Origin of the sequence: Streptomyces sp. NPDC088124, assembly GCF_040685895.1 — a bacterium.
Taxonomy (GTDB): Bacteria; Actinomycetota; Actinomycetes; order Streptomycetales; family Streptomycetaceae; genus Streptomyces.
The window spans coordinates 115344-170560 of record NZ_JBFBJB010000007.1; the positions used below are offsets into that span (position 1 = coordinate 115344).

Annotated in this window: 55 protein-coding genes (2 of these 55 cut by a window edge); 36 read left to right on the top strand and 19 right to left on the bottom strand. The window is 71.8% G+C overall.

Annotated elements, in window-relative coordinates:
* The 3 genes in view from pgi to AB0P17_RS07950 are tightly spaced (at most 4 nt apart) and all read left to right on the top strand, a layout consistent with a single transcriptional unit that may run on beyond the window.
* On the top strand, positions 1–1027 hold the 3' portion of the coding sequence (gene pgi, locus AB0P17_RS07940; protein ID WP_365808826.1) for a glucose-6-phosphate isomerase. The gene continues 626 nt to the left of window position 1, outside the view; 1027 of the gene's 1653 nt are visible here — the last part of the coding sequence; its start codon lies beyond the left edge, outside the window; its stop codon occupies positions 1025–1027.
* 4 nt (positions 1028–1031) lie between these two features.
* Positions 1032–1529 carry a PH domain-containing protein gene (locus tag AB0P17_RS07945; protein WP_365808627.1) on the top strand — a complete coding sequence of 166 codons (498 nt, stop codon included), beginning with the start codon at positions 1032–1034 and terminating at the stop codon, positions 1527–1529.
* Complete coding sequence (locus AB0P17_RS07950; protein ID WP_365808629.1) at positions 1526–3217, top strand: PH domain-containing protein; 1692 nt, start codon at positions 1526–1528, stop codon at positions 3215–3217. Before AB0P17_RS07945 ends, AB0P17_RS07950 begins: the two co-directional genes overlap by 4 nt.
* 94 nt (positions 3218–3311) lie before the next feature.
* Here AB0P17_RS07950 and pgl read toward each other — a convergent pair whose 3' ends face one another.
* Genes pgl through tkt form a run of 5 tightly spaced genes read right to left on the bottom strand, consistent with a single transcriptional unit; the run spans position 3312 to position 9896 of the window.
* Positions 3312–4094 (bottom strand): 6-phosphogluconolactonase, encoded by a 783-nt coding sequence (gene pgl, locus AB0P17_RS07955; protein WP_365808631.1) that lies wholly within the window; start codon positions 4092–4094, stop codon positions 3312–3314.
* Entirely contained in the window at positions 4091–5119 is a 1029-nt protein-coding gene (gene opcA / locus AB0P17_RS07960; RefSeq protein ID WP_365808633.1) for a glucose-6-phosphate dehydrogenase assembly protein OpcA, read from the bottom strand. Before opcA ends, pgl begins: the two co-directional genes overlap by 4 nt.
* Positions 5116–6648: a glucose-6-phosphate dehydrogenase gene (zwf, locus tag AB0P17_RS07965; protein WP_365808635.1), complete on the bottom strand. Its 1533-nt coding sequence runs from the start codon at positions 6646–6648 to the stop codon at positions 5116–5118. The genes opcA and zwf overlap by 4 nt, the downstream gene beginning before the upstream one ends.
* 4 nt (positions 6649–6652) lie before the next feature.
* Entirely contained in the window at positions 6653–7771 is a 1119-nt protein-coding gene (tal, locus tag AB0P17_RS07970; protein ID WP_365808637.1) for a transaldolase, read from the bottom strand.
* Between the two features lie 34 nt (positions 7772–7805).
* Positions 7806–9896, bottom strand: coding sequence for a transketolase (gene tkt, locus AB0P17_RS07975; protein ID WP_365808638.1), 2091 nt, complete (start codon positions 9894–9896; stop codon positions 7806–7808).
* Between the two features lie 296 nt (positions 9897–10192).
* On the opposite strand from tkt, the gene AB0P17_RS07980 reads away from it, so the two are divergent.
* The 3 genes from AB0P17_RS07980 to AB0P17_RS07990 all read left to right on the top strand — a co-directional run bounded on the left by AB0P17_RS07980 (position 10193) and on the right by AB0P17_RS07990 (position 13099).
* Positions 10193–11173 (top strand): heme o synthase, encoded by a 981-nt coding sequence (locus AB0P17_RS07980; protein ID WP_365808640.1) that lies wholly within the window; start codon positions 10193–10195, stop codon positions 11171–11173.
* 140 nt (positions 11174–11313) lie between these two features.
* On the top strand, positions 11314–11739 hold the full coding sequence (locus tag AB0P17_RS07985; RefSeq protein WP_365808642.1) for a hypothetical protein: 426 nt from the start codon (positions 11314–11316) through the stop codon (positions 11737–11739).
* A gap of 241 nt (positions 11740–11980) precedes the next feature.
* Complete coding sequence (locus tag AB0P17_RS07990) at positions 11981–13099, top strand: amidohydrolase (RefSeq protein ID WP_365808643.1); 1119 nt, start codon at positions 11981–11983, stop codon at positions 13097–13099.
* A gap of 36 nt (positions 13100–13135) precedes the next feature.
* Here AB0P17_RS07990 and AB0P17_RS07995 read toward each other — a convergent pair whose 3' ends face one another.
* From AB0P17_RS07995 to AB0P17_RS08005, 3 genes are all read right to left on the bottom strand, one after another.
* Positions 13136–14104, bottom strand: coding sequence for a COX15/CtaA family protein (locus AB0P17_RS07995; RefSeq protein WP_365808645.1), 969 nt, complete (start codon positions 14102–14104; stop codon positions 13136–13138).
* A 142-nt stretch (positions 14105–14246) separates the two neighbouring features.
* Positions 14247–15044, bottom strand: coding sequence for an ABC transporter permease (locus AB0P17_RS08000; RefSeq protein ID WP_365808647.1), 798 nt, complete (start codon positions 15042–15044; stop codon positions 14247–14249).
* Entirely contained in the window at positions 15041–16024 is a 984-nt protein-coding gene (locus AB0P17_RS08005; protein WP_365808649.1) for an ABC transporter ATP-binding protein, read from the bottom strand. The genes AB0P17_RS08000 and AB0P17_RS08005 overlap by 4 nt, the downstream gene beginning before the upstream one ends.
* A gap of 178 nt (positions 16025–16202) precedes the next feature.
* Between AB0P17_RS08005 and AB0P17_RS08010 the strand changes: the two genes are divergently transcribed.
* From AB0P17_RS08010 to AB0P17_RS08045, 8 genes are all read left to right on the top strand, one after another.
* Positions 16203–16976: an ArsR family transcriptional regulator gene (locus tag AB0P17_RS08010; protein WP_365808650.1), complete on the top strand. Its 774-nt coding sequence runs from the start codon at positions 16203–16205 to the stop codon at positions 16974–16976.
* On the top strand, positions 16973–18394 hold the full coding sequence (gene sufB / locus AB0P17_RS08015; RefSeq protein ID WP_365808652.1) for a Fe-S cluster assembly protein SufB: 1422 nt from the start codon (positions 16973–16975) through the stop codon (positions 18392–18394). Before AB0P17_RS08010 ends, sufB begins: the two co-directional genes overlap by 4 nt.
* Before the next feature lie 141 nt (positions 18395–18535).
* Positions 18536–19717 (top strand): Fe-S cluster assembly protein SufD, encoded by a 1182-nt coding sequence (sufD, locus tag AB0P17_RS08020; protein WP_365808654.1) that lies wholly within the window; start codon positions 18536–18538, stop codon positions 19715–19717.
* Positions 19717–20034, top strand: coding sequence for a non-heme iron oxygenase ferredoxin subunit (locus tag AB0P17_RS08025; protein ID WP_365808656.1), 318 nt, complete (start codon positions 19717–19719; stop codon positions 20032–20034). Before sufD ends, AB0P17_RS08025 begins: the two co-directional genes overlap by 1 nt.
* 7 nt (positions 20035–20041) lie before the next feature.
* The gene (gene sufC, locus AB0P17_RS08030) at positions 20042–20806 is read left to right on the top strand and encodes a Fe-S cluster assembly ATPase SufC (protein WP_365808657.1); all 765 of its coding nucleotides are present in this window, start codon (positions 20042–20044) and stop codon (positions 20804–20806) included.
* The gene (locus tag AB0P17_RS08035) at positions 20803–22059 is read left to right on the top strand and encodes a cysteine desulfurase (RefSeq protein ID WP_365808659.1); all 1257 of its coding nucleotides are present in this window, start codon (positions 20803–20805) and stop codon (positions 22057–22059) included. The genes sufC and AB0P17_RS08035 overlap by 4 nt, the downstream gene beginning before the upstream one ends.
* A 22-nt stretch (positions 22060–22081) precedes the next feature.
* Positions 22082–22546, top strand: coding sequence for a Fe-S cluster assembly sulfur transfer protein SufU (sufU, locus tag AB0P17_RS08040; RefSeq protein WP_365808661.1), 465 nt, complete (start codon positions 22082–22084; stop codon positions 22544–22546).
* Positions 22543–22881 (top strand): metal-sulfur cluster assembly factor, encoded by a 339-nt coding sequence (locus AB0P17_RS08045; RefSeq protein WP_365808662.1) that lies wholly within the window; start codon positions 22543–22545, stop codon positions 22879–22881. Before sufU ends, AB0P17_RS08045 begins: the two co-directional genes overlap by 4 nt.
* Positions 22882–22991: 110 nt before the next feature.
* Here the strand turns inward: AB0P17_RS08045 and AB0P17_RS08050 are convergent, their stop codons facing one another.
* Positions 22992–23324, bottom strand: a complete 333-nt coding sequence (locus AB0P17_RS08050; RefSeq protein WP_365808663.1) for a hypothetical protein — start codon at positions 23322–23324, stop codon at positions 22992–22994.
* 142 nt (positions 23325–23466) lie between these two features.
* On the opposite strand from AB0P17_RS08050, the gene AB0P17_RS08055 reads away from it, so the two are divergent.
* The 3 genes from AB0P17_RS08055 to AB0P17_RS08065 are packed head-to-tail and all read left to right on the top strand — an operon-like array spanning position 23467 to position 24760.
* Positions 23467–24348, top strand: coding sequence for a helix-turn-helix transcriptional regulator (locus AB0P17_RS08055; RefSeq protein ID WP_365808664.1), 882 nt, complete (start codon positions 23467–23469; stop codon positions 24346–24348).
* Entirely contained in the window at positions 24345–24545 is a 201-nt protein-coding gene (locus tag AB0P17_RS08060; RefSeq protein WP_365808666.1) for a DUF397 domain-containing protein, read from the top strand. Before AB0P17_RS08055 ends, AB0P17_RS08060 begins: the two co-directional genes overlap by 4 nt.
* Positions 24536–24760 carry a DUF397 domain-containing protein gene (locus AB0P17_RS08065; RefSeq protein WP_365808668.1) on the top strand — a complete coding sequence of 75 codons (225 nt, stop codon included), beginning with the start codon at positions 24536–24538 and terminating at the stop codon, positions 24758–24760. Before AB0P17_RS08060 ends, AB0P17_RS08065 begins: the two co-directional genes overlap by 10 nt.
* Before the next feature lie 46 nt (positions 24761–24806).
* On the opposite strand, the gene AB0P17_RS08070 is transcribed toward AB0P17_RS08065, so the two are convergent.
* The 3 genes from AB0P17_RS08070 to AB0P17_RS08080 form a co-directional block, all read right to left on the bottom strand.
* On the bottom strand, positions 24807–26309 hold the full coding sequence (locus tag AB0P17_RS08070) for a hypothetical protein (RefSeq protein ID WP_365808670.1): 1503 nt from the start codon (positions 26307–26309) through the stop codon (positions 24807–24809).
* Positions 26310–26765: 456 nt separating this feature from the next.
* Complete coding sequence (gene pepE / locus AB0P17_RS08075; protein WP_365808671.1) at positions 26766–27500, bottom strand: dipeptidase PepE; 735 nt, start codon at positions 27498–27500, stop codon at positions 26766–26768.
* A 58-nt stretch (positions 27501–27558) separates the two neighbouring features.
* A complete protein-coding gene (locus AB0P17_RS08080) occupies positions 27559–28371 on the bottom strand; it encodes an IclR family transcriptional regulator (RefSeq protein ID WP_365808673.1) in 813 nt (270 codons plus the stop codon).
* Between the two features lie 240 nt (positions 28372–28611).
* Here AB0P17_RS08080 and AB0P17_RS08085 point away from each other — a divergent pair, with 240 nt between their 5' ends.
* The 7 genes from AB0P17_RS08085 to dapD all read left to right on the top strand — a co-directional run bounded on the left by AB0P17_RS08085 (position 28612) and on the right by dapD (position 34600).
* Complete coding sequence (locus tag AB0P17_RS08085) at positions 28612–29574, top strand: DUF1177 domain-containing protein (protein WP_365808674.1); 963 nt, start codon at positions 28612–28614, stop codon at positions 29572–29574.
* Between the two features lie 239 nt (positions 29575–29813).
* Positions 29814–31433: an OPT family oligopeptide transporter gene (locus AB0P17_RS08090; RefSeq protein ID WP_365808827.1), complete on the top strand. Its 1620-nt coding sequence runs from the start codon at positions 29814–29816 to the stop codon at positions 31431–31433.
* A gap of 109 nt (positions 31434–31542) precedes the next feature.
* Positions 31543–32298: an AroM family protein gene (locus tag AB0P17_RS08095; protein ID WP_365808676.1), complete on the top strand. Its 756-nt coding sequence runs from the start codon at positions 31543–31545 to the stop codon at positions 32296–32298.
* Between the two features lie 97 nt (positions 32299–32395).
* Positions 32396–32722, top strand: coding sequence for a multidrug efflux SMR transporter (locus AB0P17_RS08100; protein WP_365808677.1), 327 nt, complete (start codon positions 32396–32398; stop codon positions 32720–32722).
* On the top strand, positions 32722–33270 hold the full coding sequence (locus AB0P17_RS08105; RefSeq protein WP_365808679.1) for a TetR family transcriptional regulator: 549 nt from the start codon (positions 32722–32724) through the stop codon (positions 33268–33270). Before AB0P17_RS08100 ends, AB0P17_RS08105 begins: the two co-directional genes overlap by 1 nt.
* Positions 33271–33274: 4 nt before the next feature.
* Entirely contained in the window at positions 33275–33478 is a 204-nt protein-coding gene (locus tag AB0P17_RS08110; protein WP_365808680.1) for a hypothetical protein, read from the top strand.
* A 114-nt stretch (positions 33479–33592) separates the two neighbouring features.
* On the top strand, positions 33593–34600 hold the full coding sequence (gene dapD, locus AB0P17_RS08115; protein WP_365808681.1) for a 2,3,4,5-tetrahydropyridine-2,6-dicarboxylate N-succinyltransferase: 1008 nt from the start codon (positions 33593–33595) through the stop codon (positions 34598–34600).
* Between the two features lie 34 nt (positions 34601–34634).
* On the opposite strand, the gene dapA is transcribed toward dapD, so the two are convergent.
* A complete protein-coding gene (gene dapA, locus AB0P17_RS08120) occupies positions 34635–35576 on the bottom strand; it encodes a 4-hydroxy-tetrahydrodipicolinate synthase (protein ID WP_365808683.1) in 942 nt (313 codons plus the stop codon).
* Positions 35577–36142: 566 nt separating this feature from the next.
* Between dapA and AB0P17_RS08125 the strand changes: the two genes are divergently transcribed.
* From AB0P17_RS08125 to AB0P17_RS08135, 3 genes are all read left to right on the top strand, one after another.
* A complete protein-coding gene (locus AB0P17_RS08125) occupies positions 36143–36754 on the top strand; it encodes an SMI1/KNR4 family protein (RefSeq protein WP_365808685.1) in 612 nt (203 codons plus the stop codon).
* 333 nt (positions 36755–37087) lie between these two features.
* A complete protein-coding gene (locus AB0P17_RS08130) occupies positions 37088–37816 on the top strand; it encodes an antibiotic biosynthesis monooxygenase (protein ID WP_365808687.1) in 729 nt (242 codons plus the stop codon).
* A 173-nt stretch (positions 37817–37989) separates the two neighbouring features.
* Positions 37990–39525 carry a hypothetical protein gene (locus AB0P17_RS08135; protein ID WP_365808688.1) on the top strand — a complete coding sequence of 512 codons (1536 nt, stop codon included), beginning with the start codon at positions 37990–37992 and terminating at the stop codon, positions 39523–39525.
* Positions 39526–39621: 96 nt separating this feature from the next.
* Here the strand turns inward: AB0P17_RS08135 and AB0P17_RS08140 are convergent, their stop codons facing one another.
* Complete coding sequence (locus tag AB0P17_RS08140; protein ID WP_365808689.1) at positions 39622–40401, bottom strand: SDR family oxidoreductase; 780 nt, start codon at positions 40399–40401, stop codon at positions 39622–39624.
* 158 nt (positions 40402–40559) lie between these two features.
* On the opposite strand from AB0P17_RS08140, the gene AB0P17_RS08145 reads away from it, so the two are divergent.
* Together AB0P17_RS08145 and AB0P17_RS08150 are read left to right on the top strand one after the other, a co-directional pair.
* Positions 40560–41978, top strand: a complete 1419-nt coding sequence (locus tag AB0P17_RS08145) for an alkaline phosphatase PhoX (RefSeq protein WP_365808691.1) — start codon at positions 40560–40562, stop codon at positions 41976–41978.
* A 128-nt stretch (positions 41979–42106) separates the two neighbouring features.
* Positions 42107–42334, top strand: coding sequence for a hypothetical protein (locus AB0P17_RS08150; protein WP_078490871.1), 228 nt, complete (start codon positions 42107–42109; stop codon positions 42332–42334).
* A gap of 130 nt (positions 42335–42464) precedes the next feature.
* On the opposite strand, the gene AB0P17_RS08155 is transcribed toward AB0P17_RS08150, so the two are convergent.
* Together AB0P17_RS08155 and AB0P17_RS08160 are read right to left on the bottom strand one after the other, a co-directional pair.
* Positions 42465–43649 (bottom strand): TerD family protein, encoded by a 1185-nt coding sequence (locus tag AB0P17_RS08155; protein WP_365808828.1) that lies wholly within the window; start codon positions 43647–43649, stop codon positions 42465–42467.
* A gap of 95 nt (positions 43650–43744) precedes the next feature.
* The gene (locus tag AB0P17_RS08160) at positions 43745–44554 is read right to left on the bottom strand and encodes an NAD(P)-dependent oxidoreductase (protein ID WP_365808693.1); all 810 of its coding nucleotides are present in this window, start codon (positions 44552–44554) and stop codon (positions 43745–43747) included.
* 322 nt (positions 44555–44876) lie between these two features.
* Between AB0P17_RS08160 and AB0P17_RS08165 the strand changes: the two genes are divergently transcribed.
* Both AB0P17_RS08165 and AB0P17_RS08170 read left to right on the top strand, forming a co-directional pair.
* The gene (locus tag AB0P17_RS08165; protein ID WP_365808695.1) at positions 44877–45875 is read left to right on the top strand and encodes a 5-dehydro-4-deoxyglucarate dehydratase; all 999 of its coding nucleotides are present in this window, start codon (positions 44877–44879) and stop codon (positions 45873–45875) included.
* Positions 45872–47050 (top strand): hypothetical protein, encoded by a 1179-nt coding sequence (locus AB0P17_RS08170; protein WP_365808697.1) that lies wholly within the window; start codon positions 45872–45874, stop codon positions 47048–47050. The genes AB0P17_RS08165 and AB0P17_RS08170 overlap by 4 nt, the downstream gene beginning before the upstream one ends.
* Here the strand turns inward: AB0P17_RS08170 and AB0P17_RS08175 are convergent.
* The 3 genes from AB0P17_RS08175 to AB0P17_RS08185 form a co-directional block, all read right to left on the bottom strand.
* Positions 47033–48316, bottom strand: a complete 1284-nt coding sequence (locus AB0P17_RS08175) for an MFS transporter (protein WP_365808698.1) — start codon at positions 48314–48316, stop codon at positions 47033–47035. The two genes, AB0P17_RS08170 and AB0P17_RS08175, sit on opposite strands and share 18 nt — an antisense overlap.
* Positions 48317–48534: 218 nt before the next feature.
* On the bottom strand, positions 48535–49983 hold the full coding sequence (locus AB0P17_RS08180) for a penicillin-binding transpeptidase domain-containing protein (protein ID WP_365808700.1): 1449 nt from the start codon (positions 49981–49983) through the stop codon (positions 48535–48537).
* A 76-nt stretch (positions 49984–50059) separates the two neighbouring features.
* A complete protein-coding gene (locus AB0P17_RS08185; RefSeq protein WP_365808702.1) occupies positions 50060–50830 on the bottom strand; it encodes an IclR family transcriptional regulator in 771 nt (256 codons plus the stop codon).
* A gap of 192 nt (positions 50831–51022) precedes the next feature.
* Here AB0P17_RS08185 and AB0P17_RS08190 point away from each other — a divergent pair, with 192 nt between their 5' ends.
* From AB0P17_RS08190 to AB0P17_RS08210, 5 genes are all read left to right on the top strand, one after another.
* A complete protein-coding gene (locus AB0P17_RS08190) occupies positions 51023–52555 on the top strand; it encodes an aldehyde dehydrogenase (NADP(+)) (RefSeq protein ID WP_365808704.1) in 1533 nt (510 codons plus the stop codon).
* A gap of 215 nt (positions 52556–52770) precedes the next feature.
* Positions 52771–53112, top strand: a complete 342-nt coding sequence (locus AB0P17_RS08195) for a hypothetical protein (protein ID WP_365808705.1) — start codon at positions 52771–52773, stop codon at positions 53110–53112.
* A 190-nt stretch (positions 53113–53302) separates the two neighbouring features.
* On the top strand, positions 53303–53548 hold the full coding sequence (locus AB0P17_RS08200) for a hypothetical protein (RefSeq protein WP_365808707.1): 246 nt from the start codon (positions 53303–53305) through the stop codon (positions 53546–53548).
* 132 nt (positions 53549–53680) lie between these two features.
* Positions 53681–54340: a DsbA family oxidoreductase gene (locus AB0P17_RS08205; RefSeq protein ID WP_365808709.1), complete on the top strand. Its 660-nt coding sequence runs from the start codon at positions 53681–53683 to the stop codon at positions 54338–54340.
* 70 nt (positions 54341–54410) lie between these two features.
* A protein-coding gene (locus AB0P17_RS08210) for an aminotransferase class V-fold PLP-dependent enzyme (protein ID WP_365808711.1) crosses the window boundary here: on the top strand, positions 54411–55217 show its 5' portion. It continues 252 nt past the right edge of the window; 807 of the gene's 1059 nt are visible here — the first part of the coding sequence; it begins with the start codon at positions 54411–54413; its stop codon lies off the right edge, out of view.

A 55217-nucleotide genomic window follows, 5' to 3' on the forward strand; every position in this document is an offset into this window, starting at 1 on the left:
GTCCAAGACGTTCACCACGATCGAGACCATCACCAACGCCACCTCGGCCCGCAACTGGCTGCTGACGGAGCTGCGGGTCGGTCCCGAGGCGATCGCCAAGCACTTCGTGGCGCTCTCCACGAACGCCGAGAAGGTCGCCGACTTCGGCATCGACACGGCGAACATGTTCGAGTTCTGGGACTGGGTCGGCGGACGCTACTCGTACGACTCGGCCATCGGGCTCTCGCTGATGATCGCGATCGGCCCCCGCCGGTTCCGCGAGATGCTGGACGGCTTCCACCTCGTCGACGAGCACTTCCGCACCGCGCCCCCCGAGGAGAACGCGCCGCTGCTGCTCGGGCTGCTGGGGGTCTGGTACGGAGCGTTCTTCGACGCCCAGTCGCACGCCGTCCTGCCGTACAGCCACTACTTGTCGAAGTTCACGGCCTACCTCCAGCAGCTCGACATGGAGTCCAACGGCAAGTCCGTGGACCGGGACGGCAATCCGGTGGAATGGCAGACAGGGCCCGTCGTCTGGGGCACCCCGGGCACCAACGGCCAGCACGCGTACTACCAGCTCATCCACCAGGGGACGAAGGTCATCCCGGCCGACTTCATCGGCTTCGCCCGGCCCGTGGACGATCTGCTGCCGGGCCTGGTCGCCCAGCACGACCTGCTGATGGCCAACTTCTTCGCCCAGACCCAGGCGCTCGCCTTCGGCAAGACGCCCGAGGAGGTACGGGCCGAGGGGGTGGCCGAGGAGCTGGTGCCGCACAAGACGTTCCGCGGCGACCACCCGACCACGACGATCCTCGCGGAGACGCTGACCCCGTCCGTCCTGGGCCAGTTGATCGCCCTGTACGAGCACAAGGTGTTCGTCCAGGGCGCCGTGTGGAACATCGACTCCTTCGACCAGTGGGGCGTCGAACTCGGCAAGGTCCTCGCCAAGGAGATCGAGCCCGTGCTCACCGGAGAGGCCCCGGGCGGGCAGCTCGACGCCTCGACCGCGGCGCTCGTCGCCACGTACCGCTCGCTGCGGGGCCGCTGAGCCGATGGGGGAGGGGGTGCGGAGGCTGCGGCCGCCGAACAACACGCTGGACGAGCGTGCCGTCGGCTGGTGGCGCGCGCAGTGCCTGCTGACGACCCTGGTCCCGGTGGCCGTGCTGACCGCGCTCGGCGTGTTCATCGCCCCCGCGCGGGGATGGCTGCTGGGTCCGGCGGCCGTCCTCGCGGTGCTGGGCCTCGCCGGTACGGCGCTCATACCCGTGTGGTGGTTCAGGGTGCACCGCTGGGAGGTGACGGACGAGGCCGTCTACGTCCGGACCGGCTTCTTCCGGCAGGAGTGGCGGATCGCGCCGATGTCCCGGATCCAGACCGTGGACACCGTGCGCGGCCCGCTGGAGCAGCTCTTCAGGCTCTCCACGGTCATCGTCACGACCGCCTCGTCCAAGGGCGCCGTGCACATCCGGGGCCTCGACCACGAGCTGGCGGCGGACCTCGCCGAGCGGCTGACCCACATCACCCAGGCCACGCCCGGGGACGCGACATGAGCGGCCCTCCGGAACCGGCGCCGGAGGCGGTGGGCCCGGCTCCGGTCACCGCTCCCGAGGCGGAGGCCGTGGGTCCCGTCCCGACCCCTGGGGCTGATTCCCCGGCTTCCGCGGCTGATTCCCCGGCTTCCGGGGCGGAGTGGCGGCGGCTCGACCGGCGCACTCTCCTGGTCACCGCCCTCGTCCTGGCCGGGGTCGTCCTCGGCGCCGGGCTGCCCACCGCCGTCGGGATGGCCGGCCGGATGCCGCTGTGGGAGTCGGTGGCCTGGGTGGTGGCCGGGGCCGCGCTGCTGGTCGTCGCCGGCACGGGCGGCGAGTACATCCGCTGGCGCCGCACCCGCTACCGGATAGGGCCCGAGCGCGCCGAACTCCACACGGGGCTGTTCCTGGTCAAGCGCCGCTCACTGGCCCGGGAACGGATCCGCAGCGTCGACCTGACCGCGCATCCGCTGCTGCGGATCCTCGGCCTCGTGAAGGTCCGTATCGGCACCGGCGAGCACTCCGGCGGCGAATCCACACTGGAACTCGACCCGGTCACCCGCGCCGAGGGCGAACGGCTCCGTACGGAACTGCTCGACCGGCCACCGGGTGAGCCGGGCACCCACCCCGAGGGCATGCTCGCCGCCCTCGACCCCGGCTGGATCCGGTACGCGCCGATCTCCTTCGTCGCCCCGGTGCTCGGCGGCGCCGCGGCCGGCGGACTGCTCCAGATCAGCGAGTGGTTCGGCGCGCAGACCCAGGTCATCGACTGGGTGTGGGACCTCTTCGAGACCACCCCGCTCGTCTGGACGATCCTGGCCCTGGTGGCCGCGGCGGCCCTCGCGGGCGTCGTCGGCGCGCTCGGCCTGTGGGTCGAGATGTGGTGGAACTACCGGCTGGAGCGCGAGCCGGGCGGCACCCTGCGGGTCCGCCGTGGACTGCTCACCTCCCGCTCGGTCTCCATCGAGGAACGCCGGCTGCGCGGCGTGGAACTCGTCGAACCGCTCGGCGTCCGGCTGGCCGGTGCGGCGCGGGTGGACGCGGTCGCCACCGGCCTCACCCAGGACGAGGAGGACGAGCACGCCGACAACAAGGCGCTGCTGCCCGCCGCGCCCCGCGCCGTGGCCCACGCGGTGGCCGCCCGCGTGCTGCGCGAGGCCGTCTCCCCGACGGACCCGGCGGGCGGGGCGCCGCTGACCCGGCACCCGCGCGCCGCCCGGGGCCGCAGACTGCGCTGGGCCCTGGCCGCCGCCCTGCTCCCGGTGGCGCTGCTCGCGGGGCTCGGCCTGCTGCTGACCGACGTGCTCCTGCGGGTGGCGGCGGCCTGCGCGGTGCTGCTGCTCCCCGCGGCTGTCCTGCTCGCGCTCGACGCCTACCGCAATCTCGGCCATGGACTCGGCGGCGGCTATCTCGTGGCCCGCTCGGGCACGGTCCGCCGCTCGACGGTGGCGCTCCAGCGCTCCGGGGTGATCGGCTGGACCGTCAAGCAGTCCCTCTTCCAGCGCCGGGCCGGGCTGGTCACCCTGACGGCGACGACGGCCGCGGGAGAGGGCGCGTACCACGTGTACGACGCCGCGGAGAGCGAGGCGCTGGCCTTCGCGGAGACGGCGGTCCCGGGCCTGCTGACGCCGTTCCTGGAGCCGACGGAGCCGACAGCGCCGACGGAGCCGGCGGAGTCGACCGCGCCGGTGGAACCGCGGAAGCACTGATCCGCCCTGCGGGGGCGGGCCGTACACACGTACGCGCGGCCCGGACCGCCGGAGAGGCGAGCCGGGCCGCGGGTACGGGCGGGCAGGGGTGACCTCAGGCGGAGGCCGGGGGGTACAGGGCGCGGGGGAGGGCCGAGGCCGCCGCCGCGTCGAGCAGCCACAGGGTGCGGCTGCGGCCGTACGCACCCGCCGCCGGGGCCTGGATCTCTCCCGCGCCGGACAGCGCGATCTCCGCCGCCTTCGCCTTGTCCTCGCCCGCCGCCAGCAGCCAGACCTCGTGCGCCGCGCGGATCGCGGGCAGGGTGAGGGAGATCCGCAGCGGCGGCGGCTTGGGCGCGCCATGCACCGCGACCACCGTGCGCTCGGTCTCCCGGACACCCGGCAGCTCCGGGAAGAGCGACGCGACATGGGTGTCGGGGCCGACCCCCAGCATCAGCACGTCGAACGTCGGCACCGGGCCGTGGTCCTCGGGCCGGGCCGCCGCCGCCAGCTCCGTGGCGTACGCGGCCGCCGCCGCCTCCACATCGCTTCCGTACGGACCGTCCGAGGCGGCCATCGCGTGCACCCGCTTCGGGTCCAGCGGCACCGAGTCGAGCAGCGCCTCCCGCGCCTGGGTGACATTGCGCTCCGGGTCGCCCTCCGGGAGGAAGCGCTCGTCGCCCCACCACAGATCGAGCCGCGACCAGTCGATCGCGTCCCTGGCGGGCGCCGCAGACAGCGCGGCCAGCAGACCGTTGCCGTTACGCCCGCCCGTGAGGACCACCGACGCAGAGCCGCGGGCGGCCTGGGCGTCCACGATCTTCGTGATCAGCCGGGCTGCCGCGGCCTGCGCCATCAGCTCCTTGTCGCGGTGCACGACGAGCTGGGGAGTGCTCACTTCGACGCCGCCTTCTTCACCGGCATGCTCGCCGGCGTGACCGGATGCGCGGGCGTGTGCTCCGACGACCCCGCCTCCCGCGTCGGCAGCGGCGACTTCGCTTCCCCCAGCCGGTGCACACCGAACTTCAGCGCCGAGGCGTAGATGTCGTCCGGGTCCAGCCGGCGCAGCTCCTCCGCGATCAGCTCCGAGGTCTCCCGGCGCTTCAGCGCGACCGCGCGGTCCGGCTGACCCTGGATGGAGAGCGTGGCGAGCGCGCCGTCGGCCCGGTCGAGCGTGATCGGCCCGCAGGTCGTCTCCATCCGTACGGCCGTGAGCCCGGGGCCCGACGAGACCGAGCGCCGCACCGGCACCCGTAGCCGGTTCGCCAGCCACATCGCGAGCAGCTCACCGCTCGGATTGTGCTCCTCGCCCTCCACCTCCACCGAGGTGACCGAGCAGTCCACCTGGTCCAGGGCCGCCGCGACCATCGAGCGCCACGGGGTGATCCTCGTCCAGGACAGGTCCGTGTCGCCCGGGGTGTAGGCGTCGGCGCGGGCCGTCAGCTCCTGCACCGGGTGCTCGGCGGCGTACGTGTCCGTCACCCGGCGCTGTGCCAGCCTGCCCAGCGCGTCCTTCGCCGGGTTGACCGGCGCGTTGACCGGCCACCACACCACCACGGGGGCGTCGGGCAGCAGCAGCGGCAGCACCACCGACTGGGCGTGGTCCATCACCTCGCCGTACAGCCGCAGGACGACCGTCTCGCCGGTGCCCGCGTCCGTGCCGACCCGCACCTCGGCGTCGAGCCGGGCCTGGGCCCGGTCGCGCGCCGAGCGCGAGATCCGCTTCACGACGACGAGCTTGCGCGACGGGTGCTCGCGGGACGCCTCGTTGGCGGCCTTGAGCGCGTCGTACGCGTTCTCCTCGTCGGTGACGATGACCAGCGTGAGGACCATGCCGACCGCGGGGGTGCCGATCGCCCGGCGGCCCTGCACGAGTGCCTTGTTGATCTTGCTGGACGTGGTGTCCGTAAGGTCGATCTTCATGGCCGGCGCCAGCTCCGTCCGTCTCGTGCGAGCATTTCGTCCGCCTCGACCGGACCCCAGGTCCCGGACTCGTACTGCGCGGGCTTGCCGTGCTTGTCCCAGTAGTTCTCGATCGGGTCGAGGATCTTCCAGGACAGTTCGACCTCCTCCACCCGCGGGAAGAGGTTCGAGTCGCCGAGCAGCACATCGAGGATGAGCCGCTCGTACGCCTCGGGGCTGGACTCCGTGAAGGACTCGCCGTACGCGAAGTCCATCGAGACGTCCCGGACCTCCATCGAGGTGCCGGGGACCTTCGAACCGAACCTCATCGTCACGCCCTCGTCCGGCTGGACGCGGATGACCAGGGCGTTCTGCCCCAGCTCCTCCGTGGTCGTGTGGTCGAAGGGGGAGTGCGGCGCGCGCTGGAAGACGACCGCGATCTCCGTGACCCGGCGGCCGAGTCGCTTGCCGGTACGGAGGTAGAAGGGGACGCCCGCCCAGCGGCGGTTGTCGATCTCCAGCTTCACCGCGGCGTAGGTGTCGGTCTTCGAACGGGCGTCGATCCCGTCCTCCTGGAGATAGCCGACGGCCTGCTCGCCGCCCTGCCAGCCCGCGGCGTACTGCCCGCGGACCGTGTCCGCGCCCAGGTCCTTGGGCAGCTTCACCGCGCCCAGCACCTTGGTCTTCTCCGCGGCCAGCGCGTCCGCGTCGAAGGAGGCGGGCTCCTCCATCGCGGTCAGCGCGAGCAGCTGGAGGAGGTGGTTCTGGATGACGTCACGGGCGGCGCCGATGCCGTCGTAGTAGCCGGCCCGGCCGCCGATGCCGATGTCCTCGGCCATGGTGATCTGCACGTGGTCCACGTACGACCGGTTCCAGATCGGCTCGAAGAGGGTGTTGGCGAACCGCAGCGCCAGGATGTTCTGGACGGTCTCCTTGCCCAGGTAGTGGTCGATCCGGAAGACCTCGTTGGACGGGAAGACCTCGTGGACGACCTTGTTCAGCTCCTTGGCGGAGGCCAGGTCGTGACCGAAGGGCTTCTCGATGACCGCGCGGCGCCAGGAGCCCTCCTTCTGGTCGGCCAGCCCGTGCTTCTTGAGCTGCTGGACGACCTGCGGGAAGAACTTCGGCGGCACGGAGAGGTAGAACGCGAAGTTCCCGCCCGTGCCCTGGGCCTTGTCCAGCTCGGCGATGGTCGTCTTCAGGTTCTCGAACGCGTCGTCGTCGTCGAAGTCGCCCTGGACGAAGCGCATGCCCTGGACGAGCTGCTGCCAGACCTCCTCGCGGAACGGTGTACGCGCGTGCTCCTTGACCGCGTCGTGCACCTCCTGCGCGAAGTCCTCGTCCTGCCATTCGCGGCGGGCGAAGCCGATGAGGGAGAAGCCCGGCGGCAGCAGACCACGGTTGGCGAGGTCGTACACCGCAGGCATCAGCTTCTTGCGGGACAAATCGCCCGTGACGCCAAAGATGACCAGGCCCGACGGCCCCGCGATACGCGGGAGCCGTCGGTCCGCGGCGTCACGGAGCGGGTTCGCTCCGTGGGTTGCGGTCAAGGGTTCAGCCCTCCGAAGGAGCGAGGCGCTTGAGCTCCGCCTCGGTCGACTTGAGCAGATCGTTCCAGGACGCCTCGAACTTCTCGACGCCCTCGTCCTCCAGGAGCTGGACGACGTCGTCGTACGAGACGCCCAGCTTCTCGACGGCCTCCAGCTCGGCGCGCGCCTGGTCGTACGTGCCGCGCACCGTGTCACCGGTGATCTGCCCGTGGTCCGCCGTGGCCTCCAGCGTGGCCTCCGGCATGGTGTTCACCGTGTTGGGCGCGACCAGCTCGTCCACGTACAGCGTGTCCTTGTACGCGGGGTCCTTGACGCCCGTCGAGGCCCACAGCGGACGCTGCTTGTTGGCCTGCGCGCGGTCCAGGGCGGCCCAGCGGTCGGAGGAGAAGACCTCCTCGTACGCCTCGTACGCGAGCCGCGCGTTGGCCAGCGCCGCCTTGCCGCGGGCCTCCTTGGCCTCCGGCGTGCCCAGCGCGTCGAGCCGCTTGTCGATCTCCGTGTCCACACGGGACACGAAGAAGGACGCCACCGAGTGGATCGTGGAGAGGTCGAGGCCGGCGGCCTTCGCCTTCTCCAGGCCCGTCAGGTAGGCGTCCATGACCTCGCGGTACCGCTCCAGCGAGAAGATCAGCGTCACGTTCACGCTGATGCCCCGGCCGATGGTCTCGGTGATCGCGGGCAGCCCCGCCTTCGTCGCCGGGATCTTGATGAGGGTGTTCGGGCGGTCCACCAGCCAGGCCAGCTGCTTCGCCTCGGCGATGGTCGCCGTGGTGTTGTGCGCCAGACGGGGGTCGACCTCGATGGAGACCCGGCCGTCCTGGCCCTGCGTCGCGTCGAAGACGGGGCGCAGGATGTCGGCGGCGTCCCGGACGTCCGCCGTCGTGATCATGCGGACGGCTTCCTCGACGGTGACCTTCCGGGCCGCCAGGTCGGTCAGCTGGGTCTCGTACCCGTCGCCGCCGGAAATGGCCTTCTGGAAGATCGACGGGTTGGTCGTCACACCGACCACGTGGGATTGGTCGAGGAGCTCGGCCAGGTTCCCGGACGTGATCCTCTTGCGCGACAGGTCGTCGAGCCAGATCGCGACGCCTTCGTCGGAGAGGCGCTTGAGTGCGTCTGTCATGAGGTTTGCATCTCCTACAGTTCGTATATGGGCGTCAGCGCGCCGAGGCCTCAAGAGATTCCCGCGCGGCGGCGGCCACCGCGTCGGCGGTGAAACCGAACTCGCGGAAGAGGACCTTGGCGTCCGCCGAAGCCCCGAAGTGCTCCAGCGACACGATGCGGCCCGCGTCGCCCACGAAACGGTGCCAGGTGAGCCCGATGCCGGCCTCGACCGCCACCCGCGCCTTCACCGACGGCGGCAGAACGCTGTCCTTGTACGCCTGGTCCTGCTCGTCGAACCACTCGACCGACGGCATCGAGACGACCCGCGCCGGCACCCCGGACGCCTGGAGCTGCTCGCGCGCCTCCACCGCGAGCTGCACCTCGGAGCCCGTGCCGATCAGCACGACCTCGGGGGCCGTGGCCCGGCCGTCCGCGTCCGCCGCCTCGAACAGGACGTAACCGCCCTTGGCCGCGTCCTCGTTGGCCTCGTACGTCGGCACACCCTGGCGGGTCAGCGCCAGGCCGTGCGGGGCGCCCTTGTCGTGGCGCTTGAGGATCTCGCCCCAGGCGATCGCCGTCTCGTTGGCGTCGGCCGGGCGGACGATGTTCAGCCCCGGGATGGCGCGCAGCGCCGACAGGTGCTCGACCGGCTGGTGCGTCGGGCCGTCCTCGCCGAGGCCGATGGAGTCGTGCGTCCACACGTACGTGACGGGGACCCGCATCAGCGCGGCGAGCCGGACGGCGGGGCGCATGTAGTCGGAGAACACGAGGAACGTGCCGCCGTAGATACGGGTGTTGCCGTGCAGCGCGATGCCGTTCATCGTCGAGCCCATGGCGTGCTCGCGGATGCCGTAGTGCACCGTCCGGCCGTAGGGCGACGCCTCCGGCAGCGGGTTGCCCACGGGCAGGAACGACGACGTCTTGTCGATCGTGGTGTTGTTCGAGCCCGCGAGGTCGGCGGAGCCGCCCCACAGCTCGGGGATGACCTCGCCCAGCGCCTGGAGGACCTTGCCGGACGCGGCGCGCGTGGCGACGGCCTTGCCGGTCTCGAACGCGGGCAGCTTGTCCTGCCACCCCTCGGGCAGCTCGCCCGCCCGCACGCGGTCGAACGTGGCCGCGCGCTCCGGGTTGGCGGTGCGCCACGCGGCGAAGGTCTTCTCCCACGCCGTACGGGCCTCACGGCCCCGGTCGAGCGCCTCACGCGTGTGCGCGATGACCTCGTCGGCGACGTCGAAGGACTTCTCGGGGTCGAAGCCGAGGACCTTCTTCGTCGCGGCGACCTCCTCGGCGCCGAGCGCCGAGCCGTGCGCCGCCTCGGTGTTCTGCGCGTGCGGCGCGGGCCAGGCGATGATCGAGCGCGCCGCGATGAACGACGGGCGCTCCGTCTCGGCCTTGGCCGCCTCCAGCGCCGCGTACAGCGCCTGGGGGTCGAGGTCGCCGTCGGGGGACTGCTCGACGCGCTGGACGTGCCAGCCGTACGCCTCGTACCGCTTCATGGTGTCCTCGGAGACCGCGGTCTCCGTGTCACCCTCGATCGAGATGTGGTTGTCGTCCCACAGCAGGATCAGGTTGCCGAGCTTCTGGTGCCCGGCCAGCGAGGACGCCTCGGCGGAGATGCCCTCCTGGAGGCAGCCGTCGCCCGCGAGCGCGTAGATGGTGTGGTCGAACGGCGACGTGCCCGCCGCGGCGTCCGGGTCGTACAGCCCGCGCTCGTACCGGGCGGCCATCGCCATGCCCACCGCGTTCGCGACACCCTGGCCGAGGGGGCCCGTCGTGGTCTCCACGCCGACCGTGTGTCCGTACTCCGGGTGGCCCGGGGTCTTCGAACCCCAGGTGCGGAAGGACTCCAGGTCGTTCAGCTCCAGGCCGTATCCGGCCAGGTAGAGCTGGATGTACAGCGTCAGCGAGGAGTGGCCCACGGAGAGGACGAACCGGTCACGGCCGGTCCACTGCGCGTCGGAGGGGTCGTGCCGCATCAGCTTCTGGAACAGCACGTACGCGGCGGGAGCCAGGCTCATGGCCGTACCCGGATGGCCGTTGCCGACCTTCTGTACGGAATCCATGGCCAGGACGCGGGCGGTGTCTACAGCCCGACGGTCCAATTCGGTCCATTCAAGGTCTGTGGTGGTCGGCTTGGTGCTCACCCTGAGTCAGGGCTCCTCTCCACATGTTCGAATCCCGGTGTCTGAGGGCGCACCGGTTCATTGTCGAGCCTACCCGCAGCAACCGACATCTTTCCGAGCGTCTTTCCAGGGTGCGGTGCGTGCGGGGACTTCGCCTCTCGGCTGGCTGTCGGCAGGGTGTACGGGACAGGTCGGGACCGCGTTCAACCCGGCGTTCGACACACCTCCGCGTGCTCCGACCCCGGCGGCAATCGCGATATGGGCAACGTCTAGAGTGGCGTGGTAAGCGCAAGTCTTTACGGGGCCTTCACGCCCGGATGCTTGCTGGGATTTCTCTGTCAGGGGTGTGCGTGACGGCCGTCGAGTCCCGACCCGCAGGGGTCGCCTTGACTCCGAGCTCGGGGGGCCACCGGCCGTTCGGTGCCCGCGTCAAGGCGTTCGTGATGCTGACCAAGCCGCGGATCATCGAACTGCTGCTGATCACCACCGTTCCGGTGATGTTCCTGGCGCAGCAGGGCGTACCGAATCTGCTGCTGGTGCTCACTACGTGTATTGGCGGTTACCTCTCCGCCGGTGGCGCGAATGCGCTCAACATGTATATCGACCGCGACATCGACGCGCTGATGGACCGGACGTCGCAGCGCCCTCTTGTCACGGGAATGGTCTCGCCGCGTGAGGGACTCGTCTTCGGCCTGACGTTGACGGTCGTCTCGACTCTCTGGTTCGGCTTTCTCGTCAACTGGCTGTCCGCGGCACTCTCGTTGGGCGCGGCCCTTCTCTACGTCGTCGTCTACACGATGATCCTCAAGCGCCGTACCGCCCAGAACATCGTCTGGGGCGGGATCGCGGGCTGCATGCCGGTGCTCATCGGCTGGTCGGCCGTGACGAACTCGATGTCCTGGGCCGCGGTCATCCTCTTCCTGGTCATGTTCTTCTGGACGCCGCCGCACTACTGGCCGCTGTCGATGCGGGTGAAGGCGGACTACGAGCGGGTCGGCGTCCCCATGCTGCCGGTCGTCGCGAGCAACCGCGTGGTGGCCCGCCAGATCGTCCTCTACAGCTGGGTGATGGTCGGCGTCTCGCTGCTGCTGACGCCGCTGGGGTACACCGGGTGGTTCTACACGGTGGTGGCGCTGCTGTCCGGCGGCTTCTGGCTCTGGGAGGCGCACGGACTCCAGTCGCGCGCCAAGGCCGGGGAGTCGGGCGCCAAGCTCAAGGAGATGCGGCTGTTCCACTGGTCCATCACCTATGTGTCGCTGCTCTTCGTGGCCGTCGCGGTGGACCCCTTCCTCCGCTGAGACGTCCTTGGTTCCTCCGTTGAGACGCCCCCGGCCTTCGCGCGGGGCGGAAAAGACTCTCCGGTAACGGGCGGGTACGTGGTCAAGGCCACGTGGCCCGCCCGTCGCCAGTTGATCTACCCGTCGGTAGCATCCCGTGCATGGCAGAGACCCAGCAGGCAGAGCAGAGCGGCGGCAGCGGCGGGACCGGCGGGACCAGTGGGACCGGCGGGACTGTCGATAAGCGCGCGCGGAGCCGGCACGAGGCGCGCGCCGCGCGTACGGCCGCCCGGCTCGCGAAGCAGATCGGCGCCTTCGCGGGGAAGCACGGCGGTGCCGAGGGCCAGCTCGCGTACCTGGGACAGGCCGGCACCCGGATCGTACTCGTCGGCGAGGACGGCGCCTGGGGCGATCTCGTCGCCCCCACGCACGCGGTCGCGAGCGCCGCGGCCGAGCGGGCCGGGCTCACCGTGCACGACTCCTTCGACGGCGAGTTCGCGGCCAAGGTGCGCACCGGACCGTACGAGTGGCGACGGATGGCCGGACTCCAGCTCGGCGGCCGGCCCGACGACGGCCGGCCCACCTGAAGCGCGCCCCTGACCGGGCGGTGCGCCCCTGATCCAGGGGTGCGCCCCTGAAATGCTCCCCGCGCGCTCCCGGAGAGATCCCGGAGACGCCACCGGAACCCGGGTTCACCCGTTAGGACTGTAGGAGTACGGCCTGGGCGTCGCGAGCCCGTGCGTTGTCGCGCACCAGGTCGTCAGACCGTCGGTCACCGGTTCAGTCGGTCATGCGGTCCATGATCCACGGTCCACGACGGGAATCCCGATGATCGAGACAGCGTCCCTCGTGGACCAGTACTGCCACGGCGTACTCACCACGGAGCTGGGGCTCGGCGCCTTCGAGGCCCGGCTCGGCGGGGCGGCCGCCCCGCCCGCCCCCGGCACCACCTTCTTCGACACCCAGCTCGGGGCGGCGGTACGGCGCTGGTGCCCGCCGCTGCTCGGCCTGGAGCCGCACTGCACACCGGCCCGCTATCTCGCCCGCCGCCGGGAACTCGGCACCCCGGAGGTCTCCCGACGGCTGCTGCGCGCCACGGGGATCTCCACCTATCTGGTCGACACCGACACCGACACCGGCCCCGGGGGCGCGGCCCCGGCGGGCGAGCTGACCGGCGCCGCCGAGACCGCCGCGGCGGGGGCGGCCCGCGGCCGGGAGATCGTCCGGCTCGAACCCCTCGCCGCGCGGGTCGCCGTCACCGCGGGCGGCGTGGGCGCCTTCCTCACCGGGCTCGCCGAGGCCGTCCACACTGCCGCCGCCTCGGCCGTCGCCCTCAGCGCCGCCGCCACGACCCACCCGGGCCACGCGCTCGACCCCGAGCCGCCGGGGCCCGGGGAGGTACGCGGCGCGGCCGGCCGCTGGCTCTCCGCCCGCGCCCGCGGCGGCCCCGGCGACGGGGGGCTCACCGACCCCGTACTCCTGCGCCATCTCCACTGGAGCGCCGTCCGCACGGGACTGCCGCTGCACCTCGGCGCGGGCGGCGGGGCCGACCCGTACCCCTTCGCCGCCGCCACGGCCGGGACCGGCGGCGCGCTCGTGCTGCGGGACACGTATCCGTACCACCGTGACGCGGCCCTGCTCGCCGGCCTCTTTCCGCAGGTCCACGTCGACCTGGGCTCCGTCCTCACCCGTACGGGGGCCGGCGCCGCGAGCGTGCTGGCCGAGCTGCTGGAGAGCGCGCCGTTCGGGAAGCTGCTCTTCTCGACCGGTGCGCGGGGCCTGCCCGAGCTGCATCTGGTGGGGGCCCGGGTCTTCCGGGTGGCGGTGGAGCGGGTCCTCGGCGGCTGGGTGCGCGACGGGGCCTGGTCGGTGGCGGACGCCCGGCGGGTGGCCGGGCTGATCGCGGCGGGCAACGCCCGCCGCGTCCACGGCCTCGCGGACGGCTGAGCCCGGCCCTGTAACGGGGCGACCGGGCCACCGGCCTCAGACGGTCGCGGGCGTCTGGTCCGCCTGAGCGGGGATCTCCGCCGTCGTACGGGGCCGCTCCCGCATGCCGACCGCGACCCGCAGCACGGCGATCCACACCGCGCACGAGCCGAGCATGTGGGCGCCGACCAGGAGCTCAGGGGTGTCGGTGAAGTACTGCACATAACCGATGGCGCCCTGCGCGAGCAGCACCAGCAGCAGATCGCGGGCGCGCGCCCGGGTGTCGGCCGGGGCGTCCACCACCCGCAGCACCAGCCACATCGCGACCGCCAGCGCGCAGACGACCCAGGCGAACACCGCGTGCACATGGGCGACGGTGACGTAGTCGAAGGGCATCCGCGGCACATCGCTGCTGTCGCCCGCGTGCCGCCCGGAGCCCGTCACCAGCGTGCCCGCGGCGATCAGCACCCCCGACGAGACGACCAGGGCCCAGGAGAGCTTGCGCACCGGACGCGGCACGCGCGGGCGCGGCGTGCCGTCGCCCTCGCGGGTGCGCAGCCAGGTGAGGGTGGTGACCGTGAGCAGGGCGCTGGCGGCCAGGAAGTGGCCGGCCACGGTCCACGGGTTGAGCTCCGTGAGCACGGTGATGCCGCCGAGGACGCCGTTGAACATGACGAGCCAGAACTGCGACCAGGCCAGCCTGCTCAGACCCCGCCGCCGGGGCTTGACGGAGCGCGCCGCGATGATCGCCCAGCCGACCGCCGCGCTCAGCACGTACGTCAGCATCCGGTTGCCGAACTCGATCGCCCCGTGCAGCCCCTGCTCGGGGGTGGCGATGAGGCTTTCGTCCGTGCACTTGGGCCAGGTGTCGCAGCCGAGGCCGGACCCGGTCAGCCGGACCGCGCCGCCGGTCACGATGATCACCACGCTCATCACGACGGCGCTGAGCGCGGCCCGCCGGAGCATACGGGGTGAGGGGGTCCAGCGCTGGGCGATGTACGCGAGGGGGTTCAACACGGCCACCATCGTAGGACGGAGCTTGTGCAGGATTTCACGAGGGGTACGTATGCCTCATTCACTCGGGTGGACGCCGCTTCCGGGGGCTGCCCGAGGCGCCCCGGCGGGCCGCCGTCGACGCTCCCGGAACCGCCGCCCGCGCTTCCCGCCGCTACTCCCAGCGGAAGAGCCGGCCCGCCGCGCCCAGGCCGAGCACGGCCCAGACGGCCAGCACCCCGACACCGCCCCAGTCCAGCCCCGCACCGTGCTGCAGGATGTCGCGCAGTCCGCCCGAGAGCGCCGAGATCGGCAACAGCTCCAGCGCCGCGCGCGCCGCGTCGGGGAACTTGTCCAGCGGCACGATCACCCCGCCGCCGACCAGGAGCAGCAGGAAGACCAGATTGGCGGCGGCCAGCGTCGCCTCCGCCTTGAGCGTGCCCGCCATCAGCAGCCCGAGCCCGGAGAACGCGGCGGTGCCGAGCACGAGCAGCAGCAGCACGCCGAGCGGATTGCCCTGCGGCGACCAGCCCAGCCCCAGCGCGATCACCGCCAGCAGCACGACCTGGAGAACCTCCGTGACCAGCACGGAGAACGTCTTCGCGGTCATCAGCGCCCAGCGAGGCAGCGGCGACACCGCGAGCCGCTTGAGCACCCCGTACCGCCGTTCGAAGCCGGTGGCGATGGCCTGCCCGGTGAACGCCGTGGACATCACCGCGAGCGCCAGCACCCCCGGCGCGAGGAAGTCGACCGCCTCGCCCTTCCCCGTGTCGACCACGTCGACCGTGGAGAAGAGCACCAGCAGCAGCGAGGGGATGATCACGGTCAGCAGCAGCTGCTCGCCGTTGCGCAGCAGCAGCTTCGTCTCGAACGCCGTCTGCGCCGCGATCATGCGCGCCAGCGGCGCCGCGCCGGGGGCCGGGGCGTACGTACCCGCGCCCCCGCCCGCGGCGCGGTCCGTGCTCGTGCTCATGGCCGCAGCTCCTTGCCGGTCAGTTCGAGGAAGACGTCCTCCAGGGTGTGGCGCTCGACGGAGATCCCGTCCGCCATGACGCCGTGCTGTGCGCACCAGGACGCCACCGTCGCCAGGAGCTGCGGGTCGACCGAGCCGCTGATGCGGTACGCGCCCGGCGACAGCTCGGCGGCCTCGGAGCCGTCGGGCAGCGCCTTCAGCAGCGAGCCGAGGTCGAGCCCGGGGCGCCCGGTGAAGCGCAGGGTGTTCTCCGCGCCGCCGCGGCACAGCTCCTCCGGGCTGCCCTGGGCGATGACCCGGCCCGCGTCGATGATCACGACATCGTCGGCGAGTTCCTCGGCCTCGTCCATGAAGTGTGTGGTCAGCACCACGCCGACGCCGTCGGCGCGCAGCTCGCGGACCAGTTCCCAGGTGGCGCGGCGGGCCTGCGGGTCGAGTCCGGCGGTCGGCTCGTCCAGGAAGACCAGCTCGGGGCGGCCGACGACGGCCAGCGCCAGTGCGAGCCGCTGCTGCTGGCCGCCGGAGAGCCGCCGGTACGTCGTACGGCCGCAGCCGCCGAGGCCGAGCCGTTCGATCAGGGCGTCCACGTCGAGCGGGTGGGCGTGCAGCCGGGCCATGTGGCGGAGCATCTCGCCGGCGCGTGCGCCGGAGTACACGCCGCCCGACTGAAGCATCACGCCGATGCGCGGGCGCAGCGCGGCGGCGTCCGCGACCGGGTCGAGTCCGAGGACCCGTACCGAGCCCGCGTCGGGCACCCGGTACCCCTCGCAGGTCTCGACGGTGGTGGTCTTGCCGGCGCCGTTGGGACCGAGGACCGCGGTGACCGTACCGGTGCGTACCACCAGGTCGAGGCCGTTCACGGCGGTGGTGGTGCCGTACCGTTTGACCAGGCCACGGACCTCCACGAGGGGTGTTCCCGGGGGCGGGCCCGAGGTCGTGCCGCTGTCGGGCAGGGGGCCGCCCGGGAAGACGCTGCGCATGCCGGGAAGTGTAGGCAGGGCGGTGGGCGCCGCTGCCCGGCGGGGCGTGAGGTGGGTGAAAAGGGCGCCAGGAGGACCGGAAACAACCTCGCTTAGGTAACCCTAAGTGATGAAGGGCACCGGAGGTCGCCCGTCACCTCGGTTGTCAGTACCGAAGGAATTACGCAACAATGGCGTTGTGAAATACGTGGGCGAGGCTCCGCAGGAGGAACTCGCGACCGGTGAGCACTCCACTCGCAACCGGGTCGCGCGCTCCATCCTGGACCACGGCCCTTCCACCGTCTCCGACCTGGCGAAGCGCCTCGGGCTCACCCAGGCGGCCGTCCGCAGGCACCTCGACGCGCTGGCCGCCGATTCCGTGGTGGAGCCGCGCGACCAGCGGGTCTACGGCTCGCGCGGTCGCGGCAGGCCCGCCAAGGTGTTCGCCCTGACCGACTGCGGCCGGGACGCCTTCGACCAGTCCTACGACCAGCTCGCCGCCGACGCGCTGAAGTGGATCGCGGCCTCCGCCGGCGGCGGGGCGCAGGGTGAGGCGGCCGTCGCCGCCTTCGCCCGCGCCCGGATCGCCGCCCAGGCCGAGAGCTACCGGAAGTCGGTCGACGACGCCGGGCCCGGCGGGCGCACCGAGGCGCTCGCCAAGGCGCTGAGCGCCGACGGGTACGCTGCTACGGCGCGCGGCGCTCCCGGCCAGCAGGGCGAGCAGCTCTGCCAGCACCACTGCCCGGTCGCGCATGTCGCCCAGAAGTTCCCGCAGCTCTGCGAGGCGGAGACGGAGTTCTTCTCCCAGCTTCTCGGGACACATGTGCAACGGCTCGCCACCATCGCCCATGGCGACGGCGTGTGCACGACCTTCATTCCGGGCGCCGCCCCCCAGGCAGCCGCCCCCCAGACAGTCACCCCACAGACCACCGATCACGCATCCGAAAGCACAGCCGGGAGGAACCCCGCATGACGCTCCCCACCGAGACTGCCCATCCTGAGCTCGAAGGCCTGGGTACGTACGAATTCGGCTGGGCGGACTCCGACGCCGCCGGTGCCGCCGCCAAGCGCGGCCTCTCCGAGGCTGTCGTGCGCGACATCTCGGAGAAGAAGAACGAGCCGGAGTGGATGCTGAAGCTGCGGCTCAAGGGTCTGCGGCTGTTCGACAAGAAGCCCATGCCGAACTGGGGCTCCGACCTGTCGGGCATCGACTTCGACAACATCAAGTACTTCGTGCGCTCCACCGAGAAGCAGGCCGCCTCGTGGGAGGAACTGCCGGAGGACATCAAGAACACGTACGACAAGCTCGGCATCCCGGAGGCGGAGAAGCAGCGCCTCGTGGCCGGTGTCGCCGCCCAGTACGAGTCGGAGGTCGTCTACCACCAGATCCGTGAGGACCTGGAGGAGCAGGGCGTCATCTTCCTCGACACCGACACCGCGCTGAAGGAGCACCCGGAGCTCTTCCAGGAGTACTTCGGCACGGTCATCCCGGTCGGCGACAACAAGTTCGCCTCGCTGAACTCGGCCGTGTGGTCCGGCGGATCGTTCATCTACGTGCCGAAGGGCGTGCACGTCGACATCCCGCTGCAGGCCTACTTCCGTATCAACACGGAGAACATGGGCCAGTTCGAGCGGACGCTGATCATCGTCGACGAGGACGCCTACGTCCACTACGTCGAGGGCTGCACCGCCCCGATCTACTCCTCGGACTCGCTGCACAGCGCCGTCGTCGAGATCATCGTCAAGAAGGGCGGCCGCTGCCGCTACACGACGATCCAGAACTGGTCGAACAACGTCTACAACCTGGTCACCAAGCGCGCCGTGGCATACGAGGGCGCGACCATGGAGTGGGTCGACGGCAACATCGGCTCCAAGGTCACCATGAAGTACCCGGCCGTCTACCTGATGGGCGAGCACGCCAAGGGCGAGACGCTCTCCATCGCCTTCGCGGGCGAGGGCCAGCACCAGGACGCGGGCGCCAAGATGGTCCACATGGCCCCCAACACCTCGTCGAACATCGTCTCCAAGTCGGTGGCGCGCGGCGGCGGCCGTACCTCCTACCGCGGTCTGATCGAGATCGGCGAGGGCGCCGAGGGCTCCAAGTCCAACGTGCTCTGCGACGCGCTGCTCGTCGACACCATCTCGCGCTCCGACACGTACCCGTACGTCGACGTCCGCGAGGACGATGTGTCGATGGGCCACGAGGCGACCGTCTCCAAGGTCTCCGAGGACCAGCTCTTCTACCTGATGAGCCGCGGTCTCTCCGAGTTCGAGGCCATGGCGATGATCGTGCGCGGCTTCGTCGAGCCGATCGCCAAGGAGCTGCCCATGGAGTACGCGCTGGAACTGAACCGGCTGATCGAGCTCCAGATGGAAGGCTCCGTCGGCTAGCCGCCCACCAGTCCGGGTCACCCGTCGGGCCGGCCGGCCCGACGGAGCAGGACCCCGCGCGGCCCGTACGACCGGATCGGCGTACCGGAGCAGCGGACCGATTTCCTTACGCAGAGGCAGAGAGAGAGCACGACGACAGCCATGGCTGAGGCTCAGAACATTCCGGCGGGCTCCACGACTGCCGGTTCGATCGCGGTGGCCGCCGAGTCGACCGTCGCCACGCGCATGAGTGCGCCCCCGTCCTTCGACGTGGCGGACTTCCCCGTCCCGCACGGCCGCGAGGAGGAGTGGCGGTTCACGCCGCTGGAGCGGCTGCGCGGGCTGCACGACGGCACCGCCGTCGCGGTGGACGGCGGCGTCACGGTCGAGGTGACCGCCCCCGAGGGCGTCACCGTCGAGACCGTGGGCCGCGACGACGCGCGGATCGGCAGGGCGGGCACCCCGGTGGACCGGGTCGCCGCCCAGGCGTACTCCTCGTTCGAGAAGGCGTCCGTCGTCTCGGTGCCCAAGGAGACCGTCGTCGCCGAGCCGATCCGGATCGCCGTGCACGGCGCGGGCGGCACCGCCTACGGCCACCAGGTCGTCGAGCTGGGCGCCTTCGCCGAGGCGGTCGTGGTCATCGACCACACCGGCGACGCGGTGCTCGCCGCCAACGTCGACTACCTGATCGGCGACGGCGCCAAGCTCACCGTCGTCTCCGTCCAGGACTGGGACGACAAGGCCGTCCACGTCGGCCAGCACAACGCGCTGGTCGGCCGCGACGCCTCGTTCAAGTCCATCGTCGTCACCTTCGGCGGCGATGTCGTACGGCTCCACCCGCGCGTCCAGTACGCGGGCCCCGGCGGCGAGGCCGAGCTGTTCGGCCTCTACTTCACCGACCAGGGCCAGCACCAGGAGCACCGCCTCCTGGTCGACCACAACGCCCCGCACTGCAAGTCCAACGCCGTCTACAAGGGAGCGCTCCAGGGCGCCGACGCCCACGCCGTCTGGATCGGTGACGTCGTCATCCGCAACCAGGCCGTGGGCACCGACACGTACGAGATGAACCGCAACCTGGTCCTCACGGACGGCGCGCGGGTCGACTCCGTACCGAACCTGGAGATCGAGACCGGCGAGATCGCCGGCGCCGGTCACGCCTCGGCCACCGGCCGGTTCGACGACGAGCAGCTCTTCTACCTGATGGCCCGCGGCATCCCGGAGACCGAGGCCCGCCGCCTCGTCGTCCGCGGCTTCTTCGCCGAGCTGGTCCAGCAGATCGGACTGCCGGACGTCGAGGAGCGCCTGCTGGCCAAGATCGAGGCCGAACTGGAGGCGTCCGTCTGATGACCTTCGTCCGTGTCTGTGCGCTCGGCGAGCTGGAGGAGGACACCCCCAAGAGGGTGGAACTCGACGGCACGCCGGTCGCTCTCGTACGCACCGAGGGCGAGGTGTTCGCGGTCAACGACATCTGCTCGCACGCGAACGTCTCCCTTTCCGAGGGCGAGGTGGACGACTGCACGATCGAGTGCTGGCTGCACGGTTCCCGCTTCGACCTCCGTACCGGAAAGCCGTCCGGTCTTCCCGCGACGCGCCCCGTCCCCGTATACCCCGTACAGATCCAAGGGGACGATGTGCTCGTCTCCGTCACCCAGGAGTCCTGAGTCACCCATGGCAACGCTTGAAATCCACGACCTGCACGTCTCCGTCGAGGCGGAGAACGGCGCCCGCGAGATCCTCAAGGGCGTCGACCTGACCGTCAAGCAGGGCGAGACGCACGCCATCATGGGCCCCAACGGCTCCGGCAAGTCGACTCTCGCGTACTCCCTCGCGGGCCACCCCAAGTACACGATCACCGGGGGCACCGCCACGCTGGACGGCGAGAACCTGCTGGAGATGACCGCCGACGAGCGCGCCCGCGCCGGTCTCTTCCTCGCGATGCAGTACCCCGTCGAGGTCCCCGGCGTCTCGGTCTCCAACTTCCTGCGCACGTCCGCCACCGCGGTGCGCGGCGAGGCGCCCAAGCTCCGTACCTGGGTGAAGGAGGTCCGGGAGACCATGGAGCGTCTCCAGATGGACCCCGCCTTCGCCGAGCGCAACGTCAACGAGGGCTTCTCCGGCGGCGAGAAGAAGCGCCACGAGATCCTCCAGCTCGAACTGCTCAAGCCCAAGATCGCCGTCCTGGACGAGACCGACTCCGGCCTCGACGTGGACGCGCTGCGGGTCGTCTCCGAGGGCGTCAACCGCGTCCGGGAGACCGGCGAGGTCGGCACCCTGCTGATCACGCACTACACGCGGATTCTCCGCTACATCAAGCCCGACTTCGTGCATGTCTTCGCACAGGGCCGGATCGCCGAGTCCGGCGGTGCGGAGCTGGCCGACAAGCTGGAGAACGAGGGCTACGAGGCATACGTGAAGGGTGGCGTCACCGCGTGACACAGTTGCCGGGCCTTCTCGACACCGAGGCGATCCGTAAGGACTTCCCGATCCTGGACCGGGTGATCCATGACGGCAAGAAGCTCGTGTACCTGGACTCCGCCGCGACCTCGCAGAAGCCGCGGCAGGTACTCGACGCGCTGAGCCAGTACTACGAGCGGCACAACGCGAACGTCCACCGCGGCGTGTACACCATCGCCGAGGAGGCCACGGCGCTGTACGAAGGCGCCCGCGACCGGATCGCCGCCTTCATCAACGCACCCAGCCGCGACGAGGTGATCTTCACCAAGAACGCCTCCGAGTCGCTGAACCTCGTGGCCAACATGCTCGGCTGGGCCGACGAGCCCTACCGGGTCGACCACGAGACCGAGATCGTCATCACGGAGATGGAGCACCACTCCAACATCGTGCCGTGGCAGCTGCTCGCGCAGCGCACCGGCGCGAAGCTGAAGTGGTTCGGCATCACCGACGAGGGCCGTCTCGACCTCTCCAACATCAACGAGATCATCACCGAGAAGACGAAGATCGTCTCCTTCGTGCTGGTCTCCAACATCCTGGGCACCCAGAACCCGGTCGAGGCGATCGTCCGCCGCGCCCAGGAGGTCGGCGCGCTGGTCTGCATTGACGCCTCGCAGGCCGCCCCGCACCAGGTGCTGGACGTCCAGGCGCTCCAGGCGGACTTCGTGGCCTTCACCGGCCACAAGATGGTCGGCCCGACCGGCATCGGCGTGCTCTGGGGCCGGCAGGAGCTGCTGGAGGACCTGCCGCCGTTCCTCGGCGGCGGCGAGATGATCGAGACCGTCTCGATGCACTCGTCGACGTACGCCCCCGCGCCGCACAAGTTCGAGGCGGGTACGCCCCCGATCGCCCAGGCCGTCGGCCTCGGCGCGGCCGTGGACTACCTCGCCGCGATCGGCATGGACAAGATCGCCGCGCATGAGCACGCGATCACCGAGTACGCGGTCCAGCGGCTGCTGGAAGTCCCCGACCTGCGGATCATCGGCCCGACGACGGCCGAGGACCGGGGCGCCACGATATCGTTCACGCTGGGTGACATCCACCCGCACGACGTGGGCCAGGTCCTGGACGAGCAGGGCATCGCGGTCCGGGTCGGCCACCACTGCGCGCGGCCGGTCTGCCTGCGGTACGGAATTCCCGCGACCACACGGGCGTCTTTCTATCTGTACTCCACTCCGGCCGAGGTCGACGCCCTGGTCGAGGGGCTGGAGCACGTCCGTAACTTCTTCGGATGAGGACAAGAAGGGCTGGCTGTCCGTGAAGCTGGATTCCATGTACCAGGACGTCATCCTGGACCACTACAAGCACCCCCATGGGCGCGGCCTGCGGGACGGCGACGCCGAGGTGCACCACGTCAATCCGACGTGCGGCGACGAGATCACACTGCGGGTGCGGTACGAGGGCTCGCTGATCGCGGACGTCTCGTACGAGGGGCAGGGCTGCTCGATCAGCCAGGCCAGCGCGTCCGTGCTCAACGATCTGCTGGTGGGCAAGGAGCTGGCGGAGGCGCGGAAGATCCAGGGCGCCTTCCTGGAACTGATGCAGTCCAAGGGCCAGCTGGAGCCGGACGACGCGATGGAGGAGCTGCTGGAGGACGCGGTCGCGTTCTCCGGTGTCTCGAAGTACCCCGCCCGCGTGAAGTGCGCCCTGCTGAGCTGGATGGCGTGGAAGGACGCGACGGCCCAGGCCCTGGGCGACAGCGCGACGAAGGAGACGGCATGAGCGAGAACGAGACCCTGACCATGAAGCCGGCCTCGGAGGACGAGGTCCGTGAGGCCCTGTACGACGTCGTCGACCCCGAACTGGGCATCGATGTCGTCAACCTCGGGCTGATCTACGGCATTCACATCGACGACGCGAACATCGCCACCCTCGACATGACCCTGACGTCGGCGGCCTGCCCGCTGACCGACGTGATCGAGGACCAGGCCAAGGCGGCGACGGACGGCATCGTCAACGAGCTGAAGATCAACTGGGTCTGGATGCCCCCGTGGGGCCCGGACAAGATCACGGACGACGGCCGCGAGCAGCTGCGCGCGCTGGGCTTCAACGTCTGAGCGTTCCGCCCCACTGGCGCTGTCCCATTGGCGTTCCCGAAGGCCCCTCGACCGGTAACCGGTCGAGGGGCCTTCGGCGTTGGCCCGTTGCCGGTGGTGAAGCGCAGCGGCTACGGCCACATCAGTCGCGGTACGGCCCGTGTCCCGAGCCGGTAGGCACGCAGCGCCTGCTCGGGCGACGCGGCGCGGGTCCGCCGGTGCCCCTCGACGCTGATCACGTCGGCGTGCTCCTCGAACGCCATGCCCCAGGCGGCGACCCGGCCGTCGACGCGGTCGCCGTACTCCTGGACGACGGCGAAGAGGCGGGGCGCGGTGTCGGTGACGATGCCACGGAGGAGGGCGGTGAACTCCTCGCGACCGCAGATCGGTTGCAGGTCGGCGGGGTCCGGGATGAGCAGGTTGAGGGCGGGGGGTGCGCTGGTCCGGGGGGTGGGGTGTGCCATTGCTGCCTCCGTGTCTTTGGAGTGGGCCGCGACGTTGGGCCTTTCAGCAGAGTGCCCATGGGGGCAGAGTTAGGCAACCTTGTCTGGTGAATTGCACCTGATCGGGTTGCGGCTACGCTTGAGCGGTGGGGAGAATGTCGGCATGGCATGGAAGAAGAACGCGACTCCTCAGTCCGTCTATCGACGCCAGCTCTCGGTCCGGCTACGTGAGTTGCGGGACGGTGTGGGGCTCAGCCTGGCCGACGCGGCGGCACAGATCGAGATCAACCAGGGGTCGTTGAGCCGCATCGAGAGCGGCGAGCGTGGCACCACGCCTGTCCTGGTGAACGCGTTGCTCGACTGCTACGGCGTCCAGGATCCGGCCATACGTGATGACGTTCTTGATCTTGTTCGCGCCGACCGGGCGCAGAGCAAGCCGTGGTGGCGGAAGTATTCAGCGGTGCTCAGCCCCACCCGCTACGACGGCTATCTGACGCTTGAGGCCAACGCGGTCTCGCTGCGCAGCTACGAACCGTTGCTGCTGCCAGGGCTGTTGCAGACACCTGCTTATGCGGAGGCGGTGATCACCGGCATGAGGCCCGACCTGACGCCACGGCAGATCAAGGCGCTGGTCGAAGTGCGCTTGGAGCGTCAGAAGGAGCGTCTTGTCGGTGAGTGCCCGACCAAGCTCTGGGCGGTTGTCGAGGAGAGCGTTCTCATGCGTCGGATCGGCCCTCCTGAAGTGATGCGGGAGCAGCTCACAAGGTTGATCGACATTGAGGAGACGCCGCACATCACAGTGCAGTTGCTGCCGATGGCAATCGGGGCGCATCCCGGGCTCTATGGCCCGTTCGTGCTCATGGGTTTCTCCGACCCTTCGGCGGATCTGGTATGGCTGGAGAACCCCCAGAACTCCGTCTACCTTGAAGCTCGGGAGGATGTGGACGCGTACGCGGACTCCTTCGACCACCTGCGCGCGCGGGCGCTCGGCCCGCCCGAGACACGTGCCCGCATCGAGCGACTGATCAAGGAGCTGCCGAAGTGAAAGACCTCGATCTCACCGAGACCCAGTGGTGCAAGAGTTCGTACAGCGGCGGCGCCAACAACTGCGTCGAACTCGCCGTGCTCGGTGGGCGGATTGCCATACGTGACTCCAAGTACCCCGACAGGGCTCCGCTCGTCGTCGAGCGTGCCGATGCCCGAGCGTTCATCGACGGTATTCAGGCGGGTCAATGGACCTGATCGATTTCACCGGGGCCCAGTGGCGCAGGAGTTCGTACAGCGGTGGAGACAACGACTGCGTTGAGCTCGCCACATTTGGTGGCCGGGTCGCCATTCGTGACTCCAAGTGCCCCGAGCGGCGCCCGGTAGTGGTCACTCGGCCCGGTGCTCAGGCGTTCCTGGCCGGCGTCGAGGCGGGCCGGTGGTGCATTGATCGCCGTGGGCCCGCCCTTTGAGTCACGCCGGATGAGGAGGTGATGTGCATGCCGACCAGCGGCATACCTATTCCGGATCCTCGCGCAGGTGGCTTTCGGCGGAGGGTGCCTGCTTGTTCGACTTCGGCGGCCATTCATAAGGGGGGAGCCTTCGGTGCAGGGGGCGTCCGGTCCCCCCTTGCTTGTCCTCGTACGAGGCGGCTCGGATCGTGCCGAAGGAGACCTCGCTGTCCCGCATCACATCCACCCCCTCCACTCGGAAAGCGATCCATCCCGCTCCGGGCATGGGCCCTGACACCCAGGGGGTGACGACACTGCGAACGTTGGTCTCGCCCGCCACGATGGTGCCCCTGTGGCGGTCGGGGTCGGTGATCTTCACTCCCGTGTCGGTGAAGGCAAGGCGGCTCTTCATATCGTTGGGTCCCTCGACCCACTGTGTGGTCACGCTGTTCAGGTCCGCTGTGTCGGCCGAGACGGAGCCCCATGCCTGGCCGCCGTCCTTGCGGACGTCGATGCCCGACTGGGGGAACCCGATCCAGCCCTTGCCACCGTCGCGATCACCGACCCACGTGGTGTTGACGCCCGTGACGTCGATGTGCTCGGCGGTGACGACGCCGAGGTCCTGGTTGGGGCCGTGGTGAACGGTGATGCCGGTGTCGGGGAAGTCGATCCAGCCGGAGCCGGCGCTCCGTCCCTTGACCGTCCCGGTCCTCACGTCGTGGACGTCGGCGGTCGCGGCTTCGATCGTCCCCAGGGCATTGTTGAAGTCGTCGACCCTCGCGCCGTCCCTGGTGAAGGTGACCCGGCCTCGATCCGTCGTCCCCTCGATCCATGGGGCGCGCGTCCCGCTCTCGAACTCGGGGATGAGCGCGTGGACGGTGGTGGTGAGGAAGTACCCCTCCTGCGCCTGCCCGTTGGCGCCGATGGTCCCGGCTACGAGGGTGTAGGTGGTGCCCCGCTTCAGGGGGCGTCGGGGTGTGTGGGTGTGGTGCCCGTACGGTGTCGGACCGGGCTGCACCGGCGGAACGTCTTCCAGGGCCCCGTCCGGATGGCGAATCCAGTACGTGAGGCTGTTCGGCCCGTCCCAGTGCAGGACGACGTTCTGGCTCTCGCCCACCAGGGACAGTTCCGCGCGGAAGTTCTGCGGGACCTGCGGCGTCTGCTTCACCAGCCCGAGCGTGGTGCCGTAGTAGTAAGGGTGTTGCGGGTTGTACGCCGGCGCGTTGTTGTCGCCGCCGTAGGCAAGCTCATGGATCGACACGACGGCCAGGCCCGCATGCTCGGAGACAGGGATGTTCTCCAGCTTCAGGACCAAGTGCTCCTGTCCGGGCAGCGTCATATCCTGCCCCGAGGCGGCTGCGGCCCGGAAGCGGTCTCCGCCGCGCCAAGTGAAAGCCGGGGCGTCCTCACCGGGCAGCGGCTGGTAGCTCTTGGGGATACTCGCGGTGATCGCTGCGGCGTTGTCCGTCAGGTCACCGCTGCCACTGCCGATCGGTATCAGCACATCGATGTGCTGCCATTTCACGTTGGCCAGGTGCGGATTGGAGACGATCAGGTACACCGTCCCCACGGACGGCGCACCAGGACGCGAGGCTTGAAGCGATGTCGGATCCGTGAGGATCTCATAATGGAGCAGGGACGGCACGCTAAGGACCCCCTACCTCGGTGGTTCACACGATGCGGCAGAAGACGCGCGGTGAAGCCGGGGCATTTGCCAGGTCCGTTCAGATCTTTTGAAGCCGCGCGCCCAGTCCGGGAATAGTTGCCAACAGCCCCCATCGACAGTAAGCAGCCCGCACCCGTCCAAACCCCGACATCCTCTGACTCTGTCCCGAAACGAACCCCTGCCTGACCGGAACCACACCGCCGGAACTCGTCGACACTGCCCAGCGCCGTGCGCTCCGGCAGCACCTGCGCGGGCCCAGGGGCCTGGGCGTCGTAGGTGGTGCACTGGGGCCATCCTGCCTGGGCACCGCTGTTACCCCTGGTTCGGAACCCGCACCGCACGCCACCCTCATCACCCCACTCACGCCGGGTACGGGGTGTCGAACCGTGGCCGCTCCCGGAGCAGCGCGCTCAGGTCGTGACCCGGACGGATCTCCGAGGGCTGCTCGCCCCGCCGGAAGACCACGGCTCCGGCCTCGATACCGCCGAGGGTGAGCCGGTCGCCCTCCCGGCGCAGCCAGGTGCCCTCGCGCAGGCCGACCACGGGGACGTCGTTCTCCTCCAGGAACTGCTCCAGCCGCTCGGCCCGGGTCTCGCCCATGTGCGCGGTGGCGGGGCTGCCGTCCAGATAGTGGGGGTTGATCTGGAACGGCAGCAGGCCCAGCGCCTCGAAGGCCGGCGGCTGGACGATGGGCATGTCGTTGGTGGTGCGCAGCGTCGGGCAGGCCATGTTGGTGCCCGCGCTCGACCCCATGTAGAGCGCGCCGGCGCCGGTCCGTTCGCGGATCGCCCGGACCAGGTCACGTTCGTGCAGCGCCTTGAGCAGCCGGAAGCTGTTGCCGCCGCCGACGAACACCGCTTCCGCGCCCCGCACCAGTTCCGCCGGGTCCGACGCCGTGTGGGCGCCGGTCACCTCCACCCCCAGGGGCGCGAGCGCCTCGGCGACGCGCGCGGTGTAACCGTCGTGGTCGGCGAGGGCGTACGGCACGAAGACCAGCCGGCGCCCGCCGTCGAGCGCCGCGCGGATCTCCTCCTGTGCGTGGTCGAGGTAACCGCGTCCGGGGGCCGTGGAGTTCGAGAGCAGCAGCAACCGCATGGTGGCCTTGGCCTTTCCTGGGGAAGAGGGAGGAAGAGGGAGTTCGGGGGGGCTGGTGTCAGCGGGCGCCGGACGCTCCGTCGCGCCGTGGCCGTACGGGGGTCAGCAGCCGGCCCAGATCCGCCGCGCACTGGAGGAGCGGCGCGACCAGTTCCGCCTTGCGGGTGCGGAACACGTCGAGGGGAGCGGCCAGGGACAGGGTGCCCACCGCGCGTCTGCCCACCGTCACCGGGGCGGCGAGCGCCGCGGTTTCCGGATCGTACTCGCCCTCGGAGTACGCGTAACCCTTGCGCCGGACCTCGGCGAAGAGCTCCTCCAGCTGTACGGGATCGGTCAGCGTACGGTCGCTGAACCGCGCCATGGGGCGACCGTACAGCAGCGCCGCCCGGTCGCCCGGCGGGAGCATACCGAAGTAGGCGCGGGAGGTGGCCCCGGCGTGCGCCGGGTACAGCTCGCCCGCGAGGCCGTAGATGCGCAGGGGGCCCGTCGCGCCGTCCACGGCCGTGACACAGCGCATGTGCACCCCGTCGGGCACGGCGAACAGCGCGCCGACCCCCACCGACTCGGCCACCGCGCGCAGCGGGGGGCGGACCAGGCTGGCCAGCCCGCCGTCCCGCTCCCACACCCGGGCGAGGTGCCACACGGCGGGGCCGAGCCGGTAGCGGCGCGAGCGCTTGTCGGAGACCAGGAACCCGCGGTAGGCCAGCGCGGCCAGCAGCCGCTGGGCCACGGATTTGTCCAGGCCGAACTCGGTCGCGACCTCGGTGACGCCCCACTCCGCGTGCTCGCGGTCGAAGGAGAGCAGCAGGCTGAGGACGCGGTCCGCGGTCTGGAGGGGCGGTGTTTCCGTTACCGGCGTTCTGTCAGTCATGGCTGAATCGTAAACAATCCCGGATATCGAGAAACCATTGCGCCCTGCATGCCATGAGGCGGACTCTGAGCCATCTCGGCGTGAAACCCATGCGACCGGGAGCTTTCGATTCGCCGATTCGCCCGTTCGCCGATTCGCCGAGTCTTTGACGGGCCGTCCCACCCCTGACGGCCGTGTCCCGCGTGGAACTCCCCGCATCAGACCGCCGCACCCGCCTGAACACCGTTGGAAGGCCCTCCCTTGCTGAAGCACGTCCTTGAGATCATCGAACTCCTCGACCGTCCCCAGACCAGTGGGGAACTGCTCGCCGAGCACCTGCGGGCCGTCCAGGCCGCGGCGGGCGCCGACGCGAGCACGGCGCCGCGGATCGAGGTACGTACGGTCGAGGGCGACAAGGGCAGCACGGACTTCGTCTCCGTGACCGTCCCCGGCCGTAACGGACGGCTTGCCGGCGGTGACGCGCCGACCCTCGGTGTGCTCGGCCGGCTCGGCGGAGTCGGCGCCCGGCCCGAGCGCATCGGCCTGGTCTCCGACGCCGACGGTGCCGTCGCGGCGCTGTCGGCCGCGGCGAAGCTGCTGGACATGCACGCCCGCGGCGATGTCCTGGACGGCGATGTGATGATCTCCACACATGTGTGTGGCTGGGCCCCCACCCAACCGCACGACCCGGTACCGTTCATGGACTCCCCGGTGGACACGCTTGTGTGCAACCGCGAGGAGATCTCGCCCGAGATGGACGCGGTCGTGTCCATCGACACCACCAAGGGCAACCGGCTGCTCAGCCACCGCGGGATCGCGCTGTCGCCGACCATCCTCCAGGGCTGGATCCTGCGGGTCAGTGAGGACCTGCTGTCGGTCCTGGAGACCGTGACCGGCGAGCCCGCGCGGGTGCTGCCCGTCACCACGCAGGACATCACCCCGTACGGCAACGGGGTGCACCACATCAACTCCATCCTCCAGCCCGCCGTCGCCACCGAGGCGCCGGTGGTCGGCCTCGCGATCACCGCGGCCACGCCGGTGGCGGGCTGCGCCACCGGCGCCAGCCACGAGACCGACATCGCGGCCGCCGCCCGGTTCGCGATCGAGACCGCCAAGGAGTTCGGCCGCGGGGCCGCCCGGTTCCACGACGCCGACGAGTTCGCGCGGCTGGTGGAGCTGTACGGACCCATGACCCGGCTGCAGGCGCCCGCCCCGGCGCAGTGACCCGGAGCCGGTCCGGGCGGGCCCCGCCCGGACCGGCTCAACCCTCGACAGGGCCGACCCGCGCCCGGCCGTTCCGCTCCCTCCGCTCCTCCCCGCCACCCGTCCCGTCGCGTCGCGTCGTCCCCACCCAGGAGTCCCCCTTGAACCCGAGAGCTTCGACCGCCGCGCCGGCCACGGCGGCGCCGACGGAACGGCACCCCCGAGCCTTCGAGCCGATCACGCTCCTCATCACCCTCGTGATGTCGGTCCTCGGCGCCCTGATCGGCATCGTGCTGATCACCTCGCTCGGCATCTCCCCCAACACGGCGGTGATCGGCGCCCTGATCGCGATGATGATCGGCCGTATCCCGCTCGGCGCGCTGATGCGGATGCGTTCCCAGCACCGGCAGAACCTGGTGCAGTCGGCGATCTCCGGCTCCACGTTCGCCGCCGCGAACTCGCTGCTCACCCCGATCGCGGTGCCCTTCGCGCTGGGCCGCACCGACCTGGTGTGGCCCATGCTGGGCGGCGCCGCCATCGGGCTGGCCGTCGACAGCTGGGTGCTGTACCGGGTCTTCGACTCCAAGCTGCTGCCGGCCACCAACTCCTGGCCCGCGGGCATCGCCGCCGCCGAGACGATCAAGGCCGGGGACAGCGGCGGACGCAAGGCCGCGGTGCTCGGGGTGAGCGCGGTGGTCGGCCTGGTCGGCGCCCTGTTCAAGCTCCCCACCAGCGCCGCCGGTGTCGGCTTCCTGGGCAACATATGGGCGCTGCTGATGTTCGGCATCGGGCTGACCGTCGCCCAGTACGCCCCCGAGCTGCTCGATGTGAACCTCACCGCCGACCGGGTGCCGCACGGCCTGATGATCGGCGCCGGGCTGGTCGCCCTCGTGCAGGCCCTGCTGCTGATGAGGGGCCGGGGCCGTAAGGGCGCGGGCCGTACCGACAGCTCGGACCACACAGCCATCACGGACGCCACGGACGCCGTGGTGGGCAGCCCGGCGGCCGACGCCGAGCACGGACCCACGGTCGGGGCCGCCCGGCTGCGCCGCGGGCTGCTGGAAGGCATGGTGCTCTTCCTCTGCGGCGCGGTCGTGGTCGCCGTCGCGGGCGGTGTGGTGGCCGGGATGTCCCTGCCCGCACTGATCGGCTGGGTGGCGCTGGCCGGTGCCGCCGCCCTCGTGCACCAGCTCATCGTGGGGCTGGCGGCGATGCACTCCGGCTGGTTCCCCGCCTTCGCCGTCACCCTGATCGTGCTGATCGTCGGCCTGGTCCTGCACATTCCCACCGTGCCGCTCGCCCTGCTGGTGGGGTACACCGCCTCCACCGGCCCCGCCTTCGCCGACCTCGGCTACGACTTCAAGGCCGGGTGGCTGCTGCGCAAGGACGCCGCCCCGTGGCTCCCCTTCGAGTTGGAAGGGCGGCGCCAGCAGTACCTGGCCCAGCTCGTCGGTTTCGGCGTCGCGCTCGTCGTGGTCGCCATCGCCTGGAAGTCCTTCTTCGCGGACGGCCGGATACCGCCGGTCTCCGAGGTCTATGTCACCACCATCAAGACCGGCCTCGACCCCGACACCTTGCGGACCATGCTGCTGTGGGCCATCCCGGGCGCGCTGATCCAGCTCATCGGCGGCTCGTCCCGGCAGATGGGTGTCCTGCTGGCCACCGGGTTGCTCGTGGCCACGCCCAACGCCGGCTGGATGGTGCTCGGGGCGCTCGTCGTCCGCCGGGGCTACACGCTGTGGCGCCGCCGCGGGCTGACCGACCGTGCCGCGCGCAGGGAGTCCGACGAGCAGGCCGAGAACGATCTCTCCCTGGTCGGCGCCGGACTGGTCGCGGGCAGCTCGCTGAACGACGTGGGTCAGCTGACCAAGGTCATGTGACCCCGGCGGGGAACTCCGCCCGGCACCCTCTGGCACTCTGCGGCTCCCCGCCGACTCCTCTCCGGATTTCCCGCCGACTTCCCTCCAGGTCTCTTTGAAGGAGTGACACATGGACGTCCCGGACAGCGCCGCGAATTCGCCGGCCCCGCCCGCTCTCGGACTGGTCACCATCGGCCAGGCCCCGCGCTCCGATCTGCGGCCGGACGCCGAACCGCTGCTGCCGGGCGTACGCCTGGTCGAGCACGGCGCGCTCGACAACGACCGGTTCGACGGTGAGGCCGGGCAGGAGACCCGCCGTCTGCTGGCCCCGGAGCCCGGTGAGGCGCCGCTCGTCACCCGGCTGCGGGACGGCGGCTCCGTGGTGCTCGGGCACGCGGCACTCATCCCCCGGATGGAAGAGGCCGTCGCCCGCGCGGAACGCGACGGCGCCGCCGCGACCCTGCTGCTGTGCACCGGCCACTTCCCCGCCGTGCGGGCGACGGGGCCGCTGCTCTTCGCCGAACCGCTGGTGCAGCAGGCGGTCGCGGCCATCGTCGGCACCGACCCGGTCGGCGTCGTCTGCCCCCACCCCGACCAGGCCGAGGACGTGGCCCGGCGGTTCTCCGAGGTCCTGCCGGGCCGCGTCCTGGCCGCGGGCGCCAATCCGTACGCACCGCGCGAACACGCCCTGGACGAGGTCGCCGAGGCCGCCCGGACGCTCGCGGACGGCGGCAGTTCGTGGCTCGTCCTGGACTGCATCGGCTACACCGAGGAGATGCGGCGGGCCGCGGCGCGCGCGGCGGACCGCCCGGTCCTGCTGGCCCGTGCCCTCGCGGTGCGGCTGGCCGGTGAGGTCGTGACCGCGTTCGGCCGGCAGCAGTCCTGACGAGCAGACCGGCAGCAGACCGGCAGCAGACCGGCAGCAGACCTGCCGAGCCCAGTGATGCGTACGGTCGTACGCATCGATGTGTACACTCGTACGCATGGGAACGGGATACGGACTGCTGGCCGTCGCCATCGCGGCCGAGGTGGGCGCGACGACCGCCATGAAGTACAGCGAGGGTTTCACCCGGCTGTGGCCCTCGGTGCTGACCGTGGCGGGGTACGTCGTCGCGTTCCTCCTCCTCGCCCAGACGCTCAAGACGCTCTCCATCGGGACGGCGTACGCGATCTGGGCCGGAGCGGGTACGGCGCTGGTCGCCGCCATCGGGATGGTCTTCCTGGGCGAGTCCGCCGGCGCGCTCAAGCTGCTGGGCATCGCCCTGGTGATCGCGGGCGTCGTCGTGCTCAACCTCGGAGGGGCCCACTGATGGCCCGCCGCTACGACCCCGAGCGCCGCCAGCGCATCATCGACGCCGCGCTGCGCGTGGTCGGCCGCGTCGGTATCGCCGGGCTGAGCCACCGTACGGTCGCCGCCGAGGCCGATGTGCCGCTCGGCTCGACCACGTACCACTTCGCCTCGCTGGACGAACTGCTGGTCGCCGCTCTCCGGCAGGCCAACGAGGGGTTCGCGCGCGAGGTACGGGAGAGCGCCGCCTTCGCCCGGCCGGGGTGCGACATCGCGGGCGAGCTGGCCCGGATCACCGGGCAGTGGCTGGCCCGGGACCGTACCGGCGTCGAGTTGGAGTACGAGCTGTACCTGGCGGCCCTGCGCCGGCCCGCGCTGCGCCAGGTCGCCGCGGAGTGGAGCGACGGCGTCGCCGAGGTGCTCCGCCCGCACACCGACCCCCTGACCGCGCGGGCGCTGATCGCGTTGGTGGACGGGATCTGCCTCCAGGTGCTGCTGACGGACGGGGCGTACGACGAGAAGTACGCCCGGCGGGCGCTGGCGCGGCTCATCCCGCCCGCCGTAGGTTGACGGGATGAACGACCAGCCTCCGGGGCCCGAGATCACCTACGCCGAGTGCCGGCAGTGCGGCACCCTCATCGCCGGACTCGACGGCCGCTACAGCTGCGGTGTCTGCGGCTGGGTCAACCACCACTCCGAGGGACACCGCGCGCTGCCCCGCGCGGAGGACGACGCCGACCACCGGACGCGCGGGGCCGCGGGCAACCGCCTGAGCTGAGCGAGGCTCCGGCCGGGGTGCACGCGGGGGTGGGGCGGAGCGCGTACGGGTGGCGCGCGCCCGGCACCTGAGACCGGTTGGCCCGGGCGGCGTCGGGAACGTTAGGTTCGGGGCATGACCGACACGTCTTCCCAAGGTTCCCCCAGTTCCTCCCGCACCACCGGCGCCGTCGCCGCCGGCCTCGCCACCCTCACCGAGGACGGCACCGTCCTCGACACCTGGTTCCCCGCCCCCGAACTCACCGCCGAGCCCGGCCCGGCCGGCACCGAGCGGCTCTCCGCCGAGCGTGCCGTGGAACTGCTCGGTGAAGGCGCGGCGAAGGCCATCGGGACCGACGCCCGCCGCGGGGTCGAGACCATCGCGGTCCGTACGGTCATCGCCTCCCTCGACGACAAGCCGCTCGACACCCACGACGTCTACCTGCGGCTGCACCTCCTCAGCCACCGGCTGGTGCAGCCGCACGGCCAGAACCTGGACGGCATTTTCGGGCTGCTCGCCAACGTCGCCTGGACGTCGCTCGGCCCGGTCGCCGTGGACTCGCTGGAGACCGTACGGCTCAACGCCCGCGCCGAGGGGCTGCACCTCCAGGTGACCTCGGTCGACAAGTTCCCGAGGATGACGGACTACGTGGCGCCGGCCGGCGTCCGGATCGCCGACGCCGACCGGGTGCGCCTGGGCGCGCACCTCGCCGCGGGCACCACCGTGATGCACGAGGGCTTCGTCAACTTCAACGCGGGCACCCTCGGCACCTCCATGATCGAGGGCCGGGTCTCCGCGGGCGTCGTCATCGGCGACGGCTCCGACGTCGGCGGCGGCGCCTCCACCATGGGCACCCTCTCGGGCGGCGGCAAGGAGCGCATCGTCATCGGCGAGCGCTGCCTGATCGGTGCGGAGGCGGGCGTCGGGATCGCCCTCGGTGACGAGTGCGTCGTCGAGGCCGGGCTGTACGTCACGGCCGGCAGCCGTGTCACGCTGCCGGACGGCCAGATCGTCAAGGCGCGCGAGCTGTCCGGCGCGAGCAACATCCTCTTCCGCCGCAACTCGGTCACCGGCGCCGTCGAGGCCCGCCCGAACAACGCGGTGTGGGGCGGCCTCAACGACGTCCTGCACAGCCACAACTGATCAACCGGTCAAGCTGAATCGACCGGTCAGCTGATCATGGCGCGGCGACCGCTGTGGTGGCCTCCGCGGCGGTCTCCGTGGGGACCCCTACGAGTGCGCCGTACAGCCGCAGCAGCCCGTCGGCCGTCTCCCGGCCGGCGGGCCGCAGCGGCTCGCGGACCGGCCCGCCCGGCAGCCCGAGCCGGCCGAGCAGCGCCTTCGCGGTGACCGTGCCGGGCAGCCCGGCCGCCATCATCGCCTCGGTCAGCGGCAGCACGCGCTGATGCAGCCGTACGGAGTCGGTACGCCCGCGGGCGCCGGAGTCGTAGGCGTCCAGGACGGAGCGGAGTGCACCGGGCGCGACATTGGCCACCGTACTGACGAAGCCCGCGCCGCCCACCGCGTACAGCGGGAGGTTCAGCTCCTCACAGCCGGAGTAGTACGCGAGCGAGGTGCGGGCGATCACCTTCGAGCTGCCCATCAGGTCGTACGCGCAGTCCTTCACGGCGACGACGCGCGGGTGCGCGGCGAGCCGGACCAGCGTCGCCGGTTCGATCCGGGTGCCGGTGCGCGCCGGGATGTCGTACAGCATCAGCGGGACGCGCGCGGTGTCCGCGATCCGCAGGAAGTGTGCCTCGACGTCCGCCTGCGGAGGGCGGCTGTAGTACGGCGCGACCACCAGCAGGCCGTGCGCTCCCGCGCGTTCGGCCGCGCGCGCCAGCGCGAGGGTGTGACGGGTGTCCGCGCTGCCGACGCCCGCGACGATGTGCGCCCGGTCGCCGACCTCCGCGCACACGGTCTCGACCAGAGCGGTCTTCTCGGCGTCCGTCGTGGTGGGGGACTCTCCCGAGGTGCCGTTCAGGACGAGTCCGTCGCAGCCGCTGTCCACGAGCCGGCGGGCGAGCGCCCGCGCGCCGGAGTGATCCAGCTTCCCGTCCGGAGTGAACGGCGTGACCATGGCGCAAAGTGCTCGTCCGAAGGGGCGTGATGTCGTCATACCGTGAGTCTCCGCCCGCCGGACTGTGAAGGTCCACTTAGATCTGCTTCGGGTGAACGCGAAGCAACACTGAAGATTCTGGGGTGCGTCGGTCTGGCATGATCGGCGCAGGCCGCCGCTTTGTTCGGGTGGCCGAACGGGGGAGGGGATCGCGTGCCGCGTACGCGTCGAACAGGGAGAGCCCGCAGGCGCCCGGGAAGGGTGCGGGCCGTGGCCGTCGCGCCCGTGAACGGCGGCCGGCGGCCCTGTCGCGTCGGCGGTGACCCGGATGCCGAAGTTCTGGCCAATGATGCACGCCCGCGAGCCCGGCGCGTGGGCCGTGGCCGCGTCGGCGCGGGCGCGGCCCGTACCACCTTGCCCCCGTTCGTCGGCATCGGTTCCTCCTACCGAGCCGTGGCCTGGTATCGCGCCCCCGGACGTTCGGATGCGTAGGTGCGGGCAGAAGGGGGCCATATCGTTCGGCACACCCATGACCGCGCCCCCGACATCAGCGTGCCGCGGGGCGCTCCGGGGTAGCAGGGGGCGAAGTGCCAGCGGGTGCTGACGCAGCAAGGGGCATGGAGGGCATGGAAGGCATGGAAGGCATGGAAGGCATGAAGAGCATGGACGCCGGAAACACCGAAAGCGCCGACCTGGGCGAACTCGACACGCTGCGCGCGGTCTTCCCGCCGGAGCGGCGCCTGCCGCCGCTGGGCTGGGACGCGGTACGCGCCTTCGAGCGCGAGCAGGGCATCGTCCTGCCCGAGCCGTACCGCACGCTCGTCGCGGAGGTGTGCGACGGCTCCGCCGAGGGTCCCGCCGACATCGACGGGCTGCTGCCGGTGGCCGCGCTGCCCGAGGACTGGGGGTGCGACCAGACCCAGCGGGTGCTGTCGAAGCCCTTCCCTCTCACGGAGGCGTGGGTGTGGGAGGACGACCCCCGGCCGTACGAGGAGATAGAGCCGCTCATCGACGAGGTCAGCAATCACGGCAGTGTGGTGCTGGGTTCGGACGGCTGCGGCATGTACTGGCACCTCGTCGTCACCGGCGCGCACCGTGGCCGGATATGGAACATCAGCGACGTGGGAGCGGCGCCGTTCGGGACGACTTTCGGCCACCCGGCGGCGGGGGCCGGCCTCGCCGGCTGGGTGGCGCACTGGGCCACCACACGCCGGCCGTGGTTCGACGTGGTGGTCTGACAGCGCAGGACCCGGCGCCGCGTGGTCCGAACACCGGGTGGTCCGAACACCGCGACGTGCGACGGGGAAGCGAGTACGGGACAACGGGGATACGGGGTGAACGGGGTTACGGGGTGAACGGGGTTACGGGGATAACGGGGTTACGGGGTGAACCGGGACACAGGGTGAACCGGGACACGCGGTGACGGGGTCGAACGGACCCGGTGTACCGGAGGGCGCCCGGCGGGGGCTCGGGACGACGCCCCCGGCCCTGGGTTGACCTCAACCGCGCTTCAGCTCCGAGCATGCTGGTCGTGGGCGCGCCGCGGGGGCGTGCCGCGAGGAGAAACCACCATGTCCGTGCGACTGAGCACCCTTCCTGATGTCACCCGCCCCGGCGTGGGCTCCGTCACGATCAGCACCTGGCGCGTCGGCACGCCCGAGCGGCAGCGGGCGGCGGTCGAGGCCATCGCCCGGGCCTGGCGGAGCCGGGAATGGCCGGCGGTCGGGCTGTTCTCGTACACCGTTCTCACCGGGAACGACGAGCAGACGCTGCTCCACTACTCCCAGTGGCGTGACCAGGCCGCGTACCGGGCGTTCGCCGCCACGGGCCGGGACGAGCGCGTCGCGGAGATCGACGCCGCCGTGCCCGGCATCGAGCGGATGGGGCTGCGCCCGTACACCCTCTACCGCGACGAGCGGACGACCACAGCCCCCGGCGGCGAGCCTCCGGTGCCCGGCTGCTTCGTCACCGTCGACGTGGAGTTCGAGGGCCCCGACCCGGCGCGCGCCCGCGGCTGGGTGGACACCGTCCGCCACGCGATCGAGACCGACCCGGCCCTGCCGCCGGGCGGGATCTCCGCGTACTTCCACGTCTCCACGGACGGGACCCGGGTCCTCAACCTCGCCGGGTGGGAGAGCGAGCAGGCCCATGCCGACGCCCTCGCGGCGCCCGGCCGGGGCGTCGGGTCGGACACGGAGCAGTGGCGCGCGGTCCGGGACCACCCGGGGGTGAAGGGCAGCACCGTGTCCCGCTGGACGCCCGCGATCAGCCTGTCCTCCGGAGCGGACGCCGCGGGCTGACCCGCCCTGTCGGCGGACGGAACCGGCGCGGCGCGGTTCCCGGGTCAAGCGAGGTCCGGGGGACGGTGGTTGTCGGGTACATGAACCGGGTGGGAAGGGTCCAAAGCGTCTACGCTGGGGGACCGTCCGGACTCACTCATCCAGCCTCCGTACCCCACAAGGAGACCCACCAGATGCCCGTAGACCACCCCATCCTGCCGCCGGTTCGGCTGCTCCCGGACGCCGAACTGGCCCGGGAGGCGCTGGCCGCGCCGCTGTTCGCCCGGGCCGTGCGCCTTGCCCGCTGGGCGGGCCCGGAGACCCGGGTGAGCGCCGGGGGCGAGCTGGTCGACGAGCAACTGCCCGCCGCGGCGGAGCAGCTCGGCCTCGGCGACGAGCTCTCGGAGGGAGACGGCGAGGCGTACGCGAGCGAGGCGTGGCGGGTCGCGGTCGACACCGGACTGCTGGACGTCGAGTACCCCGACCGGCGCGACGGGTCCGCCGAGGCGGGCGCCGGGTCCGCCGAGGAAGGCGACGAGGAGGAGCGCACCGGGCGCGTCACACACGGCGAGCAGCTCGCCCTGGTCACGTCCGGCGCCCCCCAGGACGTCCTCTCCCTCTGGCTGGACGCCCTGGACGTCGCCTTCGCGGATGCCACCGTGCCCGTACTCGACGATCTCGCGGCGGCCATCGACGACGACGGCGAGATCGACTTCGACGCGCTCGACTGGGACCCGGAGGAGGAGGCGGAGTTCCTCGAAGGCGTCCTCGGCAACCTCTACCTGCTCACCGTCGCGGAGGGCGGCGGCGCGGACAGTGCCGTCCCGCTGCCCGTACTCGCCGCGTCGATGATCATCCCCGACGACATGGGCGAGCCCACCGACGACATCCTGGAGCAGGTGTCCGAGGCGATGATGCGGCTGGACGAGCAGTTCCGGGTGCTGGAGCCGATCGGGCTCGTCTCGTACGTACCGGTGGACGAGGCGCTCATGGCGGAGGACGCCGACCCGGAGGACGCCCACTTCGCGGGCGCACCCGACCCGGAGCGACCGGTCGGTGACGACGACGTCTCCCGGTACGGCATGGTCCGGCTGACGCCGCTCGGGCTCTACGGGATCAGGTCCCGGATGCTGGAGGCGGGCGTCGCGGCGCCCGTCGTCGGCGAACTGGCCGGCAAGGACGCCCACGCGCTCCTCGACGGCGTCGCGCACTTCCCCGAGGCGGCGGCCCGCGCCGAGACGGAGCAGTGGCTCGCCGGGCGCGCGCCGCTCGACGCCGTACGCGAACTCCTCGCCGCCGCGCGCGGCAGGGACACCGGCGCACCGCTGCGCCGCCTCCAGTGCCAGCAGGCGCTCTCCCTCGTCGGGGCGGAGGCCGAGGCGGCGGTCCGCGAGGTCCTGGACGACGCGGAACTGGGCGGTCTGGCGCGAGTCTGGCTCGCGGAGCTGGGGGCCGGGGACGTACCGCCGCCGCCGGAGTCGATGATCTTCTGGCTGGCGGTCGACACGATCGCCGCACAGCTCGACGCGGAGGGCGAGCCGGACGAGCTCCAGGAACTGGTGGAGGGGCTGGTGGGCCAGCACAGCGGGTTCTTCGAGGTGGCCTGGCGGGTGGACCACCCGGCGACGGCGGACGTCCTGGAGGCGATGGGCCGGCTGCACCGGGACCGGGGCGTGTCGAAGGACGCGCGCAAGGCGGCGTTCAAGGCACGGTCGCGCGGCGGCAGTTGACCGCGCGGCAGTTGACCGCGCGGCGGGTGGGGCGGACGGTGTGGTGGCGGGTGCGACGACGGGTGTGATGACGGGTGCGGCGGACCGTGCGGACGGTCACCGGAGATACGACGCTCCGTTGAGGTCCAGAACCGCGCCGGACGACCACACCGCCCCCGGCGAGGCCAGCCAGCGCACCGCCTCCGCGATCTCGTCCGCCGAGGCCACCCGGCCGAACGGGCTCTGGGCGCGGATCCTCTCGCCCTCCTCGCCCGCCAGCCGGCTCGCCACCCGCTCCGTTTCGAAGAAGCCCGGCGCCACCGACGCGACACCGATGCCGTACGGAGCCAGGGAGACTGCCAGGGACTGCCCCAGGGCGTGCACCGCGGCCTTCGTGGCCCCGTACGCCGGGTGGTCCGGTTCGCCGCGGAAGGCGCCGCGGGACCCGATGTTGATGATCCGGCCGGCCGTCGCACGGGCGATCATGCCGTGCGCGGCACGGTGGCTGAGCAGCGCCGTCGCCAGGAGGTTGACGGAGAGGTGGCGCTGCCAGACCGCCGTCCATTCCTCGTAGTCCGTCGTGGCCGGCGGGTGGGCCTCGTTCACCGCCGCGTTGTTGACGAGGACGTCGATCCCGCCGAGCGCCTCCGCCGCCCCGTCCGCGACCCGGGCCGCCTCCACCGGGTCGGAGAGATCACCGCCGACCAGCACGTGGCCCGTGCCGGTCAGTGACTCCAGGGTGGCGCGGGCGTCGGCGGCACGGCTGCCGTAGTGGACGGCGACCCGGTCGCCCTGGGCGGCGAACGCCCGGCAGACGGCCCGGCCGAGACCGCGCGACGCGCCGCTGACGAGGACGCCGCGACCGGTCGCGGCGAGCTTCGCGGTGGGGAGATTCACGGATCGGGGCCTCTCGTCGTCGGACGGTGTTCAGCCGCCGTTCAGGCACGGGCGGCAGCGTCGGGGAGCGTACCTCCGCGGCAGTGCCGGGAGCGTATCTCCGCACCTCCGCACCTCCACCGCCGCCGCACCTCCTTCCGCCGCCCCGAGGAGCCCCGATGCCGCTGACCCGCAGGGAATTCACCGGAAGTTCCGCGCTCACGGGCGCGGGACTCGTCCTCACCGGCGCCGCGGGGGCGTTCGCCACCGCGCCCGGCGCGCTCGCCGCCGACGACGTGCCCGACGTCGCGTCAGGTCCCGTGCCCGAGCCGGGATACGGGCCCCTCGTCGCCGATCCGCGCGGCATGCTCGCCCTGCCGGCCGGATTCTCGTACCGGGTCGTCACCCACAGCGGGGTCACCAAGCTGGAGACCGGCGAGTACACCCCCTCGAACCACGACGGAACGGCGACGTTCGAGGGCTCCCGCGGGGTCACCCTGCTCGTCAACAACCACGAGCTGAAGGGCCCCCGGTCCGGCTGGCCCCACCCCGTGCCGCTCACCGAGGGCCTGGTCTACGACCCCGCCGCGGCCGGCGGCTGCACGGTCGTGGAGACGCGCCCCGGCGGCCGGACCGCCGAGTGGGTCGGCATCGCCGGTACGTCGACCAACTGCGCGGGCGGACGCACCCCCTGGGGCACCTGGCTGACCTGCGAGGAGAACACCGACCGCGCCGGCGAGAACGGGATGACCAAGGACCACGGCTATGTCTTCGAGGTCGACCCGTACGACCGGCGCGCCAACCGCGACCCCCGGCCGATCAAGGCACTCGGCCGGTACGACCACGAGGCCGTCGTCATCGACCCCCGCACCGGATACGCGTATCTGACGGAGGACGCCTCGGGTCCCAACGGCCTGTTCTACCGGTGGGTCCCGCCGCACGGGTTCAAGCACGGCCGCGGGCAGTTCGCCCGGCTCGCCGACGACGCGGGCGCGCTCCAGGCGCCGCGCTGCTTCGACGCGGGCGGTTCGTTCGTCGACGACCTCTCGCGTGCCACCCGGATCGGCACCGTCTACGGCGTCGACTGGGTGGACGTACCGGAACGGGACGCGCGGACCGTCGACGTACGGGAGCAGTTCGGCACCGGGGACGTCACCCGGGCCAGGAAGCTGGAGGGCATGTGGTGGGGGGACGGCGGCGCGTACCTCGTGTCCTCGTACGCCCGTGCCGAGAGCCCCGGGACCCCGCACGACGGCCAGGTGTGGTTCTACCACCCGCGGCGCCGCACGCTCACCCTCAAGGTGCTGCTCGGCGTCAACCCGGATCCCACGGAGGACGGCGGCTTCGACGGCCCCGACAACATCACCGTCTCGCCGTACGGCGGTCTGGTCATCGCGGAGGACGGCGAGGGGCTTCAGCACCTCTTCGGCGCGACGGAGCGCGGCCGGACGTACCCCATCGCGCGCAATGATCTCAACGACAGCGAGTTCACGGGTGTCGTGTTCTCGCCCGACGGCCGCACCCTGTTCGCCAACATCCAGGAACCGGGCATCATGCTGGCCATCACCGGCCCCTGGCGCCGCTCACCGCGCCGCTGACGCGGAAAAAAAGGGGCCGGCACAGGGGAGCGGGAAGGGGCGCGTACGGGCCCGGGGCGCGCGATCCGGTGGCTTCGTCCGTGGTCGGGCATGGCGCGGCGGGGCCCCTTGGGCGCATACTCCACGTAATGACAAAGTCAGCCGGATCCCGGCGCCACCTGCCGTCCAGTCCCTTCAACCGCCAGGCCCCGGCCTCACCTCCGCCCGAGCAGTTCGACGTGGGAGACCGGGTTTCCCATGATCAGTTCGGATTGGGAAGAGTCATCGGAGTCGAGGGCGAACACGCAGTGCTCATCGATTTCTCGGGTCGACAGGGGCGGATTCTGAGCCCCTTCGCCAAGCTCACCAAGCTCTGAAGCCGGTCTTCGGAGCGCGTTGCCCCGGCCCCCGGGCCCGCGGCGGACCTTCAGGACCCGCGGCGGCCCGGGGGCTTCGCGCTGCCCCGCGGGCCGTCCCGCGTACCGTCCAGCCGTCCAGCCGTCCGGCTCAGAGGATCTTCGCGGCGGGCTTGACCATGCCGCGCACCGTCCGGGACTTCGCGAACTCCCCGAGGCCGGTCATCTCCCACTCGCCGGAGAACTGGCGGATCAGCTTCGCCATCATCACGCCCGTCTGCGGCTCGGCGGTGGTCAGGTCGAAGCGCACCAGCTCCTCGCCGCTCGCCGCGTCGACCAGCCGGCAGTACGCCTTGGCGACCTCGGTGAACTTCTGCCCGGAGAATGAGTTGACCGTGAAGACCAGGCCGCTCACCTCGGTGGGGATCTTCCCGAGGTCGACGACGATCACCTCGTCGTCCCCGCCGCCCTCGCCGGTGAGATTGTCGCCGGAGTGCTTGATCGCTCCGTTCAGGATGGAGAGCTTGCCGAAGTAGCAGCTCTCGATGTGGTTCCGGTTCGGGCCGTAGGCGATCACGGACGCGTCGAGGTCGATGTCCTTGCCCCGGAACGCCGGCTCCCAGCCGAGCCCCATCTTCACCCGGCTGAGCAGCGGGGCGCCGCCCTTGACCAGGGACACCGTCTGGTTCTTCTGGAGGCTGATCCGGCCCTTGTCCAGGTTGATCTTCCCGCTGCCGGGCGCCGGCGCCGCGGGGGCCGCGGGCGGCGTGGCCGGGACCGGGGGAGCGGCGACCCGCGGGTCGGCGACGGGGGCGGCGGCGGGCGCCGGGGGCGCGGCCGGGGCGGGCTCCTCGACGGAGACGCCGAAGTCGGTGGCGATCCCGGCCAGCCCGTCGGCGTACCCCTGGCCGACCGCGCGGGCCTTCCAGGCGCCGTTGCGCAGATAGATCTCCACGATCACGAGGGCCGTCTCCGCGCCCAGCCGGGGCGGGGTGAAGGTGGCCAGCGCGGTGCCGGCGGCGTCACGGATCGTGGCCGTGGGCTCGATGCCCTGGAAGCTCTGGCCCGCGGCGTCCGGGCTCGCCGTGACGACGATCTTCTCGATGCCGGCCGGGACGGCGGTGGTGTCGACGACGATCGCGTCGGGCGCCGAACCCCCGCCGGAGCGGTAGCTCACGCCGGGGCCCGTCGGCTGGTTGTAGAAGATGAAGTCGTCGTCTGAGCGCACCTTGCCGTCGGCGGTGAGCAGCAGGCCCGATACGTCGAGCCGCACCGGAGCGGCGACGTCCACCGCGATGTGAGCGGTGGGGAGAGGGATGTTCGAGCCGGGGGTCATAGCTGTCATGCCAGGCGTAACGAACGACCCCGCTTTGCCGTTCCCTTACCTTCGAAGGCTTCCTGCCCCTTCGGACGCCCCCTCGGACGCCCCGGTCAGTACGGCCACTGCGGCGGGTCGGTGGTGAAGGCGCCGCCCAGCCGCGTGTGCGCGGGGTTGGCCGGATCCGCCTCGCCCTGCTCCGCGATGAGCTTCTCGGCGTACTGCTCCGAGTCGTCCTGCGGCTCGTACCCCAGCGCCCGCGCGGTCGTCAGGTCCCACCACAGCCGGGTGTTGGCGGACGAGCCGTAGACGGTGGTGTGGCCGACGTCCTCGGCGGTGAGCGCCGCGTGGAAGAGCCGGGCGCAGTCGCCGGGGCTCAGCCAGATGGAGAGCATCCGGACCGTGGTGGGCTCCAGGAAGCAGGAGCCGATGCGTACGGAGACGGTCTCCTGGCCGTGCAGTTCCCAGTAGAGCTGCGCCAGGTCCTCGCCGAAGCACTTGGAGAGCCCGTAGAAGGTGTCGGGGCGGCGCGGCGTGTCGATCGGAATCAGCGGCTCGCCGGGCTCGGGGCGCGGGGTGAAGCCGACGGTGTGGTTGCTGGAGGCGAACACCGTGCGCCGTACTCCCGCCGCGTGCGCCGCCTCGTACAGGTTGTACGTGCCTTCGATGTTGGCGCGCAGGATCTTGTCGAAGGAGGCTTCCAGCGAGATGCCCGCGAGGTGGATGATCGCGTCGACACCCGTCACCGCCTCGCGCAGCGCCGCCTTGTCCGCCAGGTCCGCCGTGATCGCGTCCGGCTCGCCCTCGATGGGCGTGGCGTCGAAAAGCCGCAGCTCGTAGCCGTACGCGGGCAGCAGGCCCCGCATCAGGGTGCCGAGGCCGCCGGCGGCGCCGGTGAGCAGGACGGTGCGGGGTGCGGGCATGGGCGGAATCTCCTCGACGGTTCTCGGCGGTTCGGATCTCGACGGTGCTCGACCGTTCTCGACCGTTCTCGATGGTTCAGATCTCGACGGTTTGGAACGCACTCAGATTCGTAGACGGAATTCACATGCATGGACAAAATAGGGAGTCTGGCCGGGCATCGTCAAGTGTCGCCCGAAGGTGGCCATTCCGTCCCCGGGTTGCCGTGCACCGTCTTGACCGGCGCCTCAGGGCTGGCCTAGCGTGGCGGCGTTCAGAAACGTGGACGTCGATCATATTGGTGCACGAGCGGTCGGCCGCTCGCCGCACGGCCAGGGAGCGCCCGTGACCTCAGCCCCGCTCGCCGCCCGCCTCACCGAAGTGGCCGGGCCGTTGTTCTTCCCCGTCACCGCGTACGGACCGGACGGCGGTCTCGACCTCGACGCCTACCGCGCGCATGTGCGCGCCGGTGTCGACGCGGGCGCCGCCGCCGTCTTCGCGTGCTGCGGCACGGGTGAGTTCCACGCGCTGGACCCGGACGAGTTCCGGCAGTGCGTCGCCGCCGCCGTCGAGGAGACCGCGGGCCGCGTCCCCGTCGTGGCGGGCGCCGGCTACGGCACGGCGCTCGCCGTCCGGTACGCGCGGATCGCCGAGGAGGCGGGCGCGGACGGGCTGCTCGCCCTGCCGCCCTATCTGGTCGTCGCCGACCAGGAGGGGCTGGTCCGCCACTACACCGCGCTGGCCGCCGCCACCTCCCTGGAGACCATCGTCTACCAGCGCGACAACGTGGTCTTCACCCCCGCGACCGTGGTCGCCCTGGCGCGGGTCGAGAAGATCATCGGGTTGAAGGACGGCTACGGCGACCTCGATCTGCTCCAGCGCATCGTCAGCACCGTCCGCCGGGAACTCCCCGGGCGGGAGTTCCTGTACTTCAACGGGCTGCCCACCGCCGAACTCACCGGGCTCGCCTACCGGGGCATCGGCGTCACCCTCTACTCCTCCGCGGTCTTCGCCTTCGCGCCCGACATCGCGCTCGCCTTCCACCGGGCGCTGACCACCGGGGACGACGCGACGGCCACCCGGCTGCTCGACGGCTTCTTCGTACCCCTGGTCGAACTGCGCAACCTGGGCCGCGGCTATGCCGTCTCGCTCGTCAAGGCGGGGGTACGGCTCGGCGGCCTGGACGTCGGAGAGGTACGGCCACCGCTGCGCGAACCGGGCGCCGACCACCTCAAGGTCCTCGCCGAACTCATCGAGCACGGCCGTACGCTGCTCCCCGACGGCCCGACCGGCGACTTCGGCCCGACCGGCGGCACCGGCGGCACCCGTGAGGAGGACGCGTGAGGACTTCCACCTTCGTCTACCCCTGGGACGTCGTGGGCGACCCCGACGCCCCCGCCAGGATCGCTGACCTCGGCGTCCGGCAGGTCACCCTCGCCGCGGCCTATCACTCCACCCGCGCCCTGACCCCCCGCCACCCGCGCCACCGGATCGTCACCGCCGAGCACGCCGCCGTCCTCTACCCGCCGGACGCCGCCCGCTGGGCGGGCCGCGAGCCGCGTCCGTACCCCGCGGGCGACTGGGCCCCGGGCGACGCCTACCGGGCGGCCGCCGAGGCGCTCGCCGGGGCGGGGCTCGACGTGCACAGCTGGGTCGTCCTCGCGCACAACTCCCGGCTCGGCGCGGAGCGCCCCGACACCTCCGTGGTCAACGCCTACGGCGACCGCTACCCCTGGGCGCCGTGCGTGGCGCGCCCCGACGTCGCCGCGTACCTGACGGAGCTGGCCGCCGAGGCAGGCGTCCGCCCCGGCACGGGCGGCACCGAGCTGGAATCCTGCGGCTGGTACGGATTCGGCCATCTGCACGCCCACGACAAGACCGCCGGCGTCGCCCTCGGGGACGCCGCGCAGTACCTGATGTCGCTCTGCTTCTGCACGGTCTGCCGGGAGGGGTACGCGGCTCTCGGGGCCGACCCGGACGAGGTGGCCGCGGGCGTCCGCCGCTCCCTGGAGCCCGTGTGGGCCACCGGCTCCCAGGAGAGCGGATGGCCCGCCGTCGAGAAGCTGCTCGGCGCGGATCTCGCGGCCCTCGTCGACGCGTGGCGCGGCGGCGTCGCCCGCGGGTTCCAGGAGGCGGCCGTCGCGGCCGTACGGGCGGAGGCGCCCCCCGGCTTCCAGGTGCTGCTCCACGCCGACCCGGCCTCGTACCGGGTCGGCGCCAACACCGGCGTGGACCCGGCGCACATCCTCGGCGTCGCGGACGGCGTGGTCCTGCCCTGCGGGGGCGGCGCGGCACCGGCGATGCTCGGCCCGTTCGCGGACCACCGCACCGGAACCTCCGTGCTGGCCGCCAACTTCGGCGTCGTGAGCGGCATGGGCGGGGGCCCGGCCACCCTCGCCGACGACGCGGTGCGCGCGGCGGAACTCGGCGCGACCGAACTGCGCCTCTACCACGCGGGACTCGCCTCCGACGCGGACCTGGCGGCGGTCAGGGCGGCGCTCTCACAACTGGGCGGATGAGCCGGCGGATCCTTCCCCCGCGCCCGCCGGGCCCGCGGCCCCTCCTGCCGGGTCCGCACTCCCGCCCGCCCCTGCCGCCGTCCCCGGCGCCGCCCGCAGGAGCCCTCCGGCCGTCAGCAGCCCGGCCACACCGGCCACCGCCAGCAGCACGGTGTGGTCGACGACGGCCACCAGCCCCGCGCCGAGCCCCAGCGCCACCGCGTTCGGGACGTGGATCAGCGTGTTGGCGGTCGCCGCCGTCCGGCCGAGCACCGCGTCCGGTGTCTCCCGCTGGACGGCGGTGAGCGCGGCGATCAGCACACACGGCAGCCCCAGGCCCACCCCCACGGCGCTCGCCAGCACCACCGCGTCGTACGGCAGCGCCCGCGCCGCGACCGACACCGCGAACAGCGCGATCCCGGCCGCGGCGTACCCCCGCTCGGGCAGCCGCCGCAGCAGGGGACCGGCGAGGATCCCGGTCAGTACGGATCCGGCCCCCTGCGCCGCGTACAGCACCCCCGCGTACGCCGGGGCGTGGCCCAGTCCCCGGTCGATCACGGCGTAGACGACCGCCCCGTTGACCCCCGCGAGCAGCATCGTGACCGACGCGGCGCGGACGAGCGGGCGGACGGCCGGCGAGTCCCGCAGCCGCCGGACGCCCGCCACGAGCCCGGTCCGCCAGGCGCCCGGCGGCGCCGGGTCCGGCCGGTCCTCCCGTACCCGCAGCAGCGCGAAGAGGCCCGCGGCCAGGACGAACGTCGCCGCGTCGAGGAGCGCGACGGGGCCGCCGCCGTACCGCGCGTAGAGCGCGGCGCCCGCGAGCGGCGCCAGCAGCTTCATGCCCTCGCTGGCGGTCATCCGCAGCCCGTTGAAGTCGCCCAGCAGCCGCCGGTCGACGGCGGCGGCGACCAGGGCCGCCTCCGCCGCGTCCTGGACGACGCCGCTCGCGCCGTACACGAACAGCACGCAGAACAGGATCCAGACCCGGTCCGCCGAGTCCACCGCGGGCAGCGCCGTGAGCAGCGCCGCCATCGCGAGCTGGCAGCCGATCAGCAGCGGGCGCCGCCGCACCCGGTCGGCCACCACCCCCAGCAGCGGGCCCACCAGGACCGGCGCCCACATCGCGAAGACCGTGAGCGCGGCCAGACTGTCCGACCCCGTCAGCGACTTGACCCAGACCCCCGACACCAGCCACATCGCGGACGTGCCGAACCCGGAGACCACGATCCCGGCGAGGTAGAGCGCCGCGTTCCGGTCCCGTACCACGCCCCCACGCGTCGACCCCATGGTCTCCACCCACCCCTTCCGCCGCGGCGCACCGGGCGTCAGTGTGGCGGCTGAGGAGCGGGCCGCCGCATGGGGAGAAAGACCTACTTCCCGCCTCGCCGGGGGAGCCGAGGGAGCTGAGGATCCTCAGATCCGGGCGACGCGGGCGGCACGGACAGCACCGGCGGCACAGACAGGACCGGCGGTGCAGGCGGCACCCGCCGCACCGGCCGCACGGGTCACTTCAGCGCCGCCTTCATCATCTTCTGCGCGATCGGCGCGGCCAGTCCGTTGCCGCTGACCTCCGAGCGCGCCGCGCCCGAGTCCTCCACGATCACCGCGACCGCCACCTGCTTGCCGCCGGTCGCGTCCTTCGCGTACGACGTGAACCAGGCGTACGGGGTGCGGCTGTTCTCCACGCCGTGCTGCGCGGTGCCCGTCTTGCCGCCCACCTCCGCGCCGTCGATCCGCGCGTTGGTCCCGGTGCCGTCCTGGACGACCGTCACCATCGCGCTGCGCAGCTGTTCCGCCGTGGCGGACGAGACGATCCGGGTCGTGTCCCCGTCCGGGTACTCCTGGAGGGTGTCCCCGTCCGCGTCCACGACCTTCGACACCATGTGGGGCGCGGCCATCAGCCCGTCGTCGGCCAGCGCCGCCGAGACCATCGCCATCTGGAGCGGCGTCGCCGTCACATCGAACTGGCCGATGCCGGTCAGCGCCGTCTGCGCCTTGTCCATACCGGACGGGTAGACGCTCGCCGAGGCGCGCACCGGCATGTCCTGCGTAGTGTCGTTGAACCCGAACTTCTCCGCCATGGCCCGGACCTTGTCCTGCCCGAGATCGACGGCCATCTTCGCGAAGACGGTGTTGCAGGAGTACCGCAGCGCGGTGCGGATCGTCGCGTTCGCGCAGGGCGCGGAGGCGTTCTCGTTGCCCAGCTCCTGGCTCGTCGTGGGCAGTGTGTACGGATCGGGGCTGTCCGTCGCCTCGTCCACCGAGCTGTAGAGCCCGTCCTCCAGCGCCGCCGCCGCGACGACCAGCTTGAACGTCGAACCCGGCGGCAGCGGCTGCCGCAGGGCGCGGTTGACCATGGGCTTGTCCGGGTCCTCGGTGAGCTGGGTCCACGCCGCGCCGTCCGTGGTCCCGCTGATCCGCGTCGGGTCGTACCCGGGCGTGCTGACCACGGCGAGGACGCGGCCGGTCTTCGGGTCGATCGCGACGGCGGCGCCCTTGGTGGAGCCCAGCGCGGCGTATCCGGCGCGCTGCACGGCGGGGTCGATCGTCGTCAGCACGTCGCCGGGCTTCGCCTGCTTGCCCATGAGCGCGTCGACCGGGTTCCGGAGCCGGCTGTCGGTCCCGTCGAGGACGTCCGCGTAGATGCCCTCCAGCTGGGTGGAGCCGTACACCTGCGAGCTGTAGCCGGTGACGGGCGCGTAGAGGGCGCCGTCCCGGTAGGTGCGCTCGTACGCCAGATCGCCGCCGGTCGTCCTTCTGGAGCCGGTGACCGGCGAACCCGCCACGACGATGTCGCCCAGGGGCTGCGCGTACTGCGCGATGACGGTACGACGGTTGTGCGTGTCGTCCGCGAGCGCCTTGGCCTCGTACACCTGGAGCCAGGTCGCCCGTACGAGGAGGGCGAGCACCAGGGAGAGGCAGATGACCGCTGTGTGTCTGATCGTCTTGTTCATCCCGTATGAGGGACGAGCGGGGGAGGGCGCCGCGTTCCCCCGGAAGGCGCTTCTCAGGAACTCTTCATCCTGGCGCTCAGAGCCGCCGGGTCGCGAGCGTGAGCCGGTCGCGCGCGTCGAACAGGGTGTCCTTGATCATCTGCTCGTGCGCGGGCGTGAGCCGGGCCACCGGCACCGAGCAGCTGATCGCGTCCCGCGCGGGCGTCCGGTACGGGATCGCGATCCCGAAGCAGCGCAGCCCGAGGGTGTTCTCCTCGCGGTCCACGGCGTACCCCTGCTCGCGCACCGTGTGCAGCTCCTCGATGAGCTTCTCGCGGTCCGTGATCGTGTGCTCGGTCAGCGCGGGCAGCGTCTCCGGCAGCAGCTTGCGCACCTGCTCGTCGCTGTGCGTCGCGAGCAGCGCCTTGCCGAGCGAGGTCGAGTGGGCGGGCAGCCGGCGGCCGACGCGGGTGAAGGGCCGCAGATAGTGCTGGGACTGGCGGGTGGCGAGATAGACCACATTGGTGCCGTCGAGCCGCGCGAGGTGGATGGTCTCACTGGTGTCGTCCGAGAGCCGGTCCAGCGTCGGCCGGGCGGCGGCCACGACCTCGTCCCCGTCGATGTACGACGTGCCGACGAGCAGCGCCCGTACGCCGATGCCGTACCGCGTCCCCGTCGCGTCCGTCTCCACCCAGCCCAGCTCGACCAGCGTGCGCAGCAGCATGTAGAGGCTCGACTTGGGGTAGCCGACGGCCTCCTGGACGGTGGCGAGGGAGTGCATGCCGGGGCGTCCCGCGAAGTATTCGAGCAACTCGACCGTCCGTACCGCGGACTTGACTTGTGCTCCACCGGTTTCCGCAGCCGACATCGTCCCTCGCCTCTTCTGGCCCGCTCGCCTTGCCCACTTGACCGCTCTTGACCACACAGAACGTGCGGAAATAGAGTCCTTGCACATTCACTATCAGGAATCCTGTTCAGAATACCGAACAACTTCCGGGGCGGGGAGCCCGACGGTGAATGGCGAGTGGTCCGTACGTCGTGAGTCGGGAAGGAAGCCGTGGTGGCAGCAGCACCAGTCTGGAGTGTCGACCCCCGAACGGGGAAGCAGCGCGAGCAGGTCGCGCGGGAGGCCACCGCCGAGGAAGTGGACAGCGCGGTACGGGGCGCGCACGCGGCCAGGGGAGCGCTCGCCGACCGTACGGTGCGCGCGGCCCTGCTCCGGACGGCGGCCGACCTGCTCGACGCCGCGGGTGAGCACGTCATCGAGGCGGCGGACGCCGAGACCGCCCTCGGGCCCGTCCGGCTCACCGGCGAGCTCGCCCGCACCACCGCCCAGCTGCGGGCCTTCGCCGAGGTCGTCGACGAGGGCGCCTTCCTCGACGTACGCATCGACCACGCCGACGCCGACCGTACGCCGCCCTGGCCCGACCTGCGCCGCTACAAGGTGCCGCTCGGCGTCGTCGCCGTCTACTCCGCGAGCAACTTCCCGTTCGCCTTCTCCGTACCCGGCGGCGACACCGCGAGCGCGCTCGCGGCCGGCTGCCCGGTCGTCGTCAAGGGGCACCCCGACCACCCGGCCACCTCCGAGCTGTGCGTCTCCGTGCTGCGCAGGGCCGCCGTCCAGGTCGGGCTGCCCGAGGACGTCGTCTCCCTCGTCCACGGCTTCGAGGCCGGTGTCGAGCTGGTCAAGCACCCGCTGGTGTCGGCGGCCGGCTTCACCGGCTCCGTACGCGGCGGGCGCGCCCTCTTCGACGCGGCCGCGGCCCGGCCCGCGCCCATCCCCTTCCACGGCGAACTGGGCTCCCTCAACCCCGTCGTGATCACCGAGGCCGCCGCGGCCGGACGCGCCGAGGAGATCGGCGCCGGCCTCGCCGGTTCGATGACACTGGGCGTCGGCCAGTTCTGCACCAAGCCCGGCTTCGTGCTCGCCCCGGCCGGCGAGCCCGGCGACCGGCTGGTCAAGTCCCTGACCACCGCGGTCAGCGAGACCGAGCCCGGCGTGATGCTCGACCACCGGATGCGTGACGCCTTCGTCGCGGGCGTGGCCGAACGGGCCGAGCTCCCCGGCGTGGACGCCCCCGTCACCCCCGGCGCGGGCGGCGAGCACACCGTCAGCGCGGGCTTCCTCACCCTGCCCGCCGAACTGCTCACCGCGGAGGGACCGCACGACCTGCTGCTGGAGGAGTGCTTCGGCCCGGTCGCGGTCGTCGCCCGCTACACCTCCACGGACGAGGTCACCTCGATCCTCTCCCGCCTCCCCGGCAACCTCACCGCCACCCTCCACCTCGCGGGCGAGGAGGCCGACGGCACCGAGCCCGGCGCCGCCGAGCTCCTTGCCGAGCTGACCCCGCTGGCCGGCCGCGTCCTCGTCAACGGCTGGCCCACCGGCGTCGCGGTCGCCCCCGCCCAGCAGCACGGCGGCCCCTACCCGGCGACGACCTCCACCTCCACCTCGGTCGGCGCCACGGCGATCGAGCGCTGGCTGCGCCCGGTCTCCTACCAGTCCACGCCGGCCGCGCTGCTCCCGCCGGAGCTGCGCGACGAGAACCCGCTGGACCTGCCGCGCCGCGTCGACGGCCGCCCCGAGAGCTGAGCTGAGCCCCCACTCACCTCGCTCCGCCGCCGCCCCACCGCACACGTGTGCGGTGGGGCGGTCGCGTTCCGGGACCCGCGCCCCGACTGCTCCGTACGGGTGAGGGTGGAACGTTTCCGCGAGCGCTTTCGGGTGACGCCGCGGCTACGGGCCCGCCGCGCGGGGGCGGCGTCGTGGAGCCTCAAGGCCCAGCACGACACAAGGAGTTCTCCCGCATGCGCCTCCGCACCACTCTGGCCGCCGCCGTCGGCGCCCTCACTCTGCTCGTCGCCCTCCCGGGTCAGGCCTCGGCCGCCGAGGGCACCTTCAGCTACGTCTACACGGACATCGCGGGCGAGCCCCGCCCCGGCGAGCTCGTGGACCCCGAGAGCCGGGTATGCATCACGATCCCCCAGGCGGCCGGCGAGTACGTACCGCCCGCCCACTCGCCGCGCAACCGCACCAACTCCACCGCCACGGTCTTCACCGGCCCGGAGTGCGACGGCGACCACTACTCGCTGCGCCCCGGCGGCTCCGCGTCCGAGCGGCTCAAGCTGCGCTCGGTGGTCTTCTCCTGACCGGTGCCCCGACCGGGCTCGTGACCGGGCTCCTGACCGGTCTTGTGACCGGGCTCCTGACCGGTCTCCCTCCCGGGTGATCCCGCCCGGTGAGGACGGCACTCCCGCCCCGTCCGGCCCGCTGCGCCGGACGGGGCATTTCCGTCTCCGCCTCGGTTCCCCGGTCATGACGCAGGTCAGGAGATACCCCATGGACTACGAAATGCGCGCGGAGTACGAGGAGGGCGCCTCGCCCCGCGACCCCGAGCCCCGGTTCTACGTCTGGCACATGGCACGGGCCGACGAGGCGACCGCCCTCTGCGGACGTGACCTCGACCCGGCGGCCGTCACCCAGTCGGCCGACCTGTGGGGCACCCCCGCCGGGCAGCCGCTCTGCCACGCGTGCGGCGCCTCCTACATCCACCAGGTTCCCCACCACGGCCTGCGCGGGGAATGAGCCGTGGGGAATGAGCCGCCGCCCGGGCGCGTTGCCGCTGGGGGCGGAGGGTGCCTCCGTACCGGCTGAGCGCCGTCGCCATGCCCGTACGGGGCGCGAACGCGGCGGACGTGACCTGGAGGAATCAGACACATGCGCGTGGAGATCTGGAGCGACATCGCCTGTCCCTGGTGCTACATCGGCAAGGCCCGCTTCGAGAAGGGGCTGGCCGGATTCGCGCACCGGGACGAGGTGGAGGTCGTGCACCGGTCGTTCGAGCTGGACCCCCGGCTGACCAAGGCGGACACCGGGACGGTCCTCGACATGCTGGTGGCCAAGACGGGGCGCACCCCGGCGGAGGTGCGCGAGATGGAGGAGCACGTCGCCTCCAACGCGCGCTCGGAAGGACTCGGTTACCTCCTCGACGGTCGGGACTACGGCAGCACCTTCGATATCCACCGCCTGCTCCATCTCGCCAAGGCCCGCGGCCGCCAGGACGCGCTGCTCGACCTCGTCTACCGGGCCAACTTCGCCGAGGAGCGCTCCGTCTACGACGAGGACACGCTGGTGGGGCTCGCGGTCGAGGCGGGGATCGAGGAGGCCGAGGCGCGCGCGGTGCTCGCCGACCCGGAGGCGTACGCCGCCGAGGTACGGGCCGACCAGCGCGAGGCCGCCGAACTGGGCGCGAACGGGGTGCCGTTCTTCGTGCTCGACCGGCGGTACGGCGTCTCCGGCGGCCAGCCCGCCGAGGTTTTCACGCAGGCGCTGGAGCAGGCGTGGGACAGCCGTGCGCAGGCCGGGGCGCATGCGTGAGCACCGCTTCGGTACAGCCGTCGGACATGCGTGATTGACCGGGCGTGAGCGGGCCCACAGGGTGGCACGCATGGACACCCTGGTGGGCGCCGAGTTCGCGCCGGACATGACGTATCTGAACACCTCGACCTGTGGCCTGCTGCCCCGCCGGGCCGTCGCCGCCGTCCAGGAGATGGCAGGAGCCAACGCGACCGGGCGGGGCGGGCTGGGGGACGGCGGCTTCGAGATCGTGAACGCCGCCCGTGCCTCCTTCGCCCGGCTCGCCGGGGTGCCGGCCGACCGGGTCGCCGTCGGCGGCTCGGTCGCCGTGCACATCGCGGTGATCGCGGCCTCGCTCCGGCCCGGCGCCGAAGTCCTGCTGCCCGAGGGGGAGTTCAGCTCCGTCCCGACCCCGTTCGCGATCCGCGGCGACCTCCGGCCCCGCTATGTCGCGCTGGACCGGCTGGCCGAGGAGGTCCGGCCGGAGACCGCGCTCGTCGCCTTCTCCGCCGTGCAGTCCGCGGACGGCAGGATCGCCGACCTGGCGGGGGTGCGGGCCGCCGCCGCGGCGCACGGCGCCCGTACGCTGCTGGACGCCAGTCAGTCGGCCGGCTGGCTGCCGCTGGCGGCGGGGGCGTACGACTACACCGTCACCGCCGGCTACAAGTACCTGTGCTCCCCGCGCGGCACCTCGTTCCTCACCGTGACCGAGGAGGCGCAGGAGTCGCTGGTGCCGCTGCACGCGGGCTGGGTCGCGGGCGAGGACCCCTGGGCCAGCACCTACGGGCCCGTCGGCGAACTGGCGCGCTCGGCACGCCGTTACGACGAGTCGCCGGCCCTCCTCGCCTATTGCGGGGCCGCGCGGTCCCTCGCCCTCCTGGAGGAGATCGGCGTCGAG

Coding starts and splice junctions, on each gene's coding strand:
- tal (WP_365808637.1), bottom strand. CDS start 7,771: ATGACAGACGCACTCAAGCGCCTCTCCGACGAAGGCGTCGCGATCTGG.
- AB0P17_RS08065 (WP_365808668.1), top strand. CDS start 24,536: ATGGACCTGATCGATTTCACCGGGGCCCAGTGGCGCAGGAGTTCGTAC.
- AB0P17_RS08105 (WP_365808679.1), top strand. CDS start 32,722: ATGGCCCGCCGCTACGACCCCGAGCGCCGCCAGCGCATCATCGACGCC.
- AB0P17_RS08205 (WP_365808709.1), top strand. CDS start 53,681: ATGCGCGTGGAGATCTGGAGCGACATCGCCTGTCCCTGGTGCTACATC.
- AB0P17_RS08145 (WP_365808691.1), top strand. CDS start 40,560: ATGCCGCTGACCCGCAGGGAATTCACCGGAAGTTCCGCGCTCACGGGC.
- AB0P17_RS07995 (WP_365808645.1), bottom strand. CDS start 14,104: ATGGTGGCCGTGTTGAACCCCCTCGCGTACATCGCCCAGCGCTGGACC.
- AB0P17_RS08005 (WP_365808649.1), bottom strand. CDS start 16,024: ATGCGCAGCGTCTTCCCGGGCGGCCCCCTGCCCGACAGCGGCACGACC.
- AB0P17_RS08185 (WP_365808702.1), bottom strand. CDS start 50,830: ATGTCGGCTGCGGAAACCGGTGGAGCACAAGTCAAGTCCGCGGTACGG.
- AB0P17_RS08125 (WP_365808685.1), top strand. CDS start 36,143: ATGGAAGGCATGGAAGGCATGGAAGGCATGAAGAGCATGGACGCCGGA.
- AB0P17_RS08000 (WP_365808647.1), bottom strand. CDS start 15,044: ATGAGCACGAGCACGGACCGCGCCGCGGGCGGGGGCGCGGGTACGTAC.
- AB0P17_RS08095 (WP_365808676.1), top strand. CDS start 31,543: ATGGACGTCCCGGACAGCGCCGCGAATTCGCCGGCCCCGCCCGCTCTC.
- AB0P17_RS07985 (WP_365808642.1), top strand. CDS start 11,314: ATGGCAGAGACCCAGCAGGCAGAGCAGAGCGGCGGCAGCGGCGGGACC.
- AB0P17_RS08045 (WP_365808662.1), top strand. CDS start 22,543: ATGAGCGAGAACGAGACCCTGACCATGAAGCCGGCCTCGGAGGACGAG.
- AB0P17_RS07980 (WP_365808640.1), top strand. CDS start 10,193: ATGCTTGCTGGGATTTCTCTGTCAGGGGTGTGCGTGACGGCCGTCGAG.
- AB0P17_RS08160 (WP_365808693.1), bottom strand. CDS start 44,554: ATGCCCGCACCCCGCACCGTCCTGCTCACCGGCGCCGCCGGCGGCCTC.
- AB0P17_RS08175 (WP_365808698.1), bottom strand. CDS start 48,316: ATGGGGTCGACGCGTGGGGGCGTGGTACGGGACCGGAACGCGGCGCTC.
- AB0P17_RS08055 (WP_365808664.1), top strand. CDS start 23,467: ATGGCATGGAAGAAGAACGCGACTCCTCAGTCCGTCTATCGACGCCAG.
- AB0P17_RS08090 (WP_365808827.1), top strand. CDS start 29,814: ATGTCGGTCCTCGGCGCCCTGATCGGCATCGTGCTGATCACCTCGCTC.
- AB0P17_RS08135 (WP_365808688.1), top strand. CDS start 37,990: ATGCCCGTAGACCACCCCATCCTGCCGCCGGTTCGGCTGCTCCCGGAC.
- AB0P17_RS08130 (WP_365808687.1), top strand. CDS start 37,088: ATGTCCGTGCGACTGAGCACCCTTCCTGATGTCACCCGCCCCGGCGTG.
- sufC (WP_365808657.1), top strand. CDS start 20,042: ATGGCAACGCTTGAAATCCACGACCTGCACGTCTCCGTCGAGGCGGAG.
- dapA (WP_365808683.1), bottom strand. CDS start 35,576: ATGACGACATCACGCCCCTTCGGACGAGCACTTTGCGCCATGGTCACG.
- AB0P17_RS07945 (WP_365808627.1), top strand. CDS start 1,032: ATGGGGGAGGGGGTGCGGAGGCTGCGGCCGCCGAACAACACGCTGGAC.
- AB0P17_RS08150 (WP_078490871.1), top strand. CDS start 42,107: ATGACAAAGTCAGCCGGATCCCGGCGCCACCTGCCGTCCAGTCCCTTC.
- AB0P17_RS08050 (WP_365808663.1), bottom strand. CDS start 23,324: ATGGCACACCCCACCCCCCGGACCAGCGCACCCCCCGCCCTCAACCTG.
- pepE (WP_365808671.1), bottom strand. CDS start 27,500: ATGCGGTTGCTGCTGCTCTCGAACTCCACGGCCCCCGGACGCGGTTAC.
- AB0P17_RS08110 (WP_365808680.1), top strand. CDS start 33,275: ATGAACGACCAGCCTCCGGGGCCCGAGATCACCTACGCCGAGTGCCGG.
- AB0P17_RS08080 (WP_365808673.1), bottom strand. CDS start 28,371: ATGACTGACAGAACGCCGGTAACGGAAACACCGCCCCTCCAGACCGCG.
- AB0P17_RS08180 (WP_365808700.1), bottom strand. CDS start 49,983: ATGAACAAGACGATCAGACACACAGCGGTCATCTGCCTCTCCCTGGTG.
- dapD (WP_365808681.1), top strand. CDS start 33,593: ATGACCGACACGTCTTCCCAAGGTTCCCCCAGTTCCTCCCGCACCACC.
- AB0P17_RS08200 (WP_365808707.1), top strand. CDS start 53,303: ATGGACTACGAAATGCGCGCGGAGTACGAGGAGGGCGCCTCGCCCCGC.
- AB0P17_RS08155 (WP_365808828.1), bottom strand. CDS start 43,649: ATGACCCCCGGCTCGAACATCCCTCTCCCCACCGCTCACATCGCGGTG.
- opcA (WP_365808633.1), bottom strand. CDS start 5,119: ATGAAGATCGACCTTACGGACACCACGTCCAGCAAGATCAACAAGGCA.
- AB0P17_RS07950 (WP_365808629.1), top strand. CDS start 1,526: ATGAGCGGCCCTCCGGAACCGGCGCCGGAGGCGGTGGGCCCGGCTCCG.
- AB0P17_RS08025 (WP_365808656.1), top strand. CDS start 19,717: ATGACCTTCGTCCGTGTCTGTGCGCTCGGCGAGCTGGAGGAGGACACC.
- sufB (WP_365808652.1), top strand. CDS start 16,973: ATGACGCTCCCCACCGAGACTGCCCATCCTGAGCTCGAAGGCCTGGGT.
- AB0P17_RS08195 (WP_365808705.1), top strand. CDS start 52,771: ATGCGCCTCCGCACCACTCTGGCCGCCGCCGTCGGCGCCCTCACTCTG.
- sufD (WP_365808654.1), top strand. CDS start 18,536: ATGGCTGAGGCTCAGAACATTCCGGCGGGCTCCACGACTGCCGGTTCG.
- AB0P17_RS08100 (WP_365808677.1), top strand. CDS start 32,396: ATGGGAACGGGATACGGACTGCTGGCCGTCGCCATCGCGGCCGAGGTG.
- AB0P17_RS07990 (WP_365808643.1), top strand. CDS start 11,981: ATGATCGAGACAGCGTCCCTCGTGGACCAGTACTGCCACGGCGTACTC.